Source organism: Enterobacter cloacae complex sp. S3 (assembly GCF_014930495.1).
In the GTDB taxonomy this organism is placed as follows: domain Bacteria; phylum Pseudomonadota; class Gammaproteobacteria; order Enterobacterales; family Enterobacteriaceae; genus Enterobacter; species Enterobacter asburiae_B.
Genome location: NZ_JADBRD010000007.1, coordinates 174,500 through 228,806, shown reverse-complemented (window position 1 = coordinate 228,806; position 54,307 = coordinate 174,500). Strand labels below are relative to the sequence as shown.

At 57.2% G+C, this 54,307-nt stretch carries 63 protein-coding genes, 1 tRNA gene and 1 riboswitch (1 of these 65 only partly in view); of the genes, 25 read left to right on the top strand and 39 right to left on the bottom strand.

Annotated elements, in window-relative coordinates; all coding sequences use genetic code 11:
* A protein-coding gene (gene zupT / locus IM317_RS03235; RefSeq protein ID WP_033146665.1) for a zinc transporter ZupT crosses the window boundary here: on the top strand, window positions 1-682 show its 3' portion. The gene continues 92 nt to the left of window position 1, outside the view; the window shows 682 of its 774 coding nt (coding positions 93-774); its start codon lies off the left edge, out of view; it ends in the stop codon at window positions 680-682.
* Between the two features lie 32 nt (window positions 683-714).
* On the opposite strand, the gene ribB is transcribed toward zupT, so the two are convergent.
* Window positions 715-1,368, bottom strand: coding sequence for a 3,4-dihydroxy-2-butanone-4-phosphate synthase (gene ribB / locus IM317_RS03230; protein ID WP_033146666.1), 654 nt, complete (start codon window positions 1,366-1,368; stop codon window positions 715-717).
* 106 nt (window positions 1,369-1,474) lie between these two features.
* Window positions 1,475-1,625, bottom strand: a riboswitch (FMN riboswitch).
* 119 nt (window positions 1,626-1,744) lie between these two features.
* On the opposite strand from ribB, the gene ubiK reads away from it, so the two are divergent.
* On the top strand, window positions 1,745-2,041 hold the full coding sequence (ubiK, locus tag IM317_RS03225; protein WP_028014454.1) for a ubiquinone biosynthesis accessory factor UbiK: 297 nt from the start codon (window positions 1,745-1,747) through the stop codon (window positions 2,039-2,041).
* Between the two features lie 77 nt (window positions 2,042-2,118).
* On the opposite strand, the gene hldE is transcribed toward ubiK, so the two are convergent.
* From hldE to IM317_RS03210, 3 genes are read right to left on the bottom strand one after another with little or no spacing between them, the layout of a single operon-like run.
* A complete protein-coding gene (gene hldE, locus IM317_RS03220) occupies window positions 2,119-3,549 on the bottom strand; it encodes a bifunctional D-glycero-beta-D-manno-heptose-7-phosphate kinase/D-glycero-beta-D-manno-heptose 1-phosphate adenylyltransferase HldE (RefSeq protein ID WP_033146667.1) in 1,431 nt (476 codons plus the stop codon).
* A 40-nt stretch (window positions 3,550-3,589) separates the two neighbouring features.
* Window positions 3,590-6,445, bottom strand: a complete 2,856-nt coding sequence (glnE, locus tag IM317_RS03215; RefSeq protein ID WP_049015847.1) for a bifunctional [glutamate--ammonia ligase]-adenylyl-L-tyrosine phosphorylase/[glutamate--ammonia-ligase] adenylyltransferase — start codon at window positions 6,443-6,445, stop codon at window positions 3,590-3,592.
* A gap of 21 nt (window positions 6,446-6,466) precedes the next feature.
* Window positions 6,467-7,768, bottom strand: coding sequence for an inorganic triphosphatase (locus IM317_RS03210; protein WP_033146669.1), 1,302 nt, complete (start codon window positions 7,766-7,768; stop codon window positions 6,467-6,469).
* A 229-nt stretch (window positions 7,769-7,997) separates the two neighbouring features.
* On the opposite strand from IM317_RS03210, the gene IM317_RS03205 reads away from it, so the two are divergent.
* Window positions 7,998-8,618, top strand: coding sequence for a TIGR04211 family SH3 domain-containing protein (locus IM317_RS03205; RefSeq protein WP_024906484.1), 621 nt, complete (start codon window positions 7,998-8,000; stop codon window positions 8,616-8,618).
* A 60-nt stretch (window positions 8,619-8,678) separates the two neighbouring features.
* A complete protein-coding gene (locus tag IM317_RS03200) occupies window positions 8,679-9,920 on the top strand; it encodes a multifunctional CCA addition/repair protein (protein ID WP_033147076.1) in 1,242 nt (413 codons plus the stop codon).
* Window positions 9,921-9,930: 10 nt separating this feature from the next.
* Here IM317_RS03200 and bacA read toward each other — a convergent pair whose 3' ends face one another.
* Complete coding sequence (gene bacA, locus IM317_RS03195; protein ID WP_033146670.1) at window positions 9,931-10,752, bottom strand: undecaprenyl-diphosphate phosphatase; 822 nt, start codon at window positions 10,750-10,752, stop codon at window positions 9,931-9,933.
* A gap of 106 nt (window positions 10,753-10,858) precedes the next feature.
* Entirely contained in the window at window positions 10,859-11,227 is a 369-nt protein-coding gene (gene folB, locus IM317_RS03190; protein WP_023333447.1) for a bifunctional dihydroneopterin aldolase/7,8-dihydroneopterin epimerase, read from the bottom strand.
* 107 nt (window positions 11,228-11,334) lie between these two features.
* Between folB and plsY the strand changes: the two genes are divergently transcribed.
* On the top strand, window positions 11,335-11,955 hold the full coding sequence (gene plsY, locus IM317_RS03185; protein ID WP_023309216.1) for a glycerol-3-phosphate 1-O-acyltransferase PlsY: 621 nt from the start codon (window positions 11,335-11,337) through the stop codon (window positions 11,953-11,955).
* Between the two features lie 84 nt (window positions 11,956-12,039).
* Window positions 12,040-13,446 (top strand): MFS transporter, encoded by a 1,407-nt coding sequence (locus IM317_RS03180; protein WP_049015850.1) that lies wholly within the window; start codon window positions 12,040-12,042, stop codon window positions 13,444-13,446.
* 100 nt (window positions 13,447-13,546) lie between these two features.
* Here IM317_RS03180 and IM317_RS03175 read toward each other — a convergent pair whose 3' ends face one another.
* Entirely contained in the window at window positions 13,547-13,969 is a 423-nt protein-coding gene (locus tag IM317_RS03175) for a MarR family winged helix-turn-helix transcriptional regulator (RefSeq protein WP_033146671.1), read from the bottom strand.
* Between the two features lie 147 nt (window positions 13,970-14,116).
* On the opposite strand from IM317_RS03175, the gene IM317_RS03170 reads away from it, so the two are divergent.
* The 9 genes from IM317_RS03170 (at window position 14,117) to ureG (ending at window position 20,760) form a co-directional block, all read left to right on the top strand.
* Entirely contained in the window at window positions 14,117-15,130 is a 1,014-nt protein-coding gene (locus IM317_RS03170) for an alpha/beta hydrolase (protein WP_033146672.1), read from the top strand.
* 144 nt (window positions 15,131-15,274) lie between these two features.
* Window positions 15,275-16,102, top strand: a complete 828-nt coding sequence (locus tag IM317_RS03165; protein WP_033146673.1) for an urease accessory protein UreD — start codon at window positions 15,275-15,277, stop codon at window positions 16,100-16,102.
* 10 nt (window positions 16,103-16,112) lie between these two features.
* Window positions 16,113-16,415, top strand: coding sequence for an urease subunit gamma (locus IM317_RS03160; RefSeq protein ID WP_006811999.1), 303 nt, complete (start codon window positions 16,113-16,115; stop codon window positions 16,413-16,415).
* Window positions 16,416-16,425: 10 nt separating this feature from the next.
* Window positions 16,426-16,740, top strand: coding sequence for an urease subunit beta (locus IM317_RS03155; RefSeq protein ID WP_033146674.1), 315 nt, complete (start codon window positions 16,426-16,428; stop codon window positions 16,738-16,740).
* Window positions 16,733-18,436, top strand: a complete 1,704-nt coding sequence (gene ureC, locus IM317_RS03150) for an urease subunit alpha (protein WP_033146675.1) — start codon at window positions 16,733-16,735, stop codon at window positions 18,434-18,436. The genes IM317_RS03155 and ureC overlap by 8 nt, the downstream gene beginning before the upstream one ends.
* Before the next feature lie 9 nt (window positions 18,437-18,445).
* The gene (ureE, locus tag IM317_RS03145; protein WP_033146676.1) at window positions 18,446-18,910 is read left to right on the top strand and encodes an urease accessory protein UreE; all 465 of its coding nucleotides are present in this window, start codon (window positions 18,446-18,448) and stop codon (window positions 18,908-18,910) included.
* Between the two features lie 9 nt (window positions 18,911-18,919).
* Window positions 18,920-19,459: a HupE/UreJ family protein gene (locus IM317_RS03140; RefSeq protein ID WP_032659887.1), complete on the top strand. Its 540-nt coding sequence runs from the start codon at window positions 18,920-18,922 to the stop codon at window positions 19,457-19,459.
* Window positions 19,459-20,133, top strand: coding sequence for an urease accessory protein UreF (locus tag IM317_RS03135; RefSeq protein WP_033146677.1), 675 nt, complete (start codon window positions 19,459-19,461; stop codon window positions 20,131-20,133). Before IM317_RS03140 ends, IM317_RS03135 begins: the two co-directional genes overlap by 1 nt.
* Before the next feature lie 9 nt (window positions 20,134-20,142).
* A complete protein-coding gene (ureG, locus tag IM317_RS03130; protein WP_014071813.1) occupies window positions 20,143-20,760 on the top strand; it encodes an urease accessory protein UreG in 618 nt (205 codons plus the stop codon).
* A gap of 44 nt (window positions 20,761-20,804) precedes the next feature.
* Here the strand turns inward: ureG and tsaD are convergent, their stop codons facing one another.
* A complete protein-coding gene (tsaD, locus tag IM317_RS03125) occupies window positions 20,805-21,818 on the bottom strand; it encodes a tRNA (adenosine(37)-N6)-threonylcarbamoyltransferase complex transferase subunit TsaD (RefSeq protein ID WP_033146678.1) in 1,014 nt (337 codons plus the stop codon).
* A gap of 236 nt (window positions 21,819-22,054) precedes the next feature.
* On the opposite strand from tsaD, the gene rpsU reads away from it, so the two are divergent.
* The 3 genes from rpsU (at window position 22,055) to rpoD (ending at window position 26,132) form a co-directional block, all read left to right on the top strand.
* Window positions 22,055-22,270, top strand: a complete 216-nt coding sequence (gene rpsU / locus IM317_RS03120; RefSeq protein ID WP_001144069.1) for a 30S ribosomal protein S21 — start codon at window positions 22,055-22,057, stop codon at window positions 22,268-22,270.
* A 115-nt stretch (window positions 22,271-22,385) separates the two neighbouring features.
* Entirely contained in the window at window positions 22,386-24,131 is a 1,746-nt protein-coding gene (gene dnaG, locus IM317_RS03115; RefSeq protein ID WP_023333458.1) for a DNA primase, read from the top strand.
* 153 nt (window positions 24,132-24,284) lie between these two features.
* Complete coding sequence (rpoD, locus tag IM317_RS03110) at window positions 24,285-26,132, top strand: RNA polymerase sigma factor RpoD (RefSeq protein WP_023309228.1); 1,848 nt, start codon at window positions 24,285-24,287, stop codon at window positions 26,130-26,132.
* A 102-nt stretch (window positions 26,133-26,234) separates the two neighbouring features.
* Here rpoD and mug read toward each other — a convergent pair whose 3' ends face one another.
* Window positions 26,235-26,741, bottom strand: coding sequence for a G/U mismatch-specific DNA glycosylase (mug, locus tag IM317_RS03105; protein ID WP_029741755.1), 507 nt, complete (start codon window positions 26,739-26,741; stop codon window positions 26,235-26,237).
* Window positions 26,742-26,866: 125 nt separating this feature from the next.
* On the opposite strand from mug, the gene IM317_RS03100 reads away from it, so the two are divergent.
* Window positions 26,867-26,942 (top strand) — tRNA-Ile (locus IM317_RS03100).
* 81 nt (window positions 26,943-27,023) lie between these two features.
* Here IM317_RS03100 and IM317_RS03095 read toward each other — a convergent pair.
* The 9 genes from IM317_RS03095 to IM317_RS03055 form a co-directional block, all read right to left on the bottom strand.
* Window positions 27,024-27,224 (bottom strand): ogr/Delta-like zinc finger family protein, encoded by a 201-nt coding sequence (locus IM317_RS03095; RefSeq protein ID WP_029741756.1) that lies wholly within the window; start codon window positions 27,222-27,224, stop codon window positions 27,024-27,026.
* 67 nt (window positions 27,225-27,291) lie between these two features.
* Window positions 27,292-28,446, bottom strand: a complete 1,155-nt coding sequence (locus IM317_RS03090) for a phage late control D family protein (protein WP_033146679.1) — start codon at window positions 28,444-28,446, stop codon at window positions 27,292-27,294.
* Window positions 28,443-28,907 (bottom strand): phage tail protein, encoded by a 465-nt coding sequence (locus IM317_RS03085; protein ID WP_023309232.1) that lies wholly within the window; start codon window positions 28,905-28,907, stop codon window positions 28,443-28,445. The genes IM317_RS03090 and IM317_RS03085 overlap by 4 nt, the downstream gene beginning before the upstream one ends.
* A gap of 11 nt (window positions 28,908-28,918) precedes the next feature.
* Window positions 28,919-31,198: a phage tail tape measure protein gene (locus IM317_RS03080; protein ID WP_033146680.1), complete on the bottom strand. Its 2,280-nt coding sequence runs from the start codon at window positions 31,196-31,198 to the stop codon at window positions 28,919-28,921.
* Complete coding sequence (locus IM317_RS03075; protein WP_023616176.1) at window positions 31,191-31,310, bottom strand: GpE family phage tail protein; 120 nt, start codon at window positions 31,308-31,310, stop codon at window positions 31,191-31,193. Before IM317_RS03075 ends, IM317_RS03080 begins: the two co-directional genes overlap by 8 nt.
* Before the next feature lie 32 nt (window positions 31,311-31,342).
* Complete coding sequence (locus IM317_RS03070) at window positions 31,343-31,651, bottom strand: phage tail assembly protein (protein ID WP_033146681.1); 309 nt, start codon at window positions 31,649-31,651, stop codon at window positions 31,343-31,345.
* Window positions 31,652-31,707: 56 nt separating this feature from the next.
* A complete protein-coding gene (locus IM317_RS03065; protein ID WP_033146682.1) occupies window positions 31,708-32,226 on the bottom strand; it encodes a phage major tail tube protein in 519 nt (172 codons plus the stop codon).
* A gap of 11 nt (window positions 32,227-32,237) precedes the next feature.
* Window positions 32,238-33,425, bottom strand: coding sequence for a phage tail sheath protein (locus IM317_RS03060; RefSeq protein WP_033146683.1), 1,188 nt, complete (start codon window positions 33,423-33,425; stop codon window positions 32,238-32,240).
* A gap of 58 nt (window positions 33,426-33,483) precedes the next feature.
* Window positions 33,484-34,077, bottom strand: a complete 594-nt coding sequence (locus IM317_RS03055; RefSeq protein WP_033146684.1) for a recombinase family protein — start codon at window positions 34,075-34,077, stop codon at window positions 33,484-33,486.
* A gap of 155 nt (window positions 34,078-34,232) precedes the next feature.
* Here IM317_RS03055 and IM317_RS03050 point away from each other — a divergent pair, with 155 nt between their 5' ends.
* Window positions 34,233-34,490 carry a hypothetical protein gene (locus IM317_RS03050; RefSeq protein WP_223998064.1) on the top strand — a complete coding sequence of 86 codons (258 nt, stop codon included), beginning with the start codon at window positions 34,233-34,235 and terminating at the stop codon, window positions 34,488-34,490.
* Complete coding sequence (locus tag IM317_RS03045; protein WP_033146686.1) at window positions 34,477-34,671, top strand: hypothetical protein; 195 nt, start codon at window positions 34,477-34,479, stop codon at window positions 34,669-34,671. Before IM317_RS03050 ends, IM317_RS03045 begins: the two co-directional genes overlap by 14 nt.
* A gap of 86 nt (window positions 34,672-34,757) precedes the next feature.
* Here IM317_RS03045 and IM317_RS03040 read toward each other — a convergent pair whose 3' ends face one another.
* From IM317_RS03040 to IM317_RS02965, 17 genes are all read right to left on the bottom strand, one after another.
* Window positions 34,758-35,357, bottom strand: coding sequence for a tail fiber assembly protein (locus IM317_RS03040; RefSeq protein ID WP_033146685.1), 600 nt, complete (start codon window positions 35,355-35,357; stop codon window positions 34,758-34,760).
* Entirely contained in the window at window positions 35,357-36,406 is a 1,050-nt protein-coding gene (locus IM317_RS03035) for a phage tail protein (protein ID WP_049130861.1), read from the bottom strand. The genes IM317_RS03040 and IM317_RS03035 overlap by 1 nt, the downstream gene beginning before the upstream one ends.
* A complete protein-coding gene (locus IM317_RS03030; RefSeq protein ID WP_029741411.1) occupies window positions 36,403-37,011 on the bottom strand; it encodes a phage tail protein I in 609 nt (202 codons plus the stop codon). The genes IM317_RS03035 and IM317_RS03030 overlap by 4 nt, the downstream gene beginning before the upstream one ends.
* Entirely contained in the window at window positions 37,004-37,912 is a 909-nt protein-coding gene (locus IM317_RS03025) for a baseplate assembly protein (protein ID WP_033146687.1), read from the bottom strand. The genes IM317_RS03030 and IM317_RS03025 overlap by 8 nt, the downstream gene beginning before the upstream one ends.
* A gap of 5 nt (window positions 37,913-37,917) precedes the next feature.
* The gene (locus IM317_RS03020; protein WP_033146688.1) at window positions 37,918-38,268 is read right to left on the bottom strand and encodes a GPW/gp25 family protein; all 351 of its coding nucleotides are present in this window, start codon (window positions 38,266-38,268) and stop codon (window positions 37,918-37,920) included.
* Window positions 38,265-38,906, bottom strand: a complete 642-nt coding sequence (locus IM317_RS03015; protein WP_033146689.1) for a phage baseplate assembly protein V — start codon at window positions 38,904-38,906, stop codon at window positions 38,265-38,267. The genes IM317_RS03020 and IM317_RS03015 overlap by 4 nt, the downstream gene beginning before the upstream one ends.
* Window positions 38,907-39,018: 112 nt before the next feature.
* Complete coding sequence (locus tag IM317_RS03010) at window positions 39,019-39,486, bottom strand: phage tail protein (protein ID WP_033146690.1); 468 nt, start codon at window positions 39,484-39,486, stop codon at window positions 39,019-39,021.
* The gene (gene lysC / locus IM317_RS23870; RefSeq protein ID WP_231926973.1) at window positions 39,449-39,694 is read right to left on the bottom strand and encodes an Rz1-like lysis system protein LysC; all 246 of its coding nucleotides are present in this window, start codon (window positions 39,692-39,694) and stop codon (window positions 39,449-39,451) included. The genes IM317_RS03010 and lysC overlap by 38 nt, the downstream gene beginning before the upstream one ends.
* The gene (gene lysB, locus IM317_RS03005; RefSeq protein WP_033146691.1) at window positions 39,582-40,007 is read right to left on the bottom strand and encodes an Rz-like lysis system protein LysB; all 426 of its coding nucleotides are present in this window, start codon (window positions 40,005-40,007) and stop codon (window positions 39,582-39,584) included. Before lysB ends, lysC begins: the two co-directional genes overlap by 113 nt.
* Window positions 40,004-40,513: a lysozyme gene (locus IM317_RS03000; RefSeq protein WP_033146692.1), complete on the bottom strand. Its 510-nt coding sequence runs from the start codon at window positions 40,511-40,513 to the stop codon at window positions 40,004-40,006. The genes lysB and IM317_RS03000 overlap by 4 nt, the downstream gene beginning before the upstream one ends.
* A complete protein-coding gene (locus IM317_RS02995) occupies window positions 40,497-40,718 on the bottom strand; it encodes an HP1 family phage holin (protein ID WP_029741404.1) in 222 nt (73 codons plus the stop codon). The genes IM317_RS03000 and IM317_RS02995 overlap by 17 nt, the downstream gene beginning before the upstream one ends.
* Entirely contained in the window at window positions 40,709-40,912 is a 204-nt protein-coding gene (locus IM317_RS02990; RefSeq protein ID WP_023309248.1) for a tail protein X, read from the bottom strand. Before IM317_RS02990 ends, IM317_RS02995 begins: the two co-directional genes overlap by 10 nt.
* Before the next feature lie 179 nt (window positions 40,913-41,091).
* Entirely contained in the window at window positions 41,092-41,532 is a 441-nt protein-coding gene (locus IM317_RS02985; protein ID WP_033146693.1) for a DinI-like family protein, read from the bottom strand.
* A 109-nt stretch (window positions 41,533-41,641) separates the two neighbouring features.
* The gene (locus IM317_RS02980; RefSeq protein WP_033146694.1) at window positions 41,642-43,831 is read right to left on the bottom strand and encodes a replication endonuclease; all 2,190 of its coding nucleotides are present in this window, start codon (window positions 43,829-43,831) and stop codon (window positions 41,642-41,644) included.
* Window position 43,832: 1 nt separating this feature from the next.
* Window positions 43,833-44,054, bottom strand: coding sequence for a TraR/DksA family transcriptional regulator (locus IM317_RS02975; RefSeq protein ID WP_033146695.1), 222 nt, complete (start codon window positions 44,052-44,054; stop codon window positions 43,833-43,835).
* Entirely contained in the window at window positions 44,054-44,281 is a 228-nt protein-coding gene (locus tag IM317_RS02970) for a DUF2732 family protein (RefSeq protein WP_029741400.1), read from the bottom strand. The genes IM317_RS02975 and IM317_RS02970 overlap by 1 nt, the downstream gene beginning before the upstream one ends.
* Before the next feature lie 68 nt (window positions 44,282-44,349).
* A complete protein-coding gene (locus IM317_RS02965) occupies window positions 44,350-44,688 on the bottom strand; it encodes a DUF5347 domain-containing protein (RefSeq protein ID WP_033146696.1) in 339 nt (112 codons plus the stop codon).
* Between the two features lie 227 nt (window positions 44,689-44,915).
* On the opposite strand from IM317_RS02965, the gene IM317_RS02960 reads away from it, so the two are divergent.
* Together IM317_RS02960 and IM317_RS02955 are read left to right on the top strand one after the other, a co-directional pair.
* A complete protein-coding gene (locus IM317_RS02960; RefSeq protein ID WP_033146697.1) occupies window positions 44,916-45,491 on the top strand; it encodes a phage repressor protein CI in 576 nt (191 codons plus the stop codon).
* A gap of 282 nt (window positions 45,492-45,773) precedes the next feature.
* On the top strand, window positions 45,774-46,943 hold the full coding sequence (locus IM317_RS02955) for a DNA repair protein (RefSeq protein ID WP_033146698.1): 1,170 nt from the start codon (window positions 45,774-45,776) through the stop codon (window positions 46,941-46,943).
* Here the strand turns inward: IM317_RS02955 and IM317_RS02950 are convergent, their stop codons facing one another.
* Window positions 46,944-47,708 (bottom strand): siderophore-interacting protein, encoded by a 765-nt coding sequence (locus IM317_RS02950; RefSeq protein WP_033146699.1) that lies wholly within the window; start codon window positions 47,706-47,708, stop codon window positions 46,944-46,946. It abuts the gene before it with no gap.
* A 148-nt stretch (window positions 47,709-47,856) separates the two neighbouring features.
* Between IM317_RS02950 and IM317_RS02945 the strand changes: the two genes are divergently transcribed.
* Window positions 47,857-48,351 (top strand): PadR family transcriptional regulator, encoded by a 495-nt coding sequence (locus IM317_RS02945; RefSeq protein ID WP_029741394.1) that lies wholly within the window; start codon window positions 47,857-47,859, stop codon window positions 48,349-48,351.
* Here the strand turns inward: IM317_RS02945 and IM317_RS02940 are convergent.
* Both IM317_RS02940 and IM317_RS02935 read right to left on the bottom strand, forming a co-directional pair.
* Window positions 48,348-49,907, bottom strand: a complete 1,560-nt coding sequence (locus IM317_RS02940; protein WP_033146700.1) for a methyl-accepting chemotaxis protein — start codon at window positions 49,905-49,907, stop codon at window positions 48,348-48,350. The genes IM317_RS02945 and IM317_RS02940 overlap by 4 nt on opposite strands.
* A 337-nt stretch (window positions 49,908-50,244) precedes the next feature.
* Complete coding sequence (locus IM317_RS02935) at window positions 50,245-51,765, bottom strand: PAS domain-containing methyl-accepting chemotaxis protein (RefSeq protein ID WP_033146701.1); 1,521 nt, start codon at window positions 51,763-51,765, stop codon at window positions 50,245-50,247.
* Window positions 51,766-52,200: 435 nt separating this feature from the next.
* Here IM317_RS02935 and ygjG point away from each other — a divergent pair, with 435 nt between their 5' ends.
* Complete coding sequence (gene ygjG, locus IM317_RS02930) at window positions 52,201-53,580, top strand: putrescine aminotransferase (RefSeq protein ID WP_033146702.1); 1,380 nt, start codon at window positions 52,201-52,203, stop codon at window positions 53,578-53,580.
* 83 nt (window positions 53,581-53,663) lie between these two features.
* Here ygjG and IM317_RS02925 read toward each other — a convergent pair whose 3' ends face one another.
* Window positions 53,664-54,266, bottom strand: coding sequence for a helix-turn-helix domain-containing protein (locus IM317_RS02925; RefSeq protein WP_033146703.1), 603 nt, complete (start codon window positions 54,264-54,266; stop codon window positions 53,664-53,666).
* Window positions 54,267-54,307: the final 41 nt, after the last annotated feature.

Genomic DNA, 54,307 nt, shown 5'->3' with positions numbered 1-54,307 from the left:
CGTACTGGCCTTTTCACTGGGCTTTGCTGCCGGGATCATGCTGCTCATCTCCCTGATGGAGATGCTGCCTGCCGCGCTGGGCACGGAAGGCATGTCTCCGCTGCTGGGCTACGGCATGTTTGTCTTTGGCCTGCTGGGATACTTTGCCCTCGATCGGATGCTACCGCACGCGCATCCGCAGGATTTAATGCAGAAAAACGTGACGCCCATGCCGCGCAATATCAAGCGTACCGCCGTGCTGTTAACGCTTGGCATCAGCCTGCACAACTTCCCGGAAGGGGTCGCTACCTACGTGACGGCCAGCAGCAATCTTGAGATGGGCTTTGGCATCGCGCTGGCGGTCGCCTTACACAATATTCCTGAAGGACTGGCCGTCGCCGGACCCGTGTATGCCGCAACGGGATCGAAACGCACCGCGGTGTTCTGGGCGGGCATTTCCGGGATGGCCGAAATCCTTGGCGGCGTACTGGCCTGGCTGATCCTTGGTAGCCTGGTCTCTCCGGTAGTGATGGCGGCGATTATGGCCGCGGTAGCCGGGATCATGGTTGCGCTTTCGGTGGATGAACTGATGCCGCTGGCGAAGGAAATCGATCCTAACAACAACCCCAGCTATGGCGTGCTGTGTGGAATGTCGGTGATGGGATTAAGTCTGGTTCTCCTGCAGACCGCAGGAATCGGGTAAAAAAACGCCGGGATATCCCGGCGTTTTTATTTTCAGCTGGCTTTGCGCTCGTGCGCCTGGCGATACTCAACCAGATCTTCAATCGTGACCACCGGCATGTTGTGCAGGCGGGCAAAGGTAATGCATTCCGGCGCGCGCGCCATGGTGCCGTCATCGTTGGTCAGTTCGCACAGCACACCGGCAGGTTTGAAGCCAGCCAGCGTCACCAGGTCGATCGTCGCTTCGGTGTGACCACCGCGGGTCAACACGCCGCCCGCCTGCGCACGCAGTGGGAAGACGTGGCCTGGACGGTGCAGATCGGATGGCTTCGCACCATCAGCAATCGCTGCACGTACGGTGGTCAGACGGTCAGCCGCAGACACACCGGTGGTCACGCCATGCGCCGCTTCAATGGTCACGGTAAAACCGGTACCAAAGGCGCTGGTGTTGTTTTCGACCATCATCGGCAGATCGAGCTGCTTACGACGATCTTCGGTAATACACAGGCATACGATGCCGCTGCCGTGACGGATGGTCAGCGCCATCTGTTCAACGGTCATATTTTCGGCGGCGAAAATCATGTCGCCTTCGTTTTCACGGTTTTCATCGTCAAGCACCATCACACCGCGGCCTTCGCGCAGTGCATCCAGTGCATGTTCAACACGTTGAGTTGAAGTGCCAAAAGAGGAAAGTAGCGTCTGATTCATGGTAAAAAAACCTCATTAACATTATGGTTACCAGAATCAGGGCAGTCTTAGGAGCGCCGTATAAGCGGCAAAAAGATAACGTGAGCGGGCCCATGCCCGACTTGATCGTTACTCTCTCCCATCCGGACTCTAACCGTCGGCCCCGGAATTACACCGGATCTGCTGACCTTTGAGTTTTCACCCAAAGCGCTCGCGGGCTTTCAGCGTCACGCTGATTTACCGCCGGTGGGGAATTTCGCCCCGCCCTGAGAATAAGCGAGATAACTATAACGCTATTGATTATCCTGGGCAATGCATAAGCATCAAACAATTTTGTTTACCCCGGGCATGACGCGCTACAATGGACACTAACACTTTTCCATCAAGGGAAACGCCAATGATTGACCCGAAAAAAATTGAGCAGATCGCGCGTCAGGTTCATGAATCTATGCCAAAAGGCATTCGTGAATTTGGTGATGACGTAGAAAAGAAAATCCGCCAGACGCTCCAGGCGCAGTTGGTTCGCCTTGATTTAGTCAGCCGCGAAGAGTTTGACGTGCAGACCCAGGTTCTGCTGCGCACCCGCGAGAAGCTGGCGCTGCTGGAACAGCGTCTGAGCGAGCTGGAAAACCGCAATGCGCCGGAAGAAGTGAAGCCGGCACCGGCCATTCCACCGGTGGATGACCAGGAGTAAGTGCGGCCTGATGCCCTCACCCCAGCCCTCTCCCACAGGGAGAGGGAGAAAAAAACGGGCCAGCTGGCCCGTTTTTTTTACTGACTGTCTTTCTGGATCTTCTTGATGATGTTGGTGGTTGAGCACCCGTCCTCAAAGTTGAGCACCATCACCTCGCCGCCGTTGGCCCAGACCTCTTCGCTACCCGCGATTTGCTCCGGCTTGTAATCCCCACCTTTTACCAGCAGGTCCGGCAGAATACCGGCTATCAGGCGCTGCGGGGTATCTTCTTCAAACGACACCACCCAGTCCACCGCTTCCAGCGCGCCGAGCACAATCATGCGCTGCTCGAGCGGGTTCACCGGACGCGTTTCGCCCTTCAGGCGTTTCGTCGATGCATCGCTGTTAACCGCCACAATCAGGCGATCGCCCAGCTTGCGCGCGTTCGCCAGATACGAAACGTGGCCCGCGTGCAGAATGTCGAACACGCCGTTGGTCATCACCACTTTTTCACCACGCTTGCGCGCGGCGGCAACGGCCACCTTCAGCTCGTCTTCGGTCATGACGCCAAAACCGGTATCCGCACGACCGCGCACCGCGTTTTCCAGCTCGATTGGCGAAACGGTTGAGGTACCGAGTTTACCGACGACCACGCCCGCCGCGGCGTTAGCGAAGTAGCACGCCTCTTCCAGCGAGTTTCCTGCTGCCAGCGTCGCCGCCAGCACGCCGATCACCGTATCACCGGCACCGGTCACGTCGTACACTTCCTGCGCCTGGGTTGGCATATGCAGCGGCGCTTTGCCCGGCTGCAGCAGCGTCATCCCCTGCTCGGAGCGGGTCACCAGCAGCGCGGACAGCTCGAAATCGGCAATGATCTTCATGCCGCGCTCAACCAGTTCGTCCTCGGTTTTGCACTTACCCGCCACCGCTTCAAACTCGGAGAGGTTTGGCGTCAGCAGCGTCGCGCCGCGATAGCGCTCAAAATCGGTCCCTTTCGGGTCGATCAGCACCGGCACGCTGGCTTTACGCGCCAGCTGAATCATCGTTTGCACGCTCGCCAGCGCGCCTTTGGCGTAGTCGGACAGCACCAGCGCGCCAATATTGCCCAGCGCCTGGTTGATACGCTCGTGCAGCGGCTCAGGATCAACGCCTTCGAACCCTTCTTCAAAGTCGAGGCGGATCAGCTGCTGGTTGCGCGACAGCACGCGCAGTTTCGTAATCGTTGGGTGGGTCGGAACAGAAACGAAGTCGCACTTCACGTTCACGTCCGCCAGCGACTTGCTCAGCGCGCGCGCCGCATCGTCGATGCCGGTCAGGCCCACCAGACGCGACTGCGCGCCCAGAGAGGCAATGTTCATCGCCACGTTTGCCGCGCCGCCGGGACGCTCTTCAATGGTGTCGACCTTAACCACCGGTACCGGTGCTTCCGGAGAGATGCGGCTGGTAGGCCCATACCAGTAGCGATCCAGCATCACATCCCCAACAACCATTACCCCAGCACGTTCAAACTCTGGCAGTGTTACTTTCATTCCTGACTCCAGAAAGATTCACAATTTGCGCGCGATAATATCACACTTGATTTGTTACGCACGGTTCCACCAGCCACTTCTGCCAGCTGGCCGTTACCTGAGCACGTTCATGAGCAAAACAGTCCAGAGCCACGTGCCCCGGCTGCTCCTGCAGCGCCAGGTGATGAAGCTCATCGCGAAGCGTCGTGTAGGCGCGGGTTAAAGCCTGCGCCTCCTGCTCGTCCATGATGTCATTTTGCGCCAGCAGCTCCAGAATGCGCACGTTATCGGACCAGCGCGTCAGCTTCGGCTTGTCGTGGGCGTGCAGCAGCACCAGATACTGGGTAATGAACTCAATATCGGTAATCCCGCCCTCGTCGGCTTTAATATCAAAGCGATCGCGGTGTTTATTGCCGAGATGCGCGCGCATTTTCTCGCGCATTTCGCGCACTTCAGTTTGCAGCGTGCTGCCATCACGCACGGTGGTCATAACGTCCTTACGGATGACGTCAAACTGCGTTTTGAGCTGCGGATCGCCATACACCACGCGAGCGCGCACCAGCGCCTGATGCTCCCACGTCCAGGCTTCATTCTTCTGGTAATCGGCGAAGGATTCCGTCGAGGTCACCAGCATGCCCGCCGCGCCGGACGGACGCAGACGGGCATCCACTTCATACAGAATGCCCGACGAGGTGCGGGTGCTGAAAAGATGCATAATGCGCTGCGCCAGGCGAAGGTAGAACTGGCGCCCGTCAATTTCACGCTCGCCGTCGGTCATTACGTCAACCGGGCAGTCGTGCAGGAAGATTAAATCCAGATCGGAGCTATAGCCCAGCTCCCAGCCGCCAAGCTTGCCGTACCCCACGACCGCAAAGCCGCGTCCTTCACGTTCGGCCAGGTGTTTCGGCTGGCCGTAGCGCGCCACCATCTGCACCCACGCCTGATGGACCACCGCGTCGATGATCGCCTCAGCAAGCCAGGTTAAGTGATCGCTCACTTTCATCACCGGCAGCGTTCCGGCGATGTCAGCCGCCGCCACGCGCAGCATCTGCGCCTGCTTAAACTGGCGCAGCGCCTCCAGCTGTTGCTCTTCGTCCTCTTCCGGCACGCGCAGCAGATACTGACGCAGCTCGTCCCGGTAGGCATCCGTCGCCGTTGGCTGATACAGCGTGTTCGGGTCGAGCAGCTCATCCAGCAGCAGCGGGTAACGCGCGAGCTTGTTGGCCACCATCGGCGACGCGGCGCAGAGCGTAATCAGGTGCTTCAGTGCCCCCGGAAACTCGCTCAGGAGTTCCAGATAGGTGGTACGCGTGATGATCCCGCTCAGCAGCGGCATCATGCGCGACAGCGGCACCGGCGCGTCCGCCCGCGAGCAGACCTCGCTCAGCAGGTGCGGCATCAGGTGATCCAGCACCTGACGGCCGCGCGGGCCGATGGCGCGTTTGTTCAGCTCAAGACGGAAATCCGCGATCAGCGCCACCACGCGATGGCGGGCGTCGTCGGTTAAGTGCGTCAGCACCGGCGTGGTGTCATCTTCCTGGAGCGCGTCCTGCCACAGCTCGCGCCAGTGCTCGGAAAGGGCATCGTCCGGTGATTCACTTTCGTCATCACCGATCAGCTCGTTAAAGATGCGGCGCACGCCCGCCATGTGAGCGTCCAGCCGTTCGGTTAACGCCGCCCAGTCGTCCACGCGCATGCCCCAGGCCAGGCGCGCCCGGTTAAGGTCATCGCCCGGCAGGGTCTGGGTCTGTTCGTCGTTGATGCTTTGCAGCAGGTTTTCCAGACGGCGCAGGAAAAGATAGGCCTCGCGCAGGGTTTGCGCGTCGCCGTCCGGCAGCAGGTGCAGCTGCTCGATGGCGCTCAGCGTCGGTAACAGCGAGCGGGACTGCAGGGACGGCTCACGGCCACCGCGAATAAGCTGGAAGACCTGGACGATAAATTCGATTTCGCGGATGCCGCCCGCGCCGAGCTTGATGTTGTCTTTCAGCCCGCGACGGCGCACCTCACGGGCGATCATCCCTTTCATATTACGCAGGGACTGGATCACGCTGAAGTCGATATAGCGACGGAACACGAACGGGCGCAGCATGGCGCGCAGCTCGTTGGCGTAAGCGTCGTCGCTGTCGCCCATGATCCGCGCTTTAACCATCGCATAGCGCTCCCAGTCGCGCCCCTGCTCCTGGTAGTAATCCTCCAGCGCGGCAAAGCTCAGCACCAGCGGTCCGCTGTCGCCAAACGGGCGCAGGCGCATGTCCACGCGGTAAACAAAACCGTCCTGCGTCGGCTGATCCAGCGCCTTAATCAGACGCTGACCGAGACGGGTAAAGAACTGGGCGTTGTCCAGCTCGCGACGGCCACCGCGCGTGGAGCCGTTCTCGGGCCAGGCAAAAATCAGGTCGATGTCGGAGGAGAAGTTCAGCTCGCAGCCGCCCAGCTTGCCCATCCCCAGAATCAACAGCGGCTGAGGAACCCCTTCCTCGCTGCACGGCGTGCCCCACTCTTTACAGCAGGCGGCGTAGAGCCAGTCGCGCGCGGCGACAATCAGCGTTTGCGCCAGCTCGCTTAGCTGCTGCAGCGTGCTCTCTTCGCTCACCAGCTCCAGCGCCTGAGCCCAGGCAATGCGCACCATCACCCGACGGCGGAACTGGCGCAGGACGCGCATCAGCGTGGCTTCATCCGCAACGTCTTCGAGTGCGGTTTGCAGCCAGCCGGCGTAATGCCGCCACTCGTCCGCCTGCGGCGGCGCGTTCTCAAGCTCCGCCAGCCAGTCCGGGTTGGCGGTGATGCTTTCCTGCACAAAATCACTGAAGGCGAGCACGCTCTTCGCCTGCTCGCTTAACGATGACGCCGGTAATGACTCAGGCAGACGTTCGCAAACGGTCTGCCACTGCTGCTGTAACGGTGAAGAAAGCGGCATTATAGGGGTTCCTTGCCAGAGTTAACGTTTTCCGCTGTGCAGCCAGAACGGCTCCTGCGAAATGGCCTCATTACGGAAATGCTCAATCTCAATATGCTGGCGGGTTTCAATGGCATGCTTCAGCCCCTGCCAGTTTTCCAGCCAGGCCTGGGTTTTAACGCCGTCATAAGCGCCGGAAAGCAGCAGCATGCTGTCGATGTTGCGCGACAGACGGGGAAGCTGATCGCCATACTGGTCGCCGAGCGGATACGCAAAGGTGGTCTTCAGCTCGGCGGCATGACGGGAAAGATGAATATCCGCGAAACGCTTAAAGTTTTCCGCGATTTTGGCCTCCGCTTTCGCATCCAGGAAGGCGCGCCAGCCGCGCGTCACCAGAAACTCGGTCAGCGCCAGTTTTGCCGAAGCGGCTTGCGGGCTGTAGATCGCCGTTTGCGCCGATACGTCGGAGAGCATCAGCGTTTCGGTTTGCGTCAGCAGATCACGTAAGTGAGCGCTCGCTTTGCGAGGAACAATACCGCCGAACAGCGTCAGGGTATGGCGTACCAGGGCAATCGCCGCCAGCACGTGGGATTTCGCATTTTTCACATTTCGCACCCACAGCTCTTCATGGTACTGCCACCGAGAAAGCGCCAGCTCCAGCGCGGCTTCCAGACCCTGCTCAACGCTGGCCTTCGGCGCAACGTGCAGGATGGTCGTCTCTTTTAGCACGCGCGGCGCATTTCCGGCGGCCAGATGGTAACCCCGCGCGGCTTTACTCAGGCTTCCCTGACGCAGTCCGGACTGGTTCACCAGCCTGCGCGCCAGCTTCAGCACGTCATTCGCGTCCCCTTCCAGCAGCTCAAGCTCGAGTTCACAAATCGGCTCCTGGCACTCACCCGCCTTCACGTCGCCAAGATCGAGGGCGATTTCGATGCGGCTTTTGCCTTCCGTCACCAGCCATTTTTCGCGCCAGAAATCAGTGCTGAACAGCGGCTGCACCTGTTCCGCCAGCGTGGAAGGCAGCTCGCCATCTGGCCAGACTTCCGTCGGGAAACGTTCCAGCTCAAGTTCTGGCTTGCTGATGTCGATATTGTATTCCGGGCGCTGATGTAAACCGCCGACCACGCGGCCGGCAATTTTCATCGTCATCTCGTAGCGCCCGCTCGCGCCGCGGATGCGCAGCCCCATATCGTGGCGGCGCAGCCAGTTGTCTGGCGTTTCGTAATAGATATTAAGCAGTTGTACCGGTGCATGGTGTTCGCCGGAAAGCGTATGCAGATGCTGGCGGAGTGCGTCAACGCTGTCTTTTTCGACGATAAACTTTAATTCGATTTCTTGTGCCATAGCCTTGTACTTTTGCGTGCGTCACAGACGCGTCAATGAGGGCGAACTTCCTCGCCATTTGTTTGTCAGTACATAGTATTTTGCGCCAAATTGCCATGCAATGAGCAATTTGTCGGGTGTAAATCTGTAGAGTCGTGACACAGATGATTCTGATTGCTGACGAATGCTTTGCGTAGAGACACTGTTGCCACTACTATCGTTCCACTATTTATGAAAATAACGACTAATGATGCTTAAATTACGCCTGATTGGACTTACTTTACTCGCTTTTAGCGCCGCAACCGCAGTGCACGCTGAAGAGAAGCGTTACGTTTCTGACGAACTGAACACCTGGGTACGCAGTGGCCCCGGAGATAATTATCGCCTCGTGGGCACGGTGAATGCCGGCGAGGAAGTTACCCTGTTACAGACCAACGCGGACACCAATTACGGTCAGGTTCGCGACAGTACCGGCCGTACGTCCTGGATCCCGCTGAAAGAGCTGAGCACCGTGCCAAGCCTGCGCACGCGCGTTCCCGATCTGGAAAACCAGGTGAAGACCCTGACCGATAAGCTGAACAACATCGACGGCACCTGGAACCAGCGCACCGCTGAAATGCAGCAGAAAGTGGCGCAAAGCGACGGGGTGATTAACGGTCTGAAAGAAGAGAACCAGAAACTGAAAAACGAGCTGATTGTCGCGCAGAAGAAAGTGAATGCCGCTAATCTGCAGCTCGACGACAAACAGCGCACCATCATCATGCAGTGGTTTATGTATGGCGGCGGCGTGCTGGGCGTGGGTCTGGTGTTGGGTCTGGTGCTGCCGCATCTGATCCCAAGCCGCAAGCGTAAAGACCGCTGGATGAACTAATTCGTCTTCTCTGCCAGACTTACGTATCATTCTGGAAAAGAGAAAACGGGAGAGTTGGGCGTGAAGAGTTATCTGGTCGGTGGTGCGGTACGTGATGCGTTGTTAGGTCTGCCGGTCAAAGATAAAGACTGGGTGGTGGTTGGCGCTACCCCTGAAGAGATGCTCGACGCGGGCTACCAGCAGGTAGGCCGCGATTTTCCCGTGTTCCTGCACCCGAAAAGCCGTGAAGAGTATGCCCTGGCGCGTACCGAGCGGAAATCGGGCTCGGGCTATACGGGCTTCACCTGCTATGCCGCGCCGGACGTGACGCTGGAGCAAGATCTCCTGCGCCGCGATCTCACCATCAACGCGCTGGCGCAGGACGAGGACGGGCAGATCGTTGACGCCTATGGCGGTCAGGACGATCTGCGCAACCGCCTTTTACGCCACGTCTCCCCGGCGTTTTCTGAAGATCCGCTCCGCGTGCTGCGCGTGGCGCGCTTTGCCGCGCGTTACGCCCATCTCAGTTTCCGTATTGCCGATGAGACAATGGCGCTGATGACCGCCATGACAGAGGCGGGCGAGCTTGAACACCTGACGCCAGAGCGCGTCTGGAAAGAGACGGAAAATGCCCTCACCACGCGCAACCCGCAGGTCTTTTTCCAGGTCCTGCGCGACTGCGGCGCGCTGAAGGTGCTGTTCCCGGAAATAGACGCGCTGTTTGGCGTGCCTGCCCCGGCAAAATGGCACCCGGAAATTGATACCGGCGTACACACGCTGATGACCCTGAGCATGGCGGCCATGCTCAGCCCTGACGTGGACGTGCGCTTTTCCACCCTGTGCCACGATCTCGGCAAAGGCTTAACGCCAAAAGAATTCTGGCCTCGCCACCACGGGCACGGCCCGGCGGGGGTGAAGCTGGTCGAGGGGCTGTGCCAGCGTCTGCGCGTGCCGAACGAGATCCGCGATCTGGCGAAACTGGTGGCCGAGTTCCACGATCTGATCCACACCTTCCCTATTCTGAAACCGGCCACCATCGTTAAGCTTTTCGATAACATCGACGCCTGGCGCAAACCCCATCGCGTCGAGCAAATCGCGCTCACCAGCGAAGCTGACGTGCGCGGTCGTACCGGGTTTGAAGCGTGCGATTACCCGCAGGGACGCTTACTGCGCAAAGCCTGGGACGTAGCGAAAGCGGTGCCCACGAAGGACGTTGTCGAAGCGGGATTCAAAGGGCCGGAAATTCGCGAAGAGCTCACGAAACGGCGAATTCAGGCGGTGTCGGACTGGAAGGAAAAGCATTGCCCTCAGCCGAAAGACTGAGGGCCATCGGTCAGAAGAAGACCACGTACACCGCAGCCGCCACGATAAAGCGATAGATCGCGAACGGAATAAACGAGATACGCTTAATCAGCTGCAGGAAGGTTTTAATGGCAATCAGCGCCACGATAAACGCGGTGATGAAGCCGACGGCGAACATCGGAATGTCGCCAGCCGTCAGGAAGTGATAGCTCTTATAGACGTCGAGTACGGTGGCGCCCATCATCATCGGCACCGCCAGCAGGAACGAGAACTCTGACGCGGCGTAACGGCTTACGCCCATCAGCATCCCGCCGGAGATGGTTGCGCCTGAACGCGAGAAGCCCGGCCACAGCGCCAGACACTGGAAGCAACCAATGATAAACGCCTGACGATACGTCATATCGTCCAGACCTTCCGCCCGCGGCGTTTTTGGCTTCAGCACTTCCGCGGCGATCAGCAGGAAGCCCCCCACCACCAGCGCGTACATTACGTTAATCGGGTTAAACAGCGATTTGATGGCGTCGTGGAACACCAGGCCCAGCACCACCGCAGGGATCATCCCAAGCAGAATATGGATCAGTGACAGACGACCTTTACTGGCCCCCTCGTGCTGAGGCGGACGGCCAAAATGGATGCCGATCAGGCCAAACAGGCGACGCCAGAACATTACGACCACCGCCAGAATAGACCCCAGCTGGATCACCACTTCAAACGTTTTTGCGGTATCGCCTTCAAAGCCCAGCAGATGGCCAACGATAATCATATGGCCCGTACTGGAGACCGGCAAAAACTCCGTCAATCCTTCGACCACACCCAGTATTGCCGCCACCAGCAGCGAGTGCATATCGCTCATCTATAAACCCCTAAAAAAGATATAAAAAAACGGTCGCCCCAACGGCTACCGTGAAAGATACAGCTTTAAGACCGGTATAACCTAAAATGGTTTAGCAATTATGACGTTAATTCTTGCCTTTCAGATTTGTGCCACGCTCAATAATGACGCCAACGTTGGCGGCGCGCGCCACCGCTCCCGGCTTGCTCAGCTTGATGCGCACCCACGGTGAATTGAATTTTTTCAACAGCAATTCTGCGACTTCTTCCGCCACCCGTTCGACCAGCGCAAAACGTTGCCCTTCAACGTGGGCGATGACCGTTTCACTGATGTCGGCATAGCTCAGACAGTCGTTCACGTCATCGCTTTTTGCCGATTTGCGGTTATCCCATCCCATTTCGATATCGAACACCAGCTTCTGCTCGATGGTCTGTTCCCAGTCGTAAACACCAATTGTGGTGATTACCGAAAGTTGCTCTATAAATACAATATCCATCACGACCTGCCTGCTTTTTGGCTAAACCGGATACCACTTCCGGCGAATTATGCGTATTATCCACAGATGCTGAGAATACAGATACATTTTCAAAACGGAACAGCGTTATGAGTGCAATCGCGCCTGGAATGATCCTCCTCGCCTATCTTTGCGGCTCAATCTCCAGCGCCATTCTGGTCTGCCGCATTGCCGGGTTACCTGACCCGCGTGAAAATGGTTCCGGGAATCCGGGGGCGACCAACGTACTACGAATTGGCGGCAAGGGAGCGGCCGTAGCGGTTTTGATTTTTGATGTTCTGAAAGGGATGCTGCCCGTCTGGGGCGCCTATGCGCTGGGCGTTACGCCGTTCTGGCTGGGGCTCATTGCTATTGCCGCCTGCGTCGGCCACATCTGGCCCGTATTCTTCGGCTTTAAAGGCGGAAAAGGCGTTGCGACCGCCTTTGGCGCCATTGCGCCTATCGGCTGGGATCTCACCGGCGTCATGGCCGGGACCTGGCTTCTGACCATTCTTCTGAGCGGCTACTCGTCGCTGGGCGCCATCGTCAGCGCGCTGATCGCCCCGTTCTACGTCTGGTGGTTCAAACCCCAGTTCACCTTCCCGGTGTCGATGCTCTCCTGTCTTATCCTGCTGCGTCATCACGACAATATTCAGCGCCTGTGGCGTCGTCAGGAGACCAAAATCTGGACGAAGCTCAAGAGAAAGAAAAAAGACGCTCCGAAGGGTTAGTTATGCCTTATAGCCAAATGTGATTTTGGTCACCTTCTGCCTGTGGTAACTGTTAGGGACACAACACAACCACACAAGAAGAAAATGGCTGAAATCACAGAATCAACTCCCCTTTCAACGGCAGGAAGCACCCCGGATGGCGACATCCAGTGGGTGCGCAGCGCGTCGGACGTATCACGCCTCGTTAATGACGGCTCTCAGGGCCGGGCAAACGCCCGTATCGTGGTCAGTATCGCGCTGGGCGGTATTTTCCTCGATGCCTACGATCTGGGCGCGCTGGCGTTCGGCATTAAAGACATCACCCGCGAATTTAACCTGACACCCGCCGGTACCGGTATGGTGGCCTCGGCGATTACCTTTGGTGCCATTGTCGGGGCGCTGCTCGGCGGTTACCTCACGGATAAAATCGGGCGCTACCGCGTTTTTATGGCTGATATGGTGTTCTTCGTGGTGGCAGCGATCGCCTGTGCGCTGGCCCCGAACGAATATGTGCTCGCGGGCGCCCGCTTTGTGATGGGGCTGGGGGTCGGGATCGACCTTCCCGTGGCGATGGCGTTTTTAAGCGAGTTCGCCAGGCTGAAAGGGCCCGGAAATAAGGCCTCCAGCGTCGCGATGTGGTGCCCCACCTGGTATGCCGCCATCAGCATCTCCTACCTGCTGGTGCTTTTCTTCTACGCCGTGCTGCCGGAGAGCCACAGCGACTGGCTGTGGCGTTTGATTCTCGGCTTTGGCGCGGTGCCCGCGCTGGTGATTATCGCCATCCGCAGCCGCTATATGAGCGAATCTCCGGTCTGGGCGGCGAATCAGGGCAACCTGAAAGAGGCGGCGTCGATTTTACGCCAGTCGTATAACATCAATGCCCACGTGCCGCAGGACGCGCTCGGCCAGCCCGCACCTGTCGTGAATAAAGCGAAATGGTCAAATTATCTGAACCTGTTCCGCGGCATCTACTTGCGCCGCACGACGCTCGCCACTCTGCTGTCCGTCGTCTCGTCGTTTGCCTACAACGCCGTGGCGTTTGGCCTGCCGGTGATCATCTCCAGCTTCTTTGTCCAGTCGATGCTCACCACCATTCTCATTTCTCTGGCGCTTAACCTGCTGTTTGCCTTCGTCGGCGGACTGCTGGCGGTACGCTACGTACCACGCTTCGGCGCCTGGCGGATGTCGCTTGCGGGTTATGCCTGCCAGCTTGTCGCATTGCTTGGCCTGGCGCTGATTGGCCGACCGGAAGGTGCCTCTGAAGGCGTGCTTGCCGTAGCCATGCTGGCGCTTTTCCTTTTCGGTCAGGGCTTCGGCCCGGGCGCGCATACCATGACGTTTGCCTCGCTGAGCTACCCGACCTCGCTGCGCGGCGTGGGCGTGGGCCTCAACCAGACGCTGATGCGCAGCAGTTCCACGCTGTCGCTGTTTCTATTCCCGCTGCTGGTCGCCTCGCTGGATACCGCCGTGTTCTGGGTGATTGCGCTGGCGCCGTTTATCGGCCTGGCGTAGCTGCTGGCGATCCGCTGGGAGCCGTCCGGGTATGACGTGGATGCGGAGGACTACCGGTAACGACACATCACTTCGGTGGGTTCACCCCGCCGAAGGGTTCTTACAAATCGTCGAGCAGCGTCCGGGAGAGTTTTTTTAGCGTCTCAAGCTCATCGTCATTCATCCGCATGTTGCAGCGAATCTGGTCCGGCAATGCCATCACCCGTTTCTTCAGGTCTTTGGCCTTGTCGGTCAGTACAACATTTTTCATCCTTTCATCACCCACAACCGCGATACGGTTGAGAAATCCTTTTGCCTCAAGCTTTTGTACAAGCGGGGTCAATGTGCCCGAATCAAAAAATGTCTTATCGCTGAGATCGCGAAGTGGGATGTTGTCTTTCTCATAAAGCGCCATCAAAACAACGAATTGCGGATAGGTTAGATCCATCTCTTGCAGTAAAGGGCGATACTGGCGAACGAACGCGTTGGTGACCGAGTACAGCGAGAAACAAAGTAAATCGTCTAGCGTTTTGTTTTCTTTCATTTTTCTATCAACTCCGAATCGGTTTCCTGAAAAAATTATAAATAATGTTTGACTAAAAGTATCTTGCGCGCAAGTATTATACCAACAACTAAATAGCGCACTACATAGTTATCTCATCCGATCAAATACGCTTAAAGAGGTACTACCATGAAAACACTAACCGCCATCCTGGTTTCTTCAGTCTTCGCGTCAGCTGCGGCATCCGCTCAAACCACCAATACCCCAACCCCGACCGCAGGCGTACAGGCATTTCTTAATGTTTTGAATTCCGGCAAGGGTAAGCCAATGGAACAGATGACCCCGCAGGAGGCCCGCCAGGTACTGATTGGCGCACAGCAAGGCGCAAAACTGCCGCCCGCTCAGGTCTCTGAAAAAACGATCCAGGTAAATGGCCAGGCGATAAAACTGAAAATAGTGAAACCTGAAAACGCCAGCGGCACGCTCCCCGCTTTTATGTTCTTTCACGGCGGCGGCTGGGTGCTGGGTGACTTCCCTACCCACGAACGCTTAATCCGCGACCTCGTTCGCGCTTCGGGTGCCGCTGCGGTTTACGTCGATTACACTCCGTCACCTGAGGCCCATTTCCCGGTAGCAATTAATCAGGCCTATGAAGCGACAAAATGGGTCGCCGGGCACGGTCAGGAAATTGGCGTGGACGGTAGCCGTCTGGGTCTGGTGGGTAACAGCGTGGGCGGCAACATGGTGGCTTCGGTGGCGCTGCAGGCCAAACAGTTCAATGGGCCAAAGATTCGCTACAACGTCATGCTCTGGCCGGTTACCGATGCGAACTTTGATACTGCCTCGTATAACCAGTTCGAAAATGGCTATTTCCTGTCGAAAAACATGATGAAATGGTTCTGGGATAACTACACCACCAGCGCTGCCGATCGCAACAATATCCTTGCCTCTCCGCTTCGCGCCAGCACCGCGCAGCTGAAAGGCTTCCCCGAGACGCTGATCCAGACAGCGGAGCTGGACGTTCTTCGGGATGAAGGTGAAGCATTCGGGCGTAAACTGGATGCGGCTGGCGTCCCGGTGACCGTCACGCGCTATAACGGCATGATCCACGACTACGGCCTGCTTAACCCGCTGAGCCAGGAGCCAACGGTGAAAGTTGCCCTTGAGCAGGCAGGTGCAGCGTTGCATGAACACCTGAAGTAGGATCGTCATTCATCTACAGAGCACGGCCCAGGCCGTGCTTTTGTATTTCTCCTGTCTGACCATCCATAAGCGACTCGTATGACAGCCTTCATTTCCGCCAGGGCATACTGAAACGTATCCCGATGGTGTGGAAATGGATGCAGCATGTTAGCAGCTCAGGTCACTGATAATACGTATAAAGGCTGGCAGGCGTCGCTTGCCCTGCAGTTTTGTCACACCCCTGAGAAAACCCTCCTGCACTCCGCCCACCACGTCGGGCCGCTCACCGTTCAACGTCCGTTTTACCCCGAAGGGGAAACCTGCCACCTTTACCTGCTGCACCCGCCCGGCGGGATTGTGGGCGGCGATACGCTGGACATTTCCGTTCGGCTGGACGCCAAAAGCCACGCGCTCATCACCATGCCCGGGGCGAGCAAGTTCTATCGCAGCAGCGGCCCGCAGGCGCGTCTGAACCAGCATTTTTACCTCGATGAAGATTCCACGCTGGAGTGGCTCCCGCAGGACACCATTATCTTCCCCGGCGCGAATGCCGCGCTGCGCTCCGTCTTCCACCTGAAGGCCTCCAGCACGCTGCTGGCGTGGGAGCTGTACTGCCTGGGGCGTCCGGTGATCGCTGAGACCTTTAGCCACGGCACGCTGGAAAGCCGCCTTGAAATCTGGGTTGAAGACGAACCGCGCCTGATCGAGCGTCAGCATCTTAGCGACGGCGATCTCACGCCCGTCGCCGGGCATCCGTGGCTCGGCACGCTGCTGTTCTATCCGGCCAAAGAAGAACATCTCGACGCGGTGCGCGAACGGCTCGCCCCGCTGGAAAATTATGCAGGTGCAACGCTCGTTGACGATCTGCTGTCGGTGCGCTTTCTCTCCAACGACAACCTGATTTGCCAGCGGGTGATGCGCGACATCTGGCAGTCGCTTCGCCCGCTTCTCACCACCAAAACCGCCTGTTCGCCGCGTATCTGGCAGACATAAGAGAAACATTATGGAACTGACCCCCAGAGAAAAAGACAAGCTGTTGCTGTTCACCGCCGCGCTGGTTGCAGAACGCCGCCTCGCGCGCGGGGTAAAGCTCAATTACCCGGAATCGGTCGCGCTGATCAGCGCCTTCATTATGGAGGGCGCGCGCGATGGCGAAACCGTCGCCTCGCTGATGGAAGCGGGCCGCCACGTCCTGAGGCGCGACCAGGTAATGGAGGGCGTCCCGGAGATGATCCCGGATATTCAGGTCGAAGCCACCTTCCCGGACGGATCGAAGCTCGTCACCGTCCACAACCCGATCGTCTAAGGAGCGCGTGATGATCCCAGGTGAATACCAGATCCAGCCCGGAACGATTGCCCTCAACGTCGGGCGTGAAACCCAACGCGTGGTTGTCGAAAATCACGGCGACAGGCCGATCCAGGTCGGATCGCACTACCACTTTTACGAGGTCAACCCGGCGCTGAAGTTCGATCGGGAAGCCACCAAAGGCTACCGACTGAACATCCCGGCGGGCACCGCCGTGCGCTTCGAGCCCGGCCAGAAGCGGGAAGTGACGCTGGTTCAGGTCACCGGGGCGCAGCGCATTTTCGGCTTTCGCGGCGAGGTGATGGGCGAGGTGAAACATGGCTGAGATTTCGCGCCGGGCGTATGCCGATATGTTCGGCCCCACCACCGGGGATAAAGTGCGGCTGGCCGACAGCGAGCTGTGGATCGAAGTGGAAGACGATCTCACGGTCTACGGCGAAGAGGTCAAGTTCGGCGGCGGAAAGGTGATCCGCGACGGCATGGGTCAGGGGCAGATGACCGCTGAGGGCTGCGTGGATCTGGTTCTCACCAACGCGCTGATCGTCGATCACTGGGGGATCGTAAAAGCCGATATCGGCGTCAAGGACGGACGGATCTTCGCCGTCGGCAAAGCCGGGAACCCGGACATTCAGCCCGGCGTGACGATCCCCATTGGCGCGGCAACGGAAGTCATTGCCGCTGAAGGGAAGATCGTCACCGCCGGCGGGATCGACACCCACATCCACTGGATCTGCCCGCAGCAGGCGGAAGAGGCGCTGGTTTCCGGCGTCACCACCATGATCGGCGGCGGCACCGGACCGGCGGCGGGCACCAACGCCACCACCTGCACGCCGGGGCCATGGTATATCGCCCGCATGCTGCAGGCTGCCGATACGCTGCCGGTGAATATTGGCCTACTCGGCAAGGGTAACGGCTCCAGCCCGGACGCCCTGCGCGAGCAGATTGCCGCGGGCGCCATCGGGCTAAAGATCCACGAAGACTGGGGCGCGACGCCCGCGGCAATTAACTGCTCGCTGGAGGTGGCTGACGAGATGGATATTCAGGTGGCGCTGCACAGCGACACGCTGAACGAGTCCGGGTTTGTCGAAGACACGCTGGCGGCCATCGCCGGACGCACCATCCACACTTTCCACACCGAAGGCGCGGGCGGCGGCCACGCGCCGGATATCATCACCGCCTGCGCGCATCCGAATATTCTGCCCTCTTCCACCAACCCGACCTTGCCCTACACGGTGAACACCATCGACGAGCATCTCGACATGCTGATGGTTTGCCATCACCTCGATCCGGATATCGCCGAGGACGTGGCGTTTGCGGAATCCCGCATTCGTCGTGAAACCATTGCCGCCGAAGACGTGCTGCACGGCATCGGCGCGTTCTCGCTCACGTCGTCTGATTCTCAGGCCATGGGCCGCGTCGGGGAAGTGATTATCCGCACCTGGCAGGTGGCGCACCGCATGAAGGTCCAGCGCGGCGCCCTGCCGGAAGAGACCGGCGATAACGACAACTTCCGCGTAAAGCGCTACGTCGCCAAATACACCATTAACCCGGCGCTCACCCACGGCATCGCCCATGAAGTCGGTTCGATTGAGGCGGGCAAGCTTGCGGATCTGGTGGTCTGGTCCCCGGCGTTCTTCGGCGTGAAGCCTGCCACCATCGTCAAGGGCGGAATGATCGCCTGCGCGCCAATGGGAGATATCAACGCCTCGATCCCCACGCCGCAGCCGGTGCATTACCGTCCAATGTTTGGATCGCTGGGCGCCGCGCGCCACGCTACCCGACTGACGTTTATCTCGCAGGCCGCCAGTGCGAACGGCATCCCGCAGCAGCTCAACCTGCAGAGCGCCATTGCGGTGGTGAAAGGCTGCCGGACGGTGAAAAAGGCGGACATGATCCACAACGGCCTGCAGCCGAATATCACCGTGGACTCGCAAACCTACGAGGTGCGCGTCGACGGTGAACTGATAACCAGCGAACCGGCTGACGTTCTGCCGATGGCGCAACGCTATTTCCTGTTTTGAGGAGTGATGATGATCTACTTAACCCAACGCCTGGACCACGCGCATCCGATTACCGCCAGCGTCACGCTGCCGATTGACGTGCGGGTGAAAAGCCGCGCCCGCGTGGCGCTGAACGACGGCCGCGAAGCCGGGCTGATGCTGCCGCGCGGCCTGCTGCTGCGCGGGGGCGACATGCTGACGACCGACGACGGCAGCGAGGTCATCGAAGTGATCGCCGCGCCGGAGTCAGTTTCCGTGGTGCGCTGCGCCGATCCGTTCCTGCTCGCCCGCGCCTGCTATCACCTGGGCAACCGCCACGTGCCGCTGCAGATCATGCCCGGCGAGCTGCGCTATCACCACGACCACGTTCTCGACGACATGCTGCGCCAGTTCGGGCTGGAAGTGGCCTACGCCAGCCTGCCGTTTGAACCGGAAGCGGGTGCTTACGCCAGCGATGCCCACAGCCACAGCCATTCTCACGCTCATTCACATTAAGGATCCATCATGCGCAAGTATTTACCGCTGTTACTGCTGGCTTTTTCCGTTCCCGCGCTCGCGCATCCCGGCCACGGCACGGACAGCTTCCAGGCAGGATTTCTTCATCCGCTGACCGGGCTCGATCACCTGCTGATGCTGGCGGGCGCAGGCGTGCTCTCGGCGCTGAGCGGTCGCAAACTCCTGCTGCCGTTTGCCACCCTCGGGATGATGCTTGTCGGCGCCATTGCGGGCAGCCTGCTCGGCGGCTTCAGCGGTATGGAGATGCTGATTATCGCCTCGCTGGCGGTATCCGGCGTGATGATGTTTAAAACTGAAAACCGCCTGCTGCTGGCGGTGCCTGCCCTGGCGATGTTCCACGGCTGGGCGCACGGCGTGGAGATGTCCGGCCACAGCTTCTGGCTCTTCACCAGCGGCTTTATGCTCGCCAGCGCCACGGTGCTGTGCGCCAGCTTTGCCGCAGGGCTGCTGCTGCGCCGTCACGACGGCCTGCGTAAAACCTTCGGCGGCGGGCTGATCGTCTCTGCCCTGCTGGCGCTGATGAGCTGATGGAGCACGCCCGCCAGAGGCTGCGCCTGATGCAGCTCTCCAGCAGCAGCCTGCCGGTCGGGTCGTTTACCTGGTCGCAGGGGCTGGAGTGGGCCGTTGAGGCAGGCTGGGTCACCAACGCCGACGCGTTCAAACGCTGGCAAATCCAGCAGATGGAGCAGAGCTTTTTCTGCGTCGATCTGCCGCTGTTTATCCGTCTTTATCAGGCCTGCGAGCAACGCTCTCTTACAAATGCAAAACGCTGGACGGCATACCTTCTCGCCTGTCGGGAAACGCGCGAGCTGCGCGAAGAGGAGCGCAACCGTGGAGCGGCGTTTACGCGGCTGATTAAGAGCTGGGAACCTGACTGTCCGCCCGAATGGCTGCCGCTGTTTATGCAAAGCCAGCTCTGCGGCATGGCCTGGCTCGGCGTGCGCTGGGGCATTAGCGCGCGCGAGCTGGCGCTGAGCCTCGGCTACAGCTGGATGGAGAGCGCGGTGATGGCGGGCGTCAAGCTGGTGCCGTTTGGGCAACAGGCCGCGCAGCAGCTGATTATCGAACTGGGCGACCATTACGCCGCCGGGCTTGAACAGGCATTTTTGCGCAGCGACGACGCGCTGGGGGCAGCAACGCCGCTGTCCGCCATCGCCTCCGCGCGCCACGAAACCCAATATTCACGACTATTCCGTTCCTGAGGAGTCAACATGGCTGATTACAAACATCCCCTGCGCGTAGGCGTGGGCGGCCCGGTAGGATCGGGCAAAACCGCGCTGCTGGAAGCGCTCTGCAAGGCGATGCGCGACACGTATCACCTGGCGGTGGTCACGAACGATATCTACACCAAAGAGGATCAGCGCATCCTCACCGAGGCAGGCGCGCTGGAGCCGGAGCGCATCGTCGGCGTGGAAACGGGCGGCTGCCCGCATACCGCCATTCGTGAAGATGCGTCGATGAACCTGGCGGCAGTGGAGGCGTTAAGCGAGAAGTTCGGCAATCTGGATCTGATCTTCGTGGAAAGCGGCGGAGACAACCTGAGCGCGACGTTCAGCCCGGAGCTGGCGGATCTGACCATCTACGTGATCGACGTGGCCGAAGGGGAAAAAATCCCGCGCAAGGGCGGGCCGGGGATCACCAAATCCGATTTTCTGGTGATCAATAAAACCGACCTCGCGCCGTACGTCGGCGCGTCGCTGGAGGTGATGGAGCGCGACACCAACCGCATGCGCGGCGAGCGCCCGTGGACCTTTACCAACCTGAAAGCGGGCGACGGTCTGGCGACGATTATTGCGTTTCTGGAAGAGAAAGGGATGTTGCGGGTGTAGGGCCATAATACCCTCTCCCTGTGGGAGAGGGTTAGGGTGAGGGATTACGCCTCCGGCAGTTCCGCCAGCGGCCAGCGCGGACGCACGGACACGCTCAGGTCGGACGTTGCGCCCGCGTTCAGGCGCACCATTCCGGCGTAAGCGATCATCGCGCCGTTGTCGGTGCAAAATTCCGGACGGGCATAGAACACTTCCCCGCGACGCTTTTGCATCATCTCGGCGAGCTTCGCGCGCAGCGTGCGGTTAGCGCTCACGCCACCCGCCATCACCAGACGCTTAAAGCCGGTCTGATCCAGCGCGCGCTTGCACTTGATCATCAGCGTGTCCACCACCGCATCTTCGAACGCGCGGGCGATATCGGCGCGGGTCTGCTCGCTGTTATCGTTATTGCGAATCGTATTCGCCGCGAAGGTTTTCAGCCCGGAGAAGCTGAAATCCAGCCCTGGACGGTCGGTCATCGGACGCGGGAAGACAAAGCGCCCTTCCGTTCCCTGCGACGCCATTTTCGACAGCATCGGGCCGCCCGGATAATCCAGACCCAGCAGCTTGGCGGTTTTATCGAACGCTTCACCGGCGGCGTCGTCGATCGACTCGCCCAGCAGCTCGTACTTGCCAATCCCCGTTACGCTAATCAGCTGCGTATGACCGCCGGAGACCAGCAGCGCCACAAACGGGAACTCAGGCGGATTCTCTTCCAGCATCGGCGCCAGAAGATGCCCTTCCATATGGTGAACCGGGATCGCCGGCACATCCCACGCAAACGCCAGCGAACGGCCAACCGTCGCGCCGACCAGCAGCGCGCCGACCAGGCCCGGGCCTGCGGTATAGGCCACAGCGTCGATATCGTTTGAACTCAACCCGGCCTCTTTCAGCGCCGCCTGAATCAGGGGAACCGTTTTACGCACGTGGTCACGAGAGGCCAGTTCAGGTACGACGCCGCCGTAGTCAGCGTGCAATTTCACCTGACTATACAGCTGGTTGGCCAGAAGCCCTTTTTCGTCGTCGTAAATGGCGATGCCGGTTTCATCGCAGGATGTTTCAATACCCAGTACACGCATGACTTGTTTTACCTCGTTTCAATACCGCGCAGTGTAGAGCCTGGGCGGGTTGATGTAAAACTTTGTTCGCCCCAGGAAGAAGGCTCGTGTATACTCCTCACCCTTATTAAAGTCCCTTTCAAAATCGCATCGGTGCTTTACAAAGCAGCAGCATTTGCAGTAAAATTCCGCACCATTTTGAAATAAGCTGGCGTTGATGCCAGCGGCAAACCGAATTTATTAAAGGTGAGAGTTACATGCCGGTAATTAAAGTACGTGAAAACGAGCCGTTCGACGTAGCACTGCGTCGCTTCAAACGTTCATGCGAGAAAGCAGGTGTTCTGGCTGAAGTTCGTCGTCGTGAGTTTTATGAAAAACCAACGACCGAACGTAAGCGCGCTAAAGCTTCCGCTGTGAAACGTCACGCGAAGAAACTGGCTCGCGAAAACGCACGCCGTACTCGTCTGTACTAATTGGTTGAGGGCCTCAGCCCTCAATTGACAGACAGAGTAATAGTCGTAAGGCCGTGCTTCCGGAAGGAATGCGCGGCTTGTTTTCGTTTATGAGTCACTAAAAATAACGGGGCATATGGCCGGAAGAATCCCACGCGTTTTCATCAATGACCTGCTTGCCAGAACCGACATCGTCGATCTCATCGACGCGCGGGTAAAGCTAAAAAAGCAGGGCAAGAACTACCATGCGTGCTGTCCGTTCCATAACGAAAAAACCCCCTCCTTCACCGTAAACGGTGAAAAGCAGTTCTACCATTGCTTCGGCTGTGGCGCACACGGTAATGCCGTCGATTTTTTGATGAACTACGACAAGCTCGAGTTCGTTGAAACCGTCGAAGAGCTGGCGGCAATGCATAACCTTGAAGTGCCGTATGAAGCAGGCAGTGGGCCAAGTCAGATCGAGCGCCATCAACGGCAAACGCTGTATCAACTGATGGATGGCCTGAATTCGTTTTACCAACAGTCTCTTAAGCACTCTGCGGCTGAGCCTGCGCGTCAGTATCTGAACAAGCGCGGACTGAGCGACGATGTCATTGCGCGTTTCGCTATTGGTTACGCCCCGCCCGGCTGGGACAACGTGTTAAAGCGTTTTGGCGGCAATAGCGAAGATCGTAAGTCTCTCATCGATGCAGGCATGCTGGTCACCAACGACCAGGGACGAAGCTACGACCGCTTCCGCGAACGGGTGATGTTCCCGATCCGCGACAAGCGTGGCCGGGTAATTGGTTTTGGTGGTCGCGTGCTGGGTGATGCCCTGCCGAAATACCTTAACTCCCCGGAAACCGATATTTTCCATAAGGGCCGCCAGCTGTACGGTCTTTATGAGGCGCAGCAGAATAATGCGGAACCTCCGCGTCTTCTGGTCGTCGAAGGCTATATGGACGTCGTGGCCCTGGCGCAGTACGACATCAACTACGCGGTTGCGTCGTTAGGGACGTCCACCACCGCCGATCATATTCAACTGCTGTTCAGGGTGACCAACAACGTCATCTGCTGTTACGACGGTGACCGCGCAGGACGCGACGCCGCCTGGCGCGCGCTGGAAACCGCGCTACCCTACATGACCGACGGGCGTCAGCTACGCTTTATGTTTCTGCCCGACGGTGAAGACCCGGATACGCTGGTGCGTAAAGAGGGCAAAGCGGCGTTTGAAGCGCGGATGGAGCAGGCTCAGCCGCTCTCCACGTTTTTGTTTAACAGCCTGATGCCGCAGGTCGATTTGAGTACCCCTGACGGGCGCGCGCAGCTCAGTACGCTGGCGTTGCCGTTAATCAGCCAGGTGCCCGGCGAAACGCTTCGCATCTATCTGCGTCAGGAGTTAGGCAACAAGCTCGGCATTCTGGATGACAGCCAGCTTGAACGTTTAATGCCAAAACAGGCTGAAAACGGTGCGGTTCGCCCCGCGCCTCAGCTAAAACGCACAACCATGCGTATACTGATAGGGTTGCTGGTCCAAAACCCCGAGCTTGCGCCGCAGGTGCCGTCGCTGGCGGGTTTAAACCACGAAAAATTGCCCGGACTTGGCTTATTTTCAGAACTGGTCAATACGTGTTTGTCTCAGCCAGGTCTGACCACCGGACAACTTTTAGAGCATTATCGCGGCACAAAAGAGGCCGCTACCCTTGAAAAATTGTCGATGTGGGACGATATAGCAGATAAGGACATTGCAGAAAAAACGTTCACCGACTCACTCAACCATATGTTTGATTCGATGCTTGAGCTGCGCCAGGAAGAGTTGATTGCTCGCGAGCGCACACACGGTTTAAGCAGCGAAGAACGCCGGGAGCTCTGGATGATTAACCAGGAACTGGCGAAGAAATAAAAAATTTAACGGCTTAAGTGCCGAATATCGATCGGGAAGCCCCCGGCAGCCGCACTGAGAGGCAGCGGCAAAAATATAAGTACGCCCTCGCTTTAAAGGTTGGCAGCCCCATCGCCGACACCAATCAAACGAATTAAGTGTGGATACCGTCTTATGGAGCAAAACCCGCAGTCACAGCTGAAACTTCTTGTCCAACGTGGTAAGGAGCAAGGCTATCTGACCTATGCCGAGGTCAATGACCATCTGCCGGAAGATATCGTCGATTCAGATCAAATCGAAGATATCATCCAAATGATCAATGACATGGGCATTCAGGTGATGGAAGAAGCACCGGATGCCGATGATCTGTTGCTGGCTGAAACCTCCAACAACACTGACGAAGATGCGGAAGAAGCTGCTGCACAGGTACTGTCCAGCGTGGAATCTGAAATCGGGCGTACCACTGACCCGGTCCGCATGTACATGCGCGAAATGGGTACCGTTGAACTGTTGACCCGCGAAGGCGAAATTGACATCGCAAAACGCATCGAAGACGGGATCAACCAGGTTCAGTGCTCTGTTGCCGAGTACCCGGAAGCGATCACCTATCTGCTGGAGCAGTACGATCGCGTTGAAGCGGAAGAAGCGCGCCTGTCTGACCTGATCACCGGTTTTGTCGACCCGAACGCTGAAGAAGATATGGCGCCTACCGCCACTCACGTCGGTTCTGAACTGTCTCAGGAAGAGATGGATGATGACGAAGACGAAGATGAGGAAGAGAGCGACGACGACACCGCGGACGATGACAACAGCATCGACCCGGAGCTGGCGCGTGAGAAGTTTGCCGAGCTGCGTACCCAGTACGAAGTGACGCGTGACACCATCAAAGCGAAAGGCCGCAGCCATGCCGCCGCTCAGGAAGAGATCCTGAAGCTGTCTGAAGTCTTCAAACAGTTCCGCCTGGTGCCAAAACAGTTCGACTACCTGGTGAACAGCATGCGCGTGATGATGGATCGCGTACGTACCCAGGAACGCATCATCATGAAGCTGTGCGTTGAGCAGTGCAAAATGCCGAAGAAGAACTTCATTACCCTCTTCACCGGCAACGAAACCAGCGAAACCTGGTTCAACGCGGCTATCGCGATGAACAAGCCGTGGTCCGAAAAACTGCACGACGTGAAGGACGATGTGCATCGCGGCCTGCAGAAACTGCATCAGATTGAAGAAGAGACCGGCCTGACCATCGAGCAGGTTAAAGACATCAACCGTCGTATGTCCATCGGTGAAGCGAAAGCCCGCCGTGCGAAGAAAGAGATGGTTGAAGCGAACTTGCGTCTGGTTATCTCTATCGCCAAGAAATACACCAACCGTGGTCTGCAGTTCCTGGATCTGATTCAGGAAGGCAACATCGGTCTGATGAAAGCGGTAGATAAGTTTGAATACCGTCGTGGTTACAAGTTCTCCACCTACGCAACCTGGTGGATCCGTCAGGCTATCACCCGCTCTATCGCGGATCAGGCGCGCACCATCCGTATCCCGGTGCATATGATTGAGACCATCAACAAGCTCAACCGTATCTCCCGCCAGATGCTGCAGGAGATGGGCCGCGAGCCGACGCCGGAAGAGTTGGCCGAGCGCATGCTGATGCCGGAAGACAAGATCCGTAAAGTGCTGAAGATCGCCAAAGAGCCAATCTCCATGGAAACACCAATCGGTGATGATGAAGATTCGCATCTGGGTGATTTCATCGAGGATACCACCCTCGAGCTGCCGCTGGACTCTGCCACCACCGAGAGCCTGCGCGCTGCGACGCACGACGTTCTGGCTGGCCTGACCGCCCGTGAAGCAAAAGTCCTGCGTATGCGTTTCGGTATTGATATGAACACCGACCACACGCTGGAAGAAGTGGGTAAACAGTTCGACGTTACCCGTGAACGTATCCGTCAGATCGAAGCGAAGGCGCTGCGTAAGCTGCGTCATCCAAGCCGCTCTGAAGTACTGCGTAGCTTCCTGGACGACTAATCGGTCCTGACAGTGAAAAAGCTCCCTTCGGGGAGCTTTTTTTTTGTTTATTCCCTCTCCCTGTGGGAAAGGGTAAGGGTGAGGGCATCAGGCCTCAGAGGATTACAGCCCCCGCACCATCAGCGCCTCATCCAGCTCGCGATACGCTTCCACCAGCTTATCCAGCGTCGCCCTGTTGAGCCCGCTCGGGTTCGGCAGCACCCAAACCTGCGTAACGCCAATCATGATGCTCTGCTTGCCCCACTGCGTTCCACGCTGGCTAAACGCCTGCTCGTAGGCCTGCTTGCCGAGGATCGCCAGCGCGGCCGGCTGATAATCCTCTATCTTCTTGATCAGCTCCCGCCCGCCGCTGCGCAGCTCATGCAGGTTGACCTCGCTTGCCTGCACCGTAGGCCGCTCGACCAGCATGGTGATCCCGCAGCGCGTATCCAGCAGATGCTGCTCCTCTTCGGGCTTGAGTAGCCTGTCGGTAAACCCGGCCTGGTAGATCACCTTCCAGAAGCGATTACCCGGATGGGCAAAGTGAAAACCGGTGTGCGCCGAGGACTTACCCGGGTTGATTCCGCAGAACACCACCCGCAGGCCAGGGGCCAGAATATCGTTGATCATCTTTACTCCCGATCGATACATCGTCAGGGAAGTATAAAGGATTGATTATGCGTTGTTTATAAAAACAGCAGGCAGGTGTGAATGGCTGGATTGCTGCGGGGAGTTACTTTATAATTCACCGCCACGGCCCCTTAGCTCAGTGGTTAGAGCAGGCGACTCATAATCGCTTGGTCGCTGGTTCAAGTCCAGCAGGGGCCACCAAATTTTGGTTTTAGAATCATATGATTAAGCCACTCAATTGAGTGGCTTTTTTATTGATTTTTTGAGCCGGCAACGCAGCCGCTAACCGTGGTTTAGCGAAGCCGTTCGGACACGCTCAGAGGCGCCCGGGGTCGCGATCAGGCGCTCCACGGACTCCATCGTCACGAACGTACAGCTGCAGTCTACATTGGTGCACTGGTGATAGCGCTCTTTGGTATTTTCACTTAGATAGCGACTGGTACGCGCATGCGCAGAGTGCTTGCACTTAGGACAATGAAACATGTACCCCTCCACTTGATTCACATTTTGTGAATCAATAATACCCAAAATAAAACCAATAGCAACTACATTACTCACTATCAACAGTAAATTTTTCGTCGCTGACGTTCAGCTCAAGCTTAAGCTGCGTGGTAAATCCGCTATCGTTGAGGGTATGCACCACCTCGCTGATGATCCACGCCTGCTCGTCGATGACGCGTTTAAAACCGTTTACCAGTACCGGCGTTTCGGGGAACAGATCGGCGCGTCCCAGGGCAAGCTGGATGGAAAACTCTACGGTTCCCCGCTGAAGCGCGCGCCACTTCGCCTCTGCGGCCCTGAGCGCCTGCTCTTCAGAGGCATAAACCGTGGTGAGCTCAAATACGTTTTCCGCCGATCCCACCAGCCTCTCTTGCGGTTTCTGCTCCTTGCCTGCTGCTCCCGCTACCGGTGCGGCGGCATCCGGGTGCTGCAGTGCTTCTGTCTGCTGCCCTCCGGACTGACGAGCAATACTCAATTGAGGATTTTGTTGTTTGGGGTCACGCGTTTGCAGCCATTTGGCCGTTACGCCGGAATAATTTTCACGGTCAGCTATGGAAAAAAGGTGCTTATCTCCATCCCCACGTTCAATCATCATTAAGGAAAGCGGAGTGCCGCTGGCCGTCACGGCCTGGCCCGCTTTCATAAAGATAATCTTCCCGGCTTTGATTGAAACAAATGCTCCATTACGTTCAGCAAGGCGGGAGAGGAAGGCCGCGTCTGTCTCCTGAGACTGGTCAATATGAGAGATGGCGATGGATGCAAGTCCCGACGCGACGCTGGCGGTCAACTGGTTACGCTGAGCGATGGTATCGACTATCGCGCCAATCGTCGTGTCATGCCACGACTGTTCGCGCCGCACGTTTAGCTTTCCACGAAAATCTGCGCTGAATCCCTGGATGGTCAGCGTGTCCGGCGCGCCCCGGAAATGAATCGCATCAATCGTAAAGTCCCCTTTCTCCTCGAGCGGGGTTCCCTCCCATCCCAGCCATAAGGACAGCCTTGCCCCCCGGGCAGGCAAGTCCAGCAGCCCGTCGGAATCATCCAGCAGAATATCCAGCTGATCGGCTTCCAGCCCCCGTTTGTCGGTCATGGTCAGGCTGATAAGACGATGGCTGAAATTTTGCGTGATATCACGATCGTCAAGCTTAAGCATAAAATCAGGGGCGATTTTTCCACCCGCCCGGATATTCATTTCGGCGATCATCCCACCAGCCCTCCAATGCTATTCCGTGCGCTTTCCACCAGCTCTGAGGCCTGCGTTCGCAGGTCGCCAAACGTCGTCATCAGCGATTCGTCCACGCGTTTTAGCGACAGGGTAAACTCAATTTTTCGGGCGGTACCGTCACTGTAAAAATCCGAATGCGTGTGCGTGACTTTCTCAATGACAAACATGCCGTGAATGATGCCGGTACCGTCTATCAACGGCCATGCCCGCCCCTCATTTGCCATCAGCTCAACCGCCTTGAGGGAAAGCCGCCCTCCCGTGAGTTCCGGGTAAAGTAAGCCGGAGAGGCTAAAGGATGTCTCACCTTCGCCAAGGTACTGCCAGGCTTTGGGTTTCCCGATGCGAGCGCTGGATGCCCAGCGGTAGTCTTTTGTGAATATCATTGACTGATACGGTAAGGTTCGTCGTTCAAAGACAAACAGACCCAGCACCATTAACATTTTTTCTCTCCTCAACCATACATAAAGCTGGATTGCTGCCGTCTCGCTTTATCCTGTTCAATGCTATCTATCGTCTCCCGGATTTGACGCGTCAGATCCGTTCCGGAGGCCGTGCTCCCCTGCAGCGTGATGTTATATTCGCTTTTACTCTGATCGACGTAAGAGCGTCCTCCAGTAGCGATGGTCGGCTGATACCCCAGGCTGCCGCCAGAAATCCCCGCGCCCGGAATATAAGCGCTGCCCGCCGGTGAGGATGCCGCTTCTGCTTTTGCCGCAGCGGCGTCGAGATCGCCCGACTCGTTTTTGATAAGACCGAGCTTCTCCAGCAGCCAGCTGGCCTTGCCGCTCAGGCTATTAAAGAGATCAAGCGGTGCCATTAACGCATCGCCCAGCGCCTGACCAAAAATCACGCCAGCGTTTTTACAGCCATCCAGCGTTTCCTGCGTTGCCTTGATCGGCGTAATCAAGTCGGTGAACCATTGCCAGATACCACCCAGCTTCTCCGAGATAGCGTCAAATACTGCCATCACCGGTGAGAACAGCGCCCCCAGCGGTGCGAAAGCCGTCGAAAGCCCTTCCATCACCCCGCCAAAGAAGGCGCTGATGGGCTCCCAGTATTTAAAAATCAGTAAAGCACCGGCAGCAATCGCCGCGCCAAGGGCAATCACCGGCCAGCTAAGCGCGCCCAGCACCGTCATGATGGCGCCTCCCACCACGCTGAATACCGTTCCCAACATCCCGGCCGCGGTAATAACCATATTGACGCCCGTCAGAACCGGGCCGATAACCGTGCCTACGCCACCCAGTACGCCAGCAAACGCCTGCGCGCCGACAACAATGCTGGCGAGGGTCTGCGTCAGCTCAGGGTTGGCATTCACCCAAAGGGAGGCCGTGCCAAGCCAGCCGGTTGCGGTTGTTATCAGGTTGCGCAGAGCGCCATCCGCTTGATCAAATACATCAATCTTCAACCCGTTCCACGCGGCCTGGAATCGGTTGATATCGCCGTCAAGATTATCGGTCTGCACGGAAGCCGCGAGCGCGGTACTGCCCTTTGCCCCCTGCAACTGCTGGCGTTTTTCATCAAGCGATCCATCACCCGCAGCGGAAGCCAGCGCCCCCGCAGCTTTTATGGCATCCGGAGTCTGAACGTGGCGCAACATCGCGCTGAGCGCATCCCCGGCGGCGGCACCTTTCATTCCTTTTTCCGCCAGAACGCCAAGCAGCGCGGTGGTCTCTTCAAGCCCCATACCGGATGCACCCGCAGCGGGCGCAGCAGAGGTGACGGCCGCCACCATCTCAGCGAGGCTGGAATTCGAAGAGGTAGAACCGCGCATAAGCACATCTGCGATGCGTCCCGCATCCGTATCGGCCAGGCTATACGCGGCCTGCGTGCTGGCGATCATATCGGCCGCTTTAGCCGCGTCGACACTCCCCGCGAGGCTGAGGTTGACCGTTGGCGCGGTGGCCGCAAGCAGCCCATCGACGTCATAGCCTGAACGAGCCAGTTCGGTTTGTGCCCGGAGGACCGTATCTGCAGGTACTCCGGTCCTGGCGCTGACCTCCCGCGCCTGTTGGCGAATCGCCTCAAGCCGGGAATCCCCCTTCGCCAGGCCAAGGTTTGCCTGAATGGCCGACATCTGCTTTTCAAAGCCGATGCCAGGGGCGATAAACCGGGACGTCTGGTCAAAGCCCGCTTTTGCGATGCCCACGCCCGCATTCGCAAGCTGACGCACCCGCGCGGTAACGCGTTTGCCTGACTCGTAGCGATTCTGAACGGCACTCAGCCGCTCCTGCTGCTGATTGACGCGGGCCAGCGCATCCCGCTGTCGGTTAAGCTGCTGCGTTTTTTCACTGATGTGACTTTTTAAACGACGTTCATCCGACGAGAGCGTGCGCGTGTTCACTCCCGCCTGAGCGAGTTCAGCACGCTGACGCTGTACCGAGTAGCGTAAGCTGTTGTACTCATGCTTAAGGTCGACTGCCGATTTTCGGGCTGCAGTCAGCGCATCAGCCTGTGCCTGGGTGGGGTTTTGCGTGCTTTTAAACTGTACCGCCAGCGCCGCGGCCTGCTGTTTCGCCTGAGCAAGCGACTGCTCCGTCGTGGCGAGCCGGGCATTTGCTTTTCTGAAGCCGTTAATGCGCCCCGCCTGCTCATCGAGCGCCCCCAGCGCCGTCTGCGCATCGCGGATATCGCTCGCGAGAGTGAGGCTGGCGTTCTGGAGAGCGTTAAACGGTCGGGTTGCCCGGTCGACTGCCTTAAGCAGCTCCTGAAGACTGACATTATTACTCATGGTGGTTTCCGCTTCGCTGTAGCGCTTTTTCGCGCCATAAGAGGAGTTCGGTCACGCTAAGGGAGTACAGTTCTGACGGCGGCCAGTGAAAGATCACCGCGATATCCGCCATCAGATCGTCGACCGACACATTTTCGGGAAATTTCAGCGAGCCGAAGCCGGTGACAAAAAACCGATCACCTTACCTGCAAAAGAGAGCAGATCGCAGGCATCCAGGCGCGCAACCTCATGCTCGGTCAGCGCCGGCGAGGTCATTCGCGGCAGCACCTTAATCAGCGCATCCACGTCAGATTGCGCCAGCGACGCCAGCGATACGCCGCGCAGGGTCCCCGCATTGGGTTTTGCGACGGTCACCTTTTCGATTTTTTGCTCGCCGCGCTGAACGGGGCTATCAAGCGTGACGATGTGTGGGTTTTCACTTTCGTTCATGGCGGTCTCGTTGATATGTTCCATTTCGTTACTCTTCAGAAAGTTAACTCACCGGCCGGTAATCCCGGCCGGTTAAAGGGTTACAGGCCGATGGCCTTACGGTGTTCTGCCAGGCGATCGACGCCGTCGACTTTGAGCACCATGTTGATGATGTCGATTTCGATGATCTCTTTGCCATCAATGGTCAGCTGGTAGTAAGCGCACTCGGTGGACATCTTGGTGGTGCCGCTCTCGCCCTGCTTGTTTTCACCGCCATCAAACTCTTTATGACGGCCGCGCATGACGATTTCGACGGCGGAGATTTCGCCGGTATCATCGCGCTGATAAGATCCGGTAAAGCGCAGCGGCACGCTGTCCGCGCCCGGAGAGGCATACTGCGCCCACAGCGTGGCGTCCGGCAGGCCGCCAACGGTCCACTCCAGCGCCAGGGCATCATCGTCCAGGCCAAGGTCGACAGAGACCGAGCCCGGCATACCGCCGCCGCGATACTTCTCCAGCTTGCGGGTCAGCTTCGGTAAGGTGACAGACTCAACAACGCCCATATAGCTCAGGCCATCATTGAACATATTCAGGTACTTAAGTTTGCGTGGTAACGCCATGCTTCAGCTCCTTAGCTGTTAACCGAATCTGACAGGTCTGCCAGATAGGTATCGGTGATGCGCTGGCGCAGGGTCAGATTTTCCAGCGGCGGGACGGGGGTGTAGTCGTAATCGATATACAGTTTCCCCGCTTTCAGGGTAGATGCATCGTTCGACTCAGGGTCATACCAGCAGGAGCCGTCGACGATATAGCCGTTGGTTTTCAGCTCGCGGAACTTGGCGTTAATACCGGAAACGATGTCGCGAATAAGCGTTGGCGTGATGGGTTTATCCATCGCCCACGCGTGCGCTTCCGCCATGGTATCGGCCAGCACCTGCGCGGTACGGGTGTAGTTTTCAAAGACGAATAACGGGTCGTCTGAGCAGGTACGGTTACCCCAGAATTTAAAGCCGTCGTTGCGAATCAGCGTGGTGACGCCAGCCTGGTTAAGCAGGTTCGCATCGGTAGCCTGTTCCTGCAGATCCCAGGAGACAGAGGCGCTTACGCCAGTAACGCCGTTGACGCCAACGTTTGACAGGGTTTTATGCCAGCCCATGGTCTGGTCGATTTTGGCGCGCAGGCCAAGCGCGCGGGCGGTCGCCCAGGCCGTCGTCGTTGCGTTCGTGGTGGTATCCCATGCCAGAAAATCAGGATGGATAACCATCAGCTCGCGCTGGCTGAAGTTTTTGCGATAGTTAATCGCCTCAGAAATGGTTTTACATCCCCATGCGCTGACATAGCCGAATGCGCGCAGGCTCTGGCACATGGCGGCCAGTGCGGTCGCCACTTCCTGAGAGTCCAGCCCCGGCACGCCGAGAATACGCGGCTTGACGCCGGTTACCGTTTTCGCCGTGAGAAGCGCCTTCAGGCCGGTATATTTACCGTTTTCATCGGTAGTACCGATGATGTTGGAAACGGTCTGCTTGCGCGCCTCTTCCGGGGTTTCAGCGGTGCCTTCGGCCACGCGAACAACCACGACAACCGGTTTGCACTGGTCGGCGATCGCTTGCAGAGAAGCGGACAGCGTCCCCGCCTTGCCGGCTTTCGCAATCGCGTTTTGCACGTTGGTAATGAGCACGGGCTCGTTTAAAGGAAATGTCTTGTCGTCAGCATCGCTGGCCGTACAGACCATGCCGATGATTGCCGTCGAGACGGTGGAAATGGTGCGGGTGCCATCGTTGATTTCGATAACTTCCACGCCGTGGTGAAAATCACTCATCCGTTTAACTCCTTGGTTAGTTGGTGAGTGATATTGTCGTGGCTGGGCTTGCTATGAGCTAACCATCCCTGTCCAGCGGCCGCTGGCACAACGATTGTCCGACTATCGTGGCGGGGAATTTTTTATAAAGCGTGGAAATACCCACATCAAAAATTAACGCAACGCGCTGTCGGGATTCCCCGGAAGCAATCAGCCTGCCAGCCTGAGCCCATTCCTCCTGCGTCAATTTAGGGCGTCTGCCACCAATTCGTCCCTGTTCTCGCGCTGCGGCCAGCCCGGCGCACGTCCTCTCGACAATGAGTTCACGCTCCATTTCAGCAAGCGCCCCCATGATATGGAAGAAGAAACGACCCATTGGCGTTGAGGTATCAATGCTATCAGTCAAACTGCGGAAGTTAATGCTTCGCTGGCGTAGTTCCTCGGTCATTGAAACAAGGTGACGCATACTGCGCCCGAGCCGATCAAGTTTCCATACAACGAGAGTATCGCCCGCATTAAGTTGTCTGAGAGCTCGATTGAGCCCCGGTCTGTTTGTCGATTTACCGCTGATTTTATCTTCAAAAATGAGCTCACATCCTGAACGCTGCAGCGCGTCACGCTGTAAGGCGGTGTTTTGTTCATTTGTTGACACGCGTACGTATCCAATAAGCATGGTATTTCTCTCCGTCAAAACCGGAAATCATGCCATTTAATGGATAAACACGCATTTTCTAAAACCTTGGTTTGGGAGGAGCTAAATACGTAACCAGTCGAGGAAGTAACGCAAATGGAGCTTGGGTAATATGGTCGGATGGAGCCATTGAGGTTATGGGGTATGGTGTAATCCTTGATAACGGCCTGGCAACGGTTAATTACCCAATTGCGCTGCCAGGTATAAGCCGCTATATCAGCATTGCCGAACGTCTTTCTGCTGATCCCGGTACTACGCCCAACTATGCTCATTCATCAATGATCATTGATGCTTTAACAACAAATGTCGGTTTCAAAGCTCGTTGCACAATGGCCGCAACGGGTGCCCCATCAAATAATGGTTTTTCGTGGAGAGTTTACTATGCGCCTATTTAATCCGATCACGATGACAGAGGTCATTCATGGTTTCCACGATACTGGAGGTGCTATTCAACTTCCTGAGGATAACTGGTTTTTCACGATGCGGGAAATACCAGAGGGAATGCGACTTGACGTCAATGAAAAAGGTGAGCCATCTCTTATGGAAATTAAATCTGATATCTCTGGCAACGAATAAATGAATACGCTGTCTGGCTAAATGCAGAAAATATCAGGTGCTACTGATGATTATTGATCCATCAAAAGCACCCGATATTGAATGACCTATACCTCGGGTTTCGGTGGAAGGTTAAGGTTCGGAGCGGTATCGGTATCAACCTTAGTTAACTTATAACGATACCGCTGCCATTCAGTCAGACGAGGGATATCTGCATCATCAATGTAGCCTCCAGCCTGAGCATCTACCAATGGTGCGATAATTGCAGACGCTTCCGCTAGCAATGCAGTTTTCTGCTGTTCGGCCTTTGCCACATCCGCAGAGTGTTTCGCTTTTGCGTCGGTTATCCACTCGCTGCCATTCCACTTATCATATGGCGTTCCAGGGGCTTGTGTCGTCGTATCTTTCGGATAATCACCCGGTAGGGAAATCGTGACTTTCTCCCCTGACTTTGTGCTATATACAGTTTTACCGCGATGATCAGCGATGTACTCCCATCCGTTTAAGTCAAAGGTGCGGCAAATTGTAAAACCTTCTTTAATTTCACCAGGCGCATCAATGCATGACAAGGCTGGAATACCTACACCTTCCGCTAAATATTCAACCGAGGAGGAAATATATTCGCGCGTTTCACCATCGTAGTTAAACACAGTTATATCACCGGTCACTGTAGCAATAAGCTCATTGTTTAATTTTGCCTTCGCCATTATGCGGCCCTCACGATGTAGTTAAATGCGATGTTACGGGGGCGGGCGCCAAATGATGACTTTTGCCCCGTAATTGAAGAAATTATTCCAGCGGTACTAATATGTGACCATGATGGGCTATTATCGACAACGCTATCGAAATCACTCACTGCAATATATGCAGTTCCATCAGAATAACCGCCAACAAACATCCCAATCCCGGAACCAAACTGGGCTGACAGCAACCCCCTTCCGCTATCTATACCTCTGCCATCATCCCAGCCACGTATAAACTCAGCGCGAAGATCTGGCAGTTTGAGGGCTGGATAGGCAAGCGCCAATTTAGGGTACTGGGAGGCTGTAAACGCCGCTCCGTTGCATTTAAGCCACCCCGTCGGTGGAGTTGCTGACGGCCACGGAACGGGTACACCGACAGGCAAAGCTGACCCTTCTCCCAAACCAAGGTTTTTGAGAACCTCGGTGCTCAACCCTGCAGCAGCAATTTCTTTTAACGCATTGGCGATTAAAGGGTACTGTTTATGCGGATTATCAGCAGCAATATGCTTTTTCATCTGATCATCAGCGTAGCCCTTTACCTCAATAACTTTATCGTCAACGTACTGGCGCGTTGCCAGCACAACCGACGGATCAATTTTCAGGGAAATTGATGATGTGCTCGACACAATAAGAATCATGCGGATGGTCTGCGTGCGGCCACTGCCTTCCTGCAGTTGAGGCTTATATGTCTCCGGGCAGTTAGCCACGGCGATCAGAATGCCGTCGTCGTCATAGAGACCGATCTCTCGGATCCAGAAACCGCCCTCATTCTCGGGAATAATCTGTTCAGCGATGATCTGGCTGGTATTGTTTGGGTCAACAGCGAGCAGGTTCAGCGGCGCTATGCGTTTTTGGTTGACGAGCTTCGTCTGCGCCGGGTCGGGGGTTGGCAACGTTCCGTTGGCGTCGCCTACCGCCATTTGCGTCAGGTTGAGTTGCGTACCAAGTGCCGTCGCGTTAGCTAGCCGCGCCGCGCCCTGATTCGTCAGTATGGCAAAATATTTTGCGGTCATGCGTTCACTCTCAGGTTATCAATCAAATGGATGGCCGAGGCCGGGTAATAATCACCACCGACAATAAGTTCCTCAGTGGTATAGGGGTAAACAGCCAGCGCATCGCCGTGATAGCATCCTGCGCCGACATAAAACTCTCCCGTTGAGCTCAGGCTGATAGCCAGCCCGGTCATGTGTCTACTTGCCGGTTTGGCATCCTCAATGAGCCGTTCAAGCTCCTGATACATTTCGTCCGTGATGCCGTTATCAAGCACACCGACAACCAGACGGAATGTGCCTGGCTCCTCACCGAGCTGCCACCACTCGCGCACCTCAATCAAAAAGCCAAGCGGTTCCACCACACGACGCAATGCGCTGATGGTTCCTTTGTGCTGATGGACGAAAAACGAGGACATAATGACGCTGCGTTTGGTGCTCTCCGGCCACGCCTCATCCCAACGGTCTACCGACAGCGCCCATGCCAGGTAGGGAAGTAAATTTACCGGGCACGCGCTGGGGTTCCATAACGTGCGTAGAGGTACCGGCACACGCTCAATATTCGAGAGCGCAGCGGCAGCGGCGACTTCCAGCGGCGAGGATCCAACGGGTAAAAGCCTTTCACTCATCCGAACCCCCGATTGCTATCTGATACGAGGTACAGTTCGAGGCCTGCGACTTACTCAGTACAATGTCAGAGTGGGGAGATTCCAGTTCCACGCGCTGCACGCCTTCAACGTGAAGTGCTGCATAGATGGCCGACAGACGAATATCGCGTCCAAGGCGATGCTGTGCGCTGATATAATTCTGCAGCTTCTGCTCTGCAGCTTGCCTGATGGGTTCAGCTTCTGGTCCGGGATAAACGTAGAGCGTTGCGTTTATCTTGTAAGGCACAATTTCTGCTGACTGGACAGTTACACGATCGCCGACCGGGCGGACGGTTTCAGCGTTAAGCGCTTTTTCAACAACCGCCAGTAGTTCAGGACGAGCGGTACCATCACCCTCACGGGATAACACCGAAATCGTCACGTATGCGGGCTGAGGGCTTTCAACTGAAACGTCAGCGACCCGTCCGTCGGCGCTTCGACCATGATATTCATAGGCTCCAACCGGCCCCGCGACGCTCAACCCTTCAAAGGCCTGCTGCGCACGCAGTCGCAGGTCAGCATCAGACTCCATGACGGCAGCCGTTGGCGGAATGGTAGTGTCATCGCCCGGGGTGATGGTCAGGCGTTCGGTATTATTGTTTCCCGCAATAACGTCCAGATCGTGACCGGAAGAATAGGCCAGCGTCACGGCCAGCGCAGCCTCATTAACCCGCTGGCGCCAGATAACTTCCCGGTAGGCGTTCTCCTGCAGGAGCTTCACAATCGGCTCGGACTCCAGCGTCAGCGTCCGTGCAATCGCCTCTCGCTCCTCTTCCGGATAGAGGGAGACAAAGGTGGCCTTTCGTTCTGCCAACAGCGTTTCATAATCCACCTCCTCCACGACATCAGGCGCGGCGAGCTGGCTCAGATCAACAATAGCCATAGCGTTTAACTCAGTGAAATGGTGATAGAAAAGGATTGTCCGGAGGTCGGGCGCGTGCCGGTGATATCGACATACAACGTCCCGTCGTTCTCCGAACGCTCGAATGTGATGGCCGTCAGGCTTATTCGCGGCTCCCATTTCTGGATGGCGGAATAACAGGCGGCCATGATTTGCAGTCGCAGCGCCGGGCTCTGCGGCCTGTCGATCATCGCCGCCAGCAGCGAGCCGTAATCCCGCCGCATGACCCGCGAGCCAATCGGCGTAACCAGAATGTCGCGCACGCTTTGCCGGATGTGTTCCGCCTCTGAAAGGCTAAGCCCGGTCTGCCTGTTCATCCCCCTGTAACGCACCGTCATTGTGTCCCCTTAGTCCAGCTTCCGCCGCTTTGCACACTGCCGTGCGCGTGGTTATCCACCTGCACCCCGTTGGAGGTGAATTTACCGCCGGAATGCTCAATATTTCCGGCCATCACGCCGCCCTTCTGCACTTCAAGAGAGGCGGTAATTAACTTGTTGGTACACACCACTTCAGGCGTATCCAGCGTGATGCGGGACGTTGACGTCACCCTCACCTCCGGCACGGTGGCGGTCAGCGATTCTGAGGCGGTAATATCGGCCGTTTTAATGCCTGTAACCGTCAGCGCCCCGTGACCGGGTTCGTACTCGATGACCGCCCCGTCAGGAAACGAGACGTGGAACGCATCAGGCGACCCGGACGGCGCCGGATGGTCGTCAGAGAAAATGCCGGGCAGCACAAAGGCGGTATCAAGCTCGCCGCCGATGGCCAGCAGCAGCACCTGCTCTCCCTCGGAAGGGGCCCACCAGACGCGTGAACGTCCCGCACGACAGGTGAGCCAGTTCAGCCAGGTGGTTTTCATCCCGCCGGTCTGGACACGACAAAGCCCTCTGCTGAGGTCAACATCGGTCACAACACCGATACGAATAAGATTGCGGATCGCGCGAGCGATGCCGTTCATGGAAGTTAATGTATTCATGAGAAGAGAATGCCGTTCAGGAGGAACGGCAGCAACGAGACGGGGTTTTCTGCGGGATGATACAACAAGCGGTCCAGACGGCAGTCGGATGGCGGCCTTCAGCGCGGGGAAATTACTCCTCCCACTGGCTGACCAGCTCGCCGTTAACGTACAGCGCCTTCGGACGCGTGACGGGCTCCGGCAGCGGCGGCTCGGGGGAATACGTCGCGTGCAGAGCGCCCTGCTCCTGGGAAACAAGAATACGCTCGGTTAATTGCACGCTGATGGTGATATCCATCGTATCGTCATCGTTTAAGACGATCGCGAAGGTGTAACCGTTTTTGCGGCCTTCATCGAGGGTAAAAATATCCGGCTGGTTTACCCGAAGCCAGGCCAGCACCGGGACGAAAAATCCCTCGCTGTCGCCGGTGAAGCCGCTAACCTTCGCGTTCAGCGCATACCGCTTTTCAAAGGAGAGCGAGGAGGCCTGGCGGGCGTCAATATTGCCGCCTCCGACCGACATCTGCAGGCGCTCCGGGTTGGCATTGAGTTGGGGGATCGCGTCAATTAATGCCTGACGCAGGCTCTTGAGTTTGTGCATCGAGTTTATCCTGACAGTCTTTAATGGTTTCAACCTGCAGCGCGCAGGCGATAAGGGCGTATTCCAGCCTGCGAATATCCGCGCTGAGATCGCCGTTAGTGGCGGGTTCGCTCCCCGGCATCGGGCAGCGGCTCACCTTCGGGCAGGCGTTGTAAACAATGGGCTGCAGAGGCGCAGGCGGTGCGGGTGTGCAGCCTGCGGACAGCATCAGGCAGCTGAGCGGTATACCAGCGGCGTAACGCTTCATTTTCATTGAGTAATCTCCCGATAGTCGCTTCCCGTCTTGCCCTCTCCTCGCCCGCGGTGACAAGCTCCTCACGGAGCCTGACTTGGGCGTTTTCATTTGCTCTGGCCATCCGCTGCAACAGGGACAGCTGCTGATTAAGCGTGGCGAGGGCTGTTTTTTGCTCGCTGGCGACCCGATTGGCCGTAGCTAAGGAACGGGACAGGTTCAGGTTGTCATGACGAAGCCACAGCGCGATGGCCAGCAGCCCGGCCAGCGCCAGCATGAGCGTTCTCATGGCAGCCCCTTCATGCACCAGGCCTTCTCGCGGACGCGACGGTTTTCCAGACCGGCATTTTTGACGCCGTTGACGTACACCCAGCGGGTAAGCTGCCAGCATGCCTGCGGCCACTGTTTACGTTTGATAAAGGACACCAGCGTCGAACGGCAGGCGGCGCCTGCGCCGACATTAAAGGTAAAACTCACCAGCGCGTCATAGACCCGGGGCGGCATCTCTACCGGCGCACATGCCGCCAGACGCCGCTCGACGTTGAGCACATCAGCGACCAGATTTACCGCGGCCTCACGCTCGGTAATGTCCCGCGTCGGCACAACGTTTGCCGTGTGGCCAATGCCGGACGTCCATACGCCGGTGCTACACCGGTAGGGCGAGAGGCGACATCCTTCGAGGTCGGCAATCAACGCCAATCCTTCCGGGGACGTTTTCAGTAATCGAAAGTCAGGCATCAGCACCGCCAGGGCCAGCACGCCGGCGACGCTGCAACGCTTAATGATTGAGTTCACGAATGCTCTTCTTATCGAGGCCAAGAGACTGGAGATAGCGCCAGGTTTTTCGCTTAAACCAGTAATTCGTTAATGCGGTAAAAATGGCGCAAAGACTCCCGACGTACAGCGCGACTTTTTCAGGAGACATCGCCCCGAACCAGGCCAGCGCCACGGCCAGCCAGTAGGCGATAAACGTGGTGATTTTCTCCAGGCTCAGTCCCATAGGTTTACGGATTCTTTTGTGGGGGCGCTATTCACCTCCGGCATCTCTACCGGCGTGCCGTGAGGCAAGATAACGCCTAACTCCGCGAGGCCAGGATTGGCCTTCAGAACGGCTTCAACGACGCCAGCCGTGCGCCCATAAAAGCGGGCGCAAACGGCATCAAGCGTGTCCCCCTGCATTGCATAGATTTTCATCAGACGCTCCCAACATCCGGTTTCCAGGTACCGTAGAGTTTCCCGGGCCAGCAGGCTTTTCGCTATCGCTGACGGATGGACAATCGCGGGCACAACAGATCGTCCGCGAGCGGCGAAGCGTGGTTCAACGGAAGCGCAAAACAGGAATGAGGGTGTTGGTACGGGTGATGACGCCGGGGCTAGCGCCAGCTCTCGTCTTCCCAGACTTCCCGGAGGATAGCGTCCAGCGCCTCGCGATCGGCTTCTTTTTCAAGCCCCTGGAGCTCGACACCCGTCACCGATCCGATTTTCACGTTCACCCGCGATGACGGAAACAGGGATCGTATTCTGCGGGTCAGTTCGCACTGAAAGGCCTCAACGACGGCATGATCGATCTGCTGATCTTTATCGAGAGTAATGTTCACCCGAACGTTGCCCTCTTTTTTGATTCGTTCCGGAACAGGCGATGCTGAGAATACAACGGTAAATGCGTTGTTCTTGATTAAATTTCCCCGCGCAATCTCAGCAATCAAATTCAGGGCAATCTCACGATCTCTTTCCTGACACGTTCCTTCCGTCGTCAGTCGCGCAATCAGCTCGACTCGTTCAATCATGACCTGCTCGTTCAACTCTCTGTCCACACAACCTCCACCACGAGATACTGTATAAACATACAGTAGCACGTATTCATAAAAAGAGTGAAGCGAAAAATCAGAACCCTTCACGGTATGTACATGATATGGATGGAGATTAGCGGGTTCTCTGAGCGAAGAGATCCGTTAAATACCCAATACGTTCAAGGATTTTCCGCGCCTTTTGCTGGTAAGAACACGGTACCGGAAATAGCGATCCGTCAGCTGCGCCCCTGCACCATTTATTGTTAAAGCGGCTGATGCCTCCCGCCATCAGATGCAGGGCTTCTGCCCGGCTGATGGCTATCCCGGTGGCGAGCCGTATCTCATCGATCACCTTCTCCGGTACCCCGTTCTGCGGGTCGCTCGCGAAGACGACGGGCGCAGTCGCGCCAGGGCGGATGAATTTGATGCGTACGGTTAACGCCCGCCTCGCACGTCGGCTGAGGGGTTGAGAAAGATCGGTCTGCGTACAGTTATTGACAGAACTCCGAGAGGATACGGGCGCGTCCTTAAGATCCGCGGCCCGCTTCGGCACAATTTTCCACTGCGTGAGCCGGGTTAAAACTGGGCTGCCCGCGCCAACGGCAGAATCGTACACGCCGCGGATGCGGACCGTTTCCTCGCCGTACTGGTTAAACCCGGCGCGCGGCTCATACAGCGTGCGCACCTGTAAATCATCGCGACGCACAAACGGCCCGCCCTGCGCAGTAACGTAACCCGCCCAGTCCCCGGCGTCGGCAGCCTCATGGACGGCGGCAAACTCAACGCTCAGACCGCGCGCGGCCTCGGTATCCACCAGACGCCGCAGCTCGCGGTAGACCGTTACCGGCGCGCCGCCGATGAACTGAAACTGGCGAATGTGCCAGCGCCCTGCCCAGGCCGACACGGAGGACGCCGTCTCCTTCAGCAGCCCGCCGCTTTCGCTATCGGTCTCGCCATCGAGCGCATAGCCGTCGATATTCTTTGAGATGTATTTGGCGATATAGCCGGTAGCGCTGCCTTTCTGCGGATCGATCGCGTCCGCGTGAAAGCGCGCCTGTCTGGCGCTTTCGCTCTGCAGCTCGGCAGCATCCTCCTGCCGGGCATAATCCCCGATAATCCGGCGAACGCATTCGACGTCTTCCGGCAGCATAAACATCAGCATGTGCCAGTGGGGCGTACCGTCGTGATGGGGTTCCGCAACGCGGATACCAAAGATACGGCGCCCGTCCCGGTGCAGTTTTGCCCGGATGCGCGCCCACAGGCGGGTAAAGTAGATTTGCGTATCCGCCGGGCTGGCCCCGTTCCACTTCGCGTTGGGGAAGCCTGATTTCAGCGTCGCGTGATACTGCGCGGGCGCGGTTAAGGTATAGAACTCGCCCACGTATCCCAGCGCCTCACAGATATTTTCAAACCCGCGAATACGGGTCATCAGTTCACAGCGACGTATCGCCGGGTTGGCCACCGAGCTGTCGTATTTTTCAATCAGGCTGATGTGGTTGCCCTCTTCATCTTCCAGCTCCATGCCCTTGAGAAATTCGCGCGTGCGGCGCTTCTGCTCGCGCCACTCGGTCACGCAGCGTTTACTCGCATACGCCGTTCTCCGTTTGCTGACGTTGCCGAGGGCGATCTGCAAATGCTCGCGCCAGGCAGCCGCGACCCGACGCAGACGCCCGCGCCACCACGCCTCGGAAAACATGCGGATCACCGCTGCGGCAACGTCATCTTTGTTGAAAAACGTCTTCGACACCCGCTCCCAGTGCGGTGGCGACACGTTGAACTGCCGGGCAATCAGTCCGGCGCGCTGATACCAGACGTACAGCGTCTGGTATTCACCCATCTCAGCATCGTTAATATTCGCCAGCTCGCCGCGAATAAAGCTGGCGATATCTGCGGCCAGCAGGTCGATGTCCGCGCGGGACATATCCGGAAGGCGGTTATAGCGGGCCACCAGTTCGACCATCCGCGAGGCGAGGTATTGCAGAAGCTGAGTGTCGAAATGGCCGTCAAACACGGCCCTCGAGACCTCGTCGTGCAGGCCTGTGCAGGCATAGCGTTCAGAGACCCGCCTCAGACGGGGTAACATCCTTTTGCAGAAGCGGATCAAAAAGGCGTTAGCCTGCGGGCTGCCCCTATGCTGTTCGAGGGCGTCAACCGTGCGCCAGACCTCGAAGCGTACGCAGTCAGGCTGCTGTGAGAGGGAAATTCTTGCCTGCTGCAGCGCCGCGAAAAGGCGATCGCGGCGCTGCTGTTGGGCGTGGGTGAGATAAGGGCTGGCAATGGCCGACCGTGGGGCATTCCACGGATAAGCAAATGACGTAGCCAACTTATCCTCCCCGGACGTGTTTATTTTTCATCTCCGCGATCTCCTGGCAGGTCACGCACAGGGCTACGCCAGGCACCGCTATTCGGCGCGCCTCCGGTATCGGGGCCTCGCAGTCCTCGCAGAGGAAACGCGAAGGCGATGCGGGTCGTCTGCGGGCGCGATTAATGTAACGCTCTCTGTCCTCCTGCTCGCGCACCTGCGCAAGATCGATAAAATCGGCCATCAGTGCAGCTCCTGGGATTCACGCTCGTAGCGGGCCGCCTCGTGGCACAGCAGTTCGGCAACGTCTTCTCCGCTCATGCCGGTTTTGTAGATATGGCTCGCCAGGGCCTCCAGACGCAGGGAGACCGCGAGGGCTCGCGCGCATCGTTCCTCTGTTTTTGCCTCTGCCAGCAGACGCTTCAGTTCTTCACTTCCGGTCGGATAAGGGCGGTTTTCACTGTTTCGCATCACGCGTTCTCCTTAAATTCAGGCAAAAGGATGCCCGGCGGGTTTACGCCATTAGGTTTCTGGTTGGGTTATATCGGCATGGTCAGCCGTTCAGGAAATAAACTCACGACAGCACGAAAATGATTCATGGCGTTAATCAGCGCCCTTTTCTCCTCTGTGGTTAGCTCACTGAGCTCGCACTCATGACGGGCGACGGGCAATCTCGCCAGGAAAAAGAGGGCGGCCAGCGCCCTGCTGTTCTCCTCAAAACAGGGATCGCGCTTATCGCGCAGCTCAGCCATAAACCGCGCCAGCTCTTTTCCGCTATCGCTCCCGTATCGGGCGCGCAGTTCAGCGATGTGGTTAAGCCCGCTAAGGCGAGCTCCCACGCTAAGTGGAACCCTTGCACGGGCAGCTTCTATCGCCATATCTCCCCACGCGTAAACTCACGCACGCTAGTGCGCTGAAAACGGGCACAGCACGGTTTTTTCCGCCGTTTGATGATTGCGATTTCAGATGCCATGCTGCATGATTCCCATTTTGATAATGTCTGCAATCATTAGCCTCTGTTTGCCAACGCCTGCCGCTGATTGCCCGAATTTGTAATGATACTAATACCCAAATGAGTATTAGTAAACACCCAAAGGAATATATTTTGATTTTAGATTCTCAAGTGAATAATGAAGAGTTACTCGATAGAATCTGTCAGGTATATGGTTTCACGCAGAAAATCCAGCTGGCCCGGCACTTTAATATCGCCGCCAGCTCGCTTCAGAACCGCTACGCGCGCGGTACCGTCTCTTACGACTTTGCGGTTCAGTGCGCGCTGGACACCGGTGCCAGCCTTCGCTGGCTGATGACCGGACAAGGTGCACAGTTTGAAGGTCACCCCGCGCCGGGCGATCCGGTTTCGGTTTCCACATTCACACTGAGTGATGGAAAGCTGGAAGAAAATACCACTTTGAGTATTGACTCTGGTTTCTTTAGCAAACCGCTGGCTCGCGGCATCGCCGTTCGGGCGGAGGGAAAGCTGCACTTTATTGAAAAAGAAGCATCGTTAACCGACGGCCTGTGGCTGGTTAAGATTGAAGGCACCGCCAGCATCCGCGACCTCACGCTGCTGCCGGGTAAAAAACTCCACGTGGCGGGCGGCAAGGTTCCGTTTGAATGCGGTATCGACGAGATAAAAACGGTGGGTCGCGTAGTGGGGATTTACAGCGAGGTTAATTGAGGGTGGGTCGGATGCATTCGCCACCAAAGGTGGGGCGCTCGCTTTCGGGTAGGACACGGAAAAACCCGAGGCAGGGGAAAAAGAGGATCGACGCACATTAACAGGGCTGGTGAAGGTGTGGCATGTCGCTCTATCGGGTTTACCCCATAATGAGAGCACCACACATCAACTCATTAAAGAAATCCCCCATCGCGCCGATCATCATCCGTGTGTATTATTTCCTGTAGCTTTTACAACAACTAACCTTAACTCAAATACTTAAGCGCCAAAGCGAAAGGCATCATGAGCACACCGATCAAACGGCTAGAAATCATTAAAAATGCCATTGAACTGGAAGATGACGACATCATCCAGAGCCAGCTGACACGCCTGAAAAATGAAGCGTTTGACGATGAGCTACAGGCAATCGTCGTGGCGCTTGAGGAGAAGAACTACACCGCTGCGATGGCGGCAATTACCGCCTGGCTGCAGGGCCAGCGCGCCGTGACCCAGTGGCGAGATCCGCAGGTGGCCGCCAGCAAGCTGGAGCTGAAGGCGCTGGAAGAGCGTCTGCGCGATCTGATTGACCGGCGCAACGCCCGGGTGCAGCAGCTTGATGAGTTCAACGATCTCTATTTTTCTCGCCTCGGACCGCTGATGCAGCAGATCCTCGCCCTGCGTAAAACGCTGGCCGAGCTCAATCTGCGCCGTCAGCAGGCGGAAGCGCGTCGTCGCGAGGAAGATTACCGTCGCTGCCAGCGCTATATGGCGCAGGCGGTAGAGGTGCTGGCGACGCTCACCCAGCGCTGGCGCGATCTCCCGGCCGACTCCGTGCAGGCCGCTGAGGCGCGTAAGCATCTGGAACAGCAAAGCAATCTGATTGCCAACCTGCTGGCCGAAGCGCTGGAGCTGGAGAGCGGCTTAACGCGCGAAGAGGAGCCTGCGCGTCAGGCGCGCGACGACGCTAACGAAGAGTACGAGAAGTATCGCGAGCAGCATCACGATGCCGAAGTGCGGCTGCGCAAGGGCAAGGATCTTTCGGAAGAGGATCGGAACGAGCTCAAGCGCCTCTGGCGGCAGGCGAGCAAGCTCTGCCACCCGGATCTGGTGGCGGACGACCTGAAAGAGGAAGCTAACGCGATGATGGTCCAGCTCAACCAGGCGAAGCAGCGTGGCGACGTTAAAACCATTCGCTCACTGGTGGCCCGGCTGCAGCAGGGCTTTGAGCCATTGATGGCAAGCGACAGGCTGAACGATCTGGAACGTATCCGCAAAAAAATGGCGCAGGTTCGCGAGCAAATCGACATTTTAGTGAACGAGCTGGCGGAGCTGGAGAAAGAGGAGTCCTGGCTTCTGGTCTCGTCGCTGAACAATATGGAAGCATACTTCGCTCAGCAGGAGAAAGCGCTGCACGAGGTCCGCGCCTCGCTCGAACATCAGGTGAGCGAAGCGCAGCTGGATTCCGCCGCCTGATTATTTGGCGTGCCAGTATGCGCTGGCACGCACCAGTTGCTGGTCAATCGCGTCGGTTTCAAACTGACGGCTCAGCGTCTTCACTACCTTCCCTTCCCCGGTCAGCCAGATGAAGTAATCTTCCTCTGGAACGGTCAGCGCCGCCAGATGGTCCGCTACCGCCTGCTCGCTGTGGCCCACCACCCAGGTGATGTTGAATTCACTCAGGTGCGCCAGATACGCCTTATAAGAATCGTCCCCGACCGTCACTACCGCATGAATTTCCGGGCGAACCGGCAGTTTAGCAATGCTCTCCAGGCGTCGGCGCAGCGCGGGCATGCCGGACTCGTCGCACACGTACAGCTGCCAGGCGTAATCCTCCGGCACCACCAGCGAACCGCGCGGACCGCCGATGGTCAGCCTGTCTCCCGCTTTCGCCTCGACCGCCCAGCGGCTGGCAATGCCGCCGTCATGAACGAAGAAATCGAGCGCCAGCTCATGATTTACCTCGTCGTACAGCGGCGTATAGTCGCGCGTCTGAGGACGTACGCCGTCGCCCCATTCGATGCCTTCATCGGTGACCACCGGCGGCACAAACACTGCCCCCGGGGCCGGGAAAAAGACTTTGGTATGGTCGTCGAAACCGCGGGAGCTAAAGCCCTCCAGCTGCTCGCCGCCTAAAACAATGCGCTGGAAACCCGCGCTGGCGCGCTCAACGCGGAGCACCGTCAGCTCGCGAAAGCGCAGGTCATTACGAACACGCTGTGGGTAACGGGTAGATGCCATTTTTAGCCCCTTCTCTGGTGAATACGATATATCTAAATCAATTATCCAAATGATAATGATTACTAGTAAGTAAAAATGCAAGATCTTTTAGATTGCATCTGAATATATCTTAGATATAGTTTAGATATATCAAATTAAGAGAACTACTATGCGACACGAACACGACAGCGGCGGGCGCCGACCGCGCTTTTTCGGCCACGGCGATCTGCGGCTGGTGATTCTGGATATCCTGACCCGCAGCGCGAGCCACGGCTACGAGCTGATCAAAGAGATCGAGAATCTGACCCAGGGGAACTACACCCCGAGCCCAGGAGTGATCTACCCGACCCTGGATTATCTTCAGGATCAAACCTTTATCACCATTACGGAAGAAGAGAACGGTCGTAAGACGATTACGATTACCGCTGAAGGACAACGCTGGCTGGACGAAAACCGGGAACAGCTGGAACAGATCCAGGTGCGTATCAAAGCGCGTTCCGTCGGTTTTCAGCTGCGCAAAAACCCGCAGATGAAGCGGGCGCTGGATAACTTCAAAGCGGTGTTAGACCTGAAGGTGAATCAGGGAGAGCTCAGCGACGCGCAGCTCAAGCAGATTATCGGCGTTATTGACCGCGCGGCGCTCGAGATCTCCCAGCTGGACTAAGCCGGAGCGTGCTCGTTCACGCGGAAGACGCGTACCAGCTCCTTCAGGTGCATCGCCTGTTCGTTAAGCGATGCTGCCGCCGCCACAGACTCCTCCACCAGCGCGGAGTTCTGCTGGGTGGTGGCGTCAATCAGGCCAATCGCGCTGTTAATCTGCGAGATACCTTCCGTCTGCTCGTGGCTGGCCTGGCGGATTTCGCGCAGGATCACGTCCATCTCTTCCACGTTGCCGACCATCCCGTTGATCAACGCACTCGCTTTTTCAACCAGGTTCATCCCGTCCTGGGTCTGGCTGGTAGAGCTCTCAATCAGCTCGCGGATTTCGCTGGCAGACGACGCGCTCTTCTGGGCAAGCTGGCGAACTTCACCCGCCACCACCGCAAAGCCGCGACCGTGCTCGCCGGCGCGCGCCGCTTCCACCGCCGCGTTCAGCGCCAGAATATTGGTCTGGAAAGCAATAGCGTCGATCAGGTCGATAATGTCGGACATCCGGTTCGACGTCTCGTTAATCAGGCGCATTTTGCTGGTCACCTGCTTCATCATCTCGCCGTTGTTTTTAACCACTGTGGCGGCATCCGCCGAAAGGTTGGTCGCTTCCCCGGTATGCGAGGCGGTATTTTTCACCGTCGCGGTGATCTGCTCCATCGAGGCGGCGGTCTGTTCTACAGAACTTGCCTGCTCTTCCGTGCGCGCGGCCAGATCCTGGTTCCCGGCGACAATCTGCGCGGCTGCGCTGGAGATATTCTCCGAGCCGGTTTGCACCTGCTGCACGATGTCCAGCAGTCGCGTTTTCATCTCCATCAGCGCATGCAGCAGCAGACCCGTTTCGTCTTTACCGTGTGGCGTGATGCTGCCCGTCAGATCGCCCTCAGAAATGGCTTTTGCAAAATGCACCGCCTCGCCGAGCGGTCGAGTGATAGCGCGCACGATAAACCAGCCAATCAGGCTGCCTGCCGCAACGCTAAAAAGCGTGAGCAGGATCAGCAGCAGGCGGTTAGACCTGAAATCCCCTTCCACCTGCGCGCCGGCACTCTGCATCTCGCTGTTTTGAATGGTAATCAGCTCCTTCACCTTCGCTTTATAAGCCTGCTGCACGGCGAGGGTGGTGGTCATCATCTCCTGAATAGCGCCCGCACGATTGTTGTTCTGCACCGCCTGCAGAATGCGGTAGCGCGAGTCCAGATACTGCTGGCGCACGCTGCGGATCTCCGCCAGAACCTGCTGAGACTTTTGATCCTGCAACGCGTTGTTCAGCTCGCCCAGGATCACCGTGATGTGCTCGCTGATCTCTTTCAGGCGCTGCTGAGATTGCCCCGTATAGGTGCCCTGCTCGTCCAGCAGCATCAGCTGTTGAGTGCTAATAAATTCCTGGAAGTTATCGATTAACTGGTTCGCTTTTACCGTGGTCGGATAATCACTGGTAATAATCGATTGCATCCCGTTATTAGCCCGGTTCAGGCTCAGCAGAGACAGGCTCGCACTGATGGCCATCAGGACAATAAAGAACCCGAACGCCAGAAATAATTTCGTGCCGATCTTTACGTCATGTAAGAACATATTTTCTCCATCGATGTGATTATTTCTCAGACGATCGCTGTTATCGGTAACGATTTCGCTAACTTTATGAGTTTGATCGTTTTTTTATTTCATAACCCCCGCAATGCATAGGTGTAGGCTATTAATATGGCCTCATCGATCGTTACCAGACCGTCAAACGGGGTATTTTCGAAATAGCATTCTGAAGAACTGACTTAGGCAGGAATAAATAACTGAGGCACTTTCTTTAGTTATTTAATATTAAATTAACAATAAACCACATTAATAGTCACAATCAGAAAAATAAAAAGCCGTTTATTCCCTACGGTATAAACGGCTTTTTTGGAACATTACTGACTCAGTGGAGCACAGTCACCGCATCCTTTAGGCGTCCGGCGCGGTGCTTCACCATTGCAGAAATGTGGGCGCTCTCCTCGACCAGGTCGGCGTTTTTCTGCGTGATGCTGTCGAGTTCGGCCACCGCGCGGGTCAACTCTGACAGCCCGGTTGCCTGCTCGGAGGTCGCGTGGCTGATCTGGGCGATAAGCTGCGTCACGTTTTTCACCTGCACCACGATATCATCCATCGTGCGGCCTGCGGCGTGAACCTGCTCAGAGCCGGACTGCACCTTGCTGGCGCTGGCATCAATCAGTTTACGAATATCATTGGCGGCACTGGCGCTGCGGCTGGCGAGATGGCGCACTTCGCCCGCGACCACGGCAAAACCTTTTCCCTGCTCTCCTGCCCTTGCCGCTTCAACCGCCGCGTTCAGCGCCAGAATGTTGGTCTGGAAAGCGATATCGTTAATCAGGGAGGTAATCGAGCCAATCCGCTGCGTGCTGTCGGCAATGTCATCCATGGTTTTGACCACGGTCTGCATCGCATTGCCCCCTTTCGTGGCCGCGCTGCTCGCGGCCACGGAGAGTTTATCCACCTCGGCGGCAGTTTCAGAGTTACTCTGAACGGAAGCGGCCATCTGGTTCATTGTTGCGACGGTCTGCTGCACGTTCGCCACGGTCTGACGCGTCCGATCGTTCAGGTCTTCATTTCCCTGTGCCAGCCTGTCGCTGCCGTCACGGACGCTCACCACCTGGCTCGAGACGTCATTGATTAACCAGCGGCACATCAGGCCCAGCTGCCCGACCGCGCGCAGCGTCAGCCCCAGCTCGTCGCTGCGGTTCAGATGCTGCACGCTGTTGCGCTCACCGGTTGCGACCTTCAGGGCCTGTCGCGCCACATTCTCTACCGGGCGGACAATCTGTTGCTCAAACAGCAGCGTTCCCAGCAGCATCACCACCGCGGCAGCAACGAGCGGCATCCACCCGGCGGAAGTCGCGATCAGCGTGGCGGCGAGAACGGCAAAAAGCGCCGCCATCACGCTGCGCACGCGCCAGCGCAGCGGCATTGCCGGCAGTTTACCCAGCCAGCCTTTTCCAACAACCAGCCCCTTGTGCACGCGTTTCTTACAGCTCCCGTCGTTCAGCGCCCGGTAGAGCGGCTCCACGGCCGCAATCTCTTCGGCTGTGGCTTTGGTGCGAATGGACATATAGCCCGTAACCTGCCCGCGGCGCACCATCGGCACCGCATTCGCACGCACCCAGTAGTGGTCGCCGTTTTTGCGCCGGTTTTTGACAATTCCGCTCCACGGCTCGCCCTGCTGCAGCGTGTACCACATATCGGCAAACGCGGCTTTTGGCATATCGGGGTGGCGCACCATATTGTGCGGCTGGCCCGTCAGCTCATCGAGCTGGTAGCCGCTCACCTGCACAAAGGTGTCGTTGGCGTGTGTGATGTAGCTGTGGACGTCTGTGGTAGACATTAAGGTGGTGTCATCGTCCAGAGGATATTCATTCTGGGTGACATAGGTTGGAGAGGACATCGTGGGCATCCCTTGCAGGTTATTTGAATGTTAATTTTGTGGGTCAATGTTTTTTCGGCGGTAAACAATTTATCTTTAGTTGTTAAACTTGATGAAGATCGCAGATTTCACTTAAACCATACTTTTTGTACGATTTTATAATTCATTGATTTCAAATACTTTCGCAAAGAAATTACCTATAAAGCATGACCAGTTAATGCCCACTTAAGTTGCAGCCAATGCACTTCTTTAGTGCAGATGCGCTTTTCCGGCCTCATTTACCCTTTTTGTCCTGTACCGCTAAATCCCGTTTCGGTTGCTCCGGCATGATTAAATATTGTGCAACATTATTTTAACCTGGCGTTTATCCCGATTTTCGTTAAGTCATCTGAAGTGGCGTAATCCCTGCAATACTTAAACCAGTATCATGTGATACGCGATCCCCGGGAGCACATTTTGAACAGGTTACCTTCCAGCGCCTCGGCTCTTGCCTGTACCGCGCACGCACTGAATCTCATTGAGAAGCGAACGCTCGATCATGAGGAGATGAAACAACTTAACCGAGAGGTCATCGATTACTTTAAAGAGCACGTCAATCCAGGTTTTCTGGAGTATCGCAAATCTGTTACCGCCGGCGGGGATTACGGAGCCGTAGAGTGGCAAGCGGGGAGTCTTAACACGCTTGTCGACACCCAGGGACAGGAGTTTATCGATTGCCTGGGTGGTTTTGGTATCTTCAACGTGGGGCACCGTAATCCAGTTGTGGTTTCCGCCGTACAGAATCAACTTGCGAAACAACCTCTCCATAGCCAGGAACTGCTCGACCCGCTTCGCGCCATGCTCGCGAAAACGCTGGCGGCCTTAACGCCCGGCAAACTGAAGTACAGCTTCTTTAGCAACAGCGGCACGGAATCGGTCGAAGCGGCGATTAAACTCGCCAAAGCGTACCAGTCGCCGCGCGGGAAATTCACCTTTATCGCCACCAGCGGCGCGTTCCACGGTAAATCCCTGGGCGCACTGTCTGCTACCGCCAAATCCACCTTCCGCAAACCGTTTATGCCGCTGCTGCCGGGCTTCCTCCACGTGCCGTTCGGCGACATTAACGCCATGCGCACCGTGCTGAGCGAATGCCGTAAAACCGGCGATGACGTGGCGGCGGTGATCCTCGAGCCGATTCAGGGTGAAGGCGGCGTGATCCTCCCTCCGCAGGGCTATCTGCCCGCCGTGCGTCAGCTGTGCGATGAGTTTGGCGCGCTGCTGATCCTCGACGAAGTCCAGACCGGGATGGGGCGCACCGGCAAAATGTTTGCCTGCGAGCACGAAAACGTTCAGCCGGACATCCTGTGTCTGGCGAAGGCGCTCGGCGGCGGCGTGATGCCGATTGGTGCGACGGTTGCGACTGAAGAGGTCTTCTCGGTGCTGTTCGACAACCCGTTCCTGCATACCACTACCTTTGGCGGTAACCCGCTGGCCTGTGCGGCCGCGCTGGCAACCATCAACGTGCTGCTGGAGCAAAACCTGCCCGCCCAGGCGGAGCAGAAAGGCGACATGCTGCTGGACGGCTTCCGTCAGCTAGGCCGGGAATATCCGGACCTGGTGCAGGACGCGCGTGGCAAAGGGATGCTGATGGCGATTGAGTTTGTCGATAACGAAACCGGCTATAGCTTCGCGAGCGAGATGTTCCGCCAGCGGGTGCTGGTCGCCGGAACGCTCAACAACTCGAAAACCATCCGCATTGAACCGCCGCTGACGCTGACGATTGAGCAGTGCGAGCAGGTGCTGAAAGCGGCGCGTAAAGCGCTGGCAGCGCTGCGAATAAGTGTGGAAGAGGCGTAATCAACGCCGGGTGGCGCTACGCTTACCCGGCCTACAAAATACTGCATGCAGGCCCGGTAAGCGTAGCGCCACCGGGCTGCTTTTTATCGGTGAAATTCCGCCACCGTCATGGTGAAGCGAAGCACGGTATCGCCTTCGTTCGCATATCCGTGCGCCGCTTCCGTTTTCGCCACCGCCGATGCGCCAGCGTTAACCTGGGTCACCGTCTCATCCACCGTCAACGTTAAAACGCCTTCGTTCACGTGCAGCAGCTCAAAGGTTCCCGCCGGGTGCCCCGGAGAGGTAAAGCGCTCTCCCGGCTGCATCTCCCACTGCCATAGCTCAATCATATCCGGGCCTGCGGTTCCCGCCAGCAGTCTGGCGCGTCCACCCTGTGCGCCCTGCCACAGCACCGGAATCGCGGCCTCTTCGATAACGTGCACCAGCGGCTCGCTGGATACGTTGACGATATCCGCTACGGAGATGCCGAGCGCGGCGGCCAGCTTGCACAAGATGGCGATACTGGGGTTGGCTGCGCCCTTTTCGATCTCCACCAGCATGCCTTTGCTAACGCCTGCCCGGCGGGACAGCTCGTCCAGAGACAGCTTTTTCTCTTTGCGCCAGTTGCGTATGCGGTTTGCCACGGCCAGGCTTACCAGGGCAACATCAGCACCCTGCGAAGTCATTATATTGACTTTATCAGTCATTGGTCACTACCATGGTATAAAACAGTCAATACAGGATTATT

Excerpts from the sequence above, each read along its gene's own strand:
- IM317_RS03015 (WP_033146689.1), bottom strand. The coding sequence starts at position 38,906 with ATGAATACATTAACTTCCATGAACGGCATCGCTCGCGCGATCCGCAAT.
- IM317_RS03025 (WP_033146687.1), bottom strand. The coding sequence starts at position 37,912 with ATGGCTATTGTTGATCTGAGCCAGCTCGCCGCGCCTGATGTCGTGGAG.
- IM317_RS03060 (WP_033146683.1), bottom strand. The coding sequence starts at position 33,425 with ATGAGTGATTTTCACCACGGCGTGGAAGTTATCGAAATCAACGATGGC.
- IM317_RS03175 (WP_033146671.1), bottom strand. The coding sequence starts at position 13,969 with ATGAAAGAAAACAAAACGCTAGACGATTTACTTTGTTTCTCGCTGTAC.
- IM317_RS02940 (WP_033146700.1), bottom strand. The coding sequence starts at position 49,907 with ATGTTCTTACATGACGTAAAGATCGGCACGAAATTATTTCTGGCGTTC.
- IM317_RS03065 (WP_033146682.1), bottom strand. The coding sequence starts at position 32,226 with ATGGCGTTACCACGCAAACTTAAGTACCTGAATATGTTCAATGATGGC.
- IM317_RS03160 (WP_006811999.1), top strand. The coding sequence starts at position 16,113 with ATGGAACTGACCCCCAGAGAAAAAGACAAGCTGTTGCTGTTCACCGCC.
- IM317_RS03070 (WP_033146681.1), bottom strand. The coding sequence starts at position 31,651 with ATGGAACATATCAACGAGACCGCCATGAACGAAAGTGAAAACCCACAC.
- rpsU (WP_001144069.1), top strand. The coding sequence starts at position 22,055 with ATGCCGGTAATTAAAGTACGTGAAAACGAGCCGTTCGACGTAGCACTG.
- IM317_RS03085 (WP_023309232.1), bottom strand. The coding sequence starts at position 28,907 with ATGTTAATGGTGCTGGGTCTGTTTGTCTTTGAACGACGAACCTTACCG.
- ribB (WP_033146666.1), bottom strand. The coding sequence starts at position 1,368 with ATGAATCAGACGCTACTTTCCTCTTTTGGCACTTCAACTCAACGTGTT.
- tsaD (WP_033146678.1), bottom strand. The coding sequence starts at position 21,818 with ATGCGTGTACTGGGTATTGAAACATCCTGCGATGAAACCGGCATCGCC.
- IM317_RS03080 (WP_033146680.1), bottom strand. The coding sequence starts at position 31,198 with ATGAGTAATAATGTCAGTCTTCAGGAGCTGCTTAAGGCAGTCGACCGG.
- IM317_RS03045 (WP_033146686.1), top strand. The coding sequence starts at position 34,477 with ATGCGCCTATTTAATCCGATCACGATGACAGAGGTCATTCATGGTTTC.
- IM317_RS03155 (WP_033146674.1), top strand. The coding sequence starts at position 16,426 with ATGATCCCAGGTGAATACCAGATCCAGCCCGGAACGATTGCCCTCAAC.
- IM317_RS02975 (WP_033146695.1), bottom strand. The coding sequence starts at position 44,054 with ATGGCCGATTTTATCGATCTTGCGCAGGTGCGCGAGCAGGAGGACAGA.
- IM317_RS03075 (WP_023616176.1), bottom strand. The coding sequence starts at position 31,310 with ATGGCGGATATCGCGGTGATCTTTCACTGGCCGCCGTCAGAACTGTAC.
- IM317_RS03210 (WP_033146669.1), bottom strand. The coding sequence starts at position 7,768 with ATGGCACAAGAAATCGAATTAAAGTTTATCGTCGAAAAAGACAGCGTT.
- IM317_RS02925 (WP_033146703.1), bottom strand. The coding sequence starts at position 54,266 with ATGACTGATAAAGTCAATATAATGACTTCGCAGGGTGCTGATGTTGCC.
- IM317_RS03035 (WP_049130861.1), bottom strand. The coding sequence starts at position 36,406 with ATGACCGCAAAATATTTTGCCATACTGACGAATCAGGGCGCGGCGCGG.
- ureG (WP_014071813.1), top strand. The coding sequence starts at position 20,143 with ATGGCTGATTACAAACATCCCCTGCGCGTAGGCGTGGGCGGCCCGGTA.
- dnaG (WP_023333458.1), top strand. The coding sequence starts at position 22,386 with ATGGCCGGAAGAATCCCACGCGTTTTCATCAATGACCTGCTTGCCAGA.
- IM317_RS02970 (WP_029741400.1), bottom strand. The coding sequence starts at position 44,281 with ATGCGAAACAGTGAAAACCGCCCTTATCCGACCGGAAGTGAAGAACTG.
- IM317_RS03170 (WP_033146672.1), top strand. The coding sequence starts at position 14,117 with ATGAAAACACTAACCGCCATCCTGGTTTCTTCAGTCTTCGCGTCAGCT.
- ureC (WP_033146675.1), top strand. The coding sequence starts at position 16,733 with ATGGCTGAGATTTCGCGCCGGGCGTATGCCGATATGTTCGGCCCCACC.
- IM317_RS03055 (WP_033146684.1), bottom strand. The coding sequence starts at position 34,077 with ATGCTTATTGGATACGTACGCGTGTCAACAAATGAACAAAACACCGCC.
- IM317_RS03140 (WP_032659887.1), top strand. The coding sequence starts at position 18,920 with ATGCGCAAGTATTTACCGCTGTTACTGCTGGCTTTTTCCGTTCCCGCG.
- hldE (WP_033146667.1), bottom strand. The coding sequence starts at position 3,549 with ATGAAAGTAACACTGCCAGAGTTTGAACGTGCTGGGGTAATGGTTGTT.
- IM317_RS03180 (WP_049015850.1), top strand. The coding sequence starts at position 12,040 with ATGGCTGAAATCACAGAATCAACTCCCCTTTCAACGGCAGGAAGCACC.
- ubiK (WP_028014454.1), top strand. The coding sequence starts at position 1,745 with ATGATTGACCCGAAAAAAATTGAGCAGATCGCGCGTCAGGTTCATGAA.
- ureE (WP_033146676.1), top strand. The coding sequence starts at position 18,446 with ATGATCTACTTAACCCAACGCCTGGACCACGCGCATCCGATTACCGCC.
- IM317_RS03040 (WP_033146685.1), bottom strand. The coding sequence starts at position 35,357 with ATGGCGAAGGCAAAATTAAACAATGAGCTTATTGCTACAGTGACCGGT.
- IM317_RS02950 (WP_033146699.1), bottom strand. The coding sequence starts at position 47,708 with ATGGCATCTACCCGTTACCCACAGCGTGTTCGTAATGACCTGCGCTTT.
- IM317_RS03135 (WP_033146677.1), top strand. The coding sequence starts at position 19,459 with ATGGAGCACGCCCGCCAGAGGCTGCGCCTGATGCAGCTCTCCAGCAGC.
- IM317_RS03090 (WP_033146679.1), bottom strand. The coding sequence starts at position 28,446 with ATGATCGCCGAAATGAATATCCGGGCGGGTGGAAAAATCGCCCCTGAT.
- IM317_RS03010 (WP_033146690.1), bottom strand. The coding sequence starts at position 39,486 with ATGCACAAACTCAAGAGCCTGCGTCAGGCATTAATTGACGCGATCCCC.
- IM317_RS03165 (WP_033146673.1), top strand. The coding sequence starts at position 15,275 with ATGTTAGCAGCTCAGGTCACTGATAATACGTATAAAGGCTGGCAGGCG.
- folB (WP_023333447.1), bottom strand. The coding sequence starts at position 11,227 with ATGGATATTGTATTTATAGAGCAACTTTCGGTAATCACCACAATTGGT.
- glnE (WP_049015847.1), bottom strand. The coding sequence starts at position 6,445 with ATGCCGCTTTCTTCACCGTTACAGCAGCAGTGGCAGACCGTTTGCGAA.
- IM317_RS03020 (WP_033146688.1), bottom strand. The coding sequence starts at position 38,268 with ATGACGGTGCGTTACAGGGGGATGAACAGGCAGACCGGGCTTAGCCTT.
- IM317_RS03205 (WP_024906484.1), top strand. The coding sequence starts at position 7,998 with ATGCTTAAATTACGCCTGATTGGACTTACTTTACTCGCTTTTAGCGCC.
- IM317_RS02990 (WP_023309248.1), bottom strand. The coding sequence starts at position 40,912 with ATGAAAATCTATGCAATGCAGGGGGACACGCTTGATGCCGTTTGCGCC.
- IM317_RS02935 (WP_033146701.1), bottom strand. The coding sequence starts at position 51,765 with ATGTCCTCTCCAACCTATGTCACCCAGAATGAATATCCTCTGGACGAT.
- IM317_RS02965 (WP_033146696.1), bottom strand. The coding sequence starts at position 44,688 with ATGGCGATAGAAGCTGCCCGTGCAAGGGTTCCACTTAGCGTGGGAGCT.
- IM317_RS02995 (WP_029741404.1), bottom strand. The coding sequence starts at position 40,718 with ATGGGACTGAGCCTGGAGAAAATCACCACGTTTATCGCCTACTGGCTG.
- IM317_RS03095 (WP_029741756.1), bottom strand. The coding sequence starts at position 27,224 with ATGTTTCATTGTCCTAAGTGCAAGCACTCTGCGCATGCGCGTACCAGT.
- lysC (WP_231926973.1), bottom strand. The coding sequence starts at position 39,694 with ATGCTGTCCGCAGGCTGCACACCCGCACCGCCTGCGCCTCTGCAGCCC.
- IM317_RS02945 (WP_029741394.1), top strand. The coding sequence starts at position 47,857 with ATGCGACACGAACACGACAGCGGCGGGCGCCGACCGCGCTTTTTCGGC.
- mug (WP_029741755.1), bottom strand. The coding sequence starts at position 26,741 with ATGATCAACGATATTCTGGCCCCTGGCCTGCGGGTGGTGTTCTGCGGA.
- lysB (WP_033146691.1), bottom strand. The coding sequence starts at position 40,007 with ATGAGAACGCTCATGCTGGCGCTGGCCGGGCTGCTGGCCATCGCGCTG.
- IM317_RS03050 (WP_223998064.1), top strand. The coding sequence starts at position 34,233 with ATGGGGTATGGTGTAATCCTTGATAACGGCCTGGCAACGGTTAATTAC.
- IM317_RS03030 (WP_029741411.1), bottom strand. The coding sequence starts at position 37,011 with ATGAGTGAAAGGCTTTTACCCGTTGGATCCTCGCCGCTGGAAGTCGCC.
- bacA (WP_033146670.1), bottom strand. The coding sequence starts at position 10,752 with ATGAGCGATATGCACTCGCTGCTGGTGGCGGCAATACTGGGTGTGGTC.
- IM317_RS02955 (WP_033146698.1), top strand. The coding sequence starts at position 45,774 with ATGAGCACACCGATCAAACGGCTAGAAATCATTAAAAATGCCATTGAA.
- rpoD (WP_023309228.1), top strand. The coding sequence starts at position 24,285 with ATGGAGCAAAACCCGCAGTCACAGCTGAAACTTCTTGTCCAACGTGGT.
- plsY (WP_023309216.1), top strand. The coding sequence starts at position 11,335 with ATGAGTGCAATCGCGCCTGGAATGATCCTCCTCGCCTATCTTTGCGGC.